The sequence below is a fragment of the Aeromonas aquatica genome, from assembly GCF_000764655.1.
Lineage (GTDB): Bacteria > Pseudomonadota > Gammaproteobacteria > Enterobacterales > Aeromonadaceae > Aeromonas > Aeromonas aquatica.
Map to the genome: position 1 here is coordinate 1 of NZ_JRGL01000122.1, position 45,467 is coordinate 45,467.

General features: G+C 61.6%; 42 protein-coding genes and 7 tRNA genes. 22 read left to right on the forward strand and 27 right to left on the reverse strand.

Features of this window, described 5'->3' with window-relative positions; all coding sequences use genetic code 11:
• Nucleotides 1–271: 271 nt before the first annotated feature.
• Nucleotides 272–356 (reverse strand) — tRNA-Leu (locus tag LG30_RS0115960).
• 143 nt (nucleotides 357–499) lie between these two features.
• Here LG30_RS0115960 and LG30_RS0115965 point away from each other — a divergent pair.
• A complete protein-coding gene (locus LG30_RS0115965; RefSeq protein WP_033131694.1) occupies nucleotides 500–1,021 on the forward strand; it encodes an RDD family protein in 522 nt (173 codons plus the stop codon).
• A 167-nt stretch (nucleotides 1,022–1,188) separates the two neighbouring features.
• On the opposite strand, the gene lptG is transcribed toward LG30_RS0115965, so the two are convergent.
• Nucleotides 1,189–2,259: an LPS export ABC transporter permease LptG gene (gene lptG / locus LG30_RS0115970; protein WP_033131695.1), complete on the reverse strand. Its 1,071-nt coding sequence runs from the start codon at nucleotides 2,257–2,259 to the stop codon at nucleotides 1,189–1,191.
• Between the two features lie 25 nt (nucleotides 2,260–2,284).
• The gene (gene lptF, locus LG30_RS0115975; RefSeq protein WP_033131696.1) at nucleotides 2,285–3,400 is read right to left on the reverse strand and encodes an LPS export ABC transporter permease LptF; all 1,116 of its coding nucleotides are present in this window, start codon (nucleotides 3,398–3,400) and stop codon (nucleotides 2,285–2,287) included.
• A gap of 172 nt (nucleotides 3,401–3,572) precedes the next feature.
• Here lptF and pepA point away from each other — a divergent pair, with 172 nt between their 5' ends.
• From pepA to pbpG, 6 genes are all read left to right on the forward strand, one after another.
• Complete coding sequence (pepA, locus tag LG30_RS0115980; protein ID WP_033131697.1) at nucleotides 3,573–5,084, forward strand: leucyl aminopeptidase; 1,512 nt, start codon at nucleotides 3,573–3,575, stop codon at nucleotides 5,082–5,084.
• Between the two features lie 155 nt (nucleotides 5,085–5,239).
• On the forward strand, nucleotides 5,240–5,695 hold the full coding sequence (locus tag LG30_RS0115985; protein ID WP_033131698.1) for a DNA polymerase III subunit chi: 456 nt from the start codon (nucleotides 5,240–5,242) through the stop codon (nucleotides 5,693–5,695).
• 60 nt (nucleotides 5,696–5,755) lie between these two features.
• Entirely contained in the window at nucleotides 5,756–8,608 is a 2,853-nt protein-coding gene (locus tag LG30_RS0115990) for a valine--tRNA ligase (protein WP_033131699.1), read from the forward strand.
• Nucleotides 8,609–8,858: 250 nt separating this feature from the next.
• A complete protein-coding gene (locus LG30_RS0115995) occupies nucleotides 8,859–10,154 on the forward strand; it encodes a hemolysin family protein (RefSeq protein WP_033131700.1) in 1,296 nt (431 codons plus the stop codon).
• An 18-nt stretch (nucleotides 10,155–10,172) separates the two neighbouring features.
• Nucleotides 10,173–10,838 carry a DedA family protein gene (locus LG30_RS0116000; protein ID WP_033131701.1) on the forward strand — a complete coding sequence of 222 codons (666 nt, stop codon included), beginning with the start codon at nucleotides 10,173–10,175 and terminating at the stop codon, nucleotides 10,836–10,838.
• A 136-nt stretch (nucleotides 10,839–10,974) separates the two neighbouring features.
• On the forward strand, nucleotides 10,975–11,802 hold the full coding sequence (pbpG, locus tag LG30_RS0116005; RefSeq protein ID WP_033131702.1) for a D-alanyl-D-alanine endopeptidase: 828 nt from the start codon (nucleotides 10,975–10,977) through the stop codon (nucleotides 11,800–11,802).
• Between the two features lie 492 nt (nucleotides 11,803–12,294).
• Here the strand turns inward: pbpG and LG30_RS0116010 are convergent.
• From LG30_RS0116010 to pncC, 12 genes are all read right to left on the reverse strand, one after another.
• Nucleotides 12,295–12,371, reverse strand: a tRNA-Arg gene (locus tag LG30_RS0116010).
• A 29-nt stretch (nucleotides 12,372–12,400) separates the two neighbouring features.
• Nucleotides 12,401–12,477 (reverse strand) — tRNA-Arg (locus tag LG30_RS0116015).
• A 28-nt stretch (nucleotides 12,478–12,505) separates the two neighbouring features.
• Nucleotides 12,506–12,582, reverse strand: a tRNA-Arg gene (locus LG30_RS0116020).
• A 26-nt stretch (nucleotides 12,583–12,608) separates the two neighbouring features.
• Nucleotides 12,609–12,685: transfer RNA gene (locus LG30_RS0116025), tRNA-Arg, on the reverse strand.
• Nucleotides 12,686–12,785: 100 nt separating this feature from the next.
• Nucleotides 12,786–12,862 (reverse strand) — tRNA-Arg (locus tag LG30_RS0116030).
• 3 nt (nucleotides 12,863–12,865) lie between these two features.
• Nucleotides 12,866–12,958: transfer RNA gene (locus tag LG30_RS0116035), tRNA-Ser, on the reverse strand.
• A 213-nt stretch (nucleotides 12,959–13,171) separates the two neighbouring features.
• A complete protein-coding gene (gene csrA / locus LG30_RS0116040) occupies nucleotides 13,172–13,360 on the reverse strand; it encodes a carbon storage regulator CsrA (protein WP_033131703.1) in 189 nt (62 codons plus the stop codon).
• Nucleotides 13,361–13,453: 93 nt separating this feature from the next.
• A complete protein-coding gene (locus LG30_RS0116045; RefSeq protein WP_033131704.1) occupies nucleotides 13,454–14,701 on the reverse strand; it encodes an aspartate kinase in 1,248 nt (415 codons plus the stop codon).
• 16 nt (nucleotides 14,702–14,717) lie between these two features.
• Complete coding sequence (alaS, locus tag LG30_RS0116050; protein WP_033131705.1) at nucleotides 14,718–17,342, reverse strand: alanine--tRNA ligase; 2,625 nt, start codon at nucleotides 17,340–17,342, stop codon at nucleotides 14,718–14,720.
• A gap of 279 nt (nucleotides 17,343–17,621) precedes the next feature.
• Nucleotides 17,622–18,143 carry a regulatory protein RecX gene (locus tag LG30_RS0116055; RefSeq protein WP_033131706.1) on the reverse strand — a complete coding sequence of 174 codons (522 nt, stop codon included), beginning with the start codon at nucleotides 18,141–18,143 and terminating at the stop codon, nucleotides 17,622–17,624.
• Nucleotides 18,144–18,178: 35 nt separating this feature from the next.
• On the reverse strand, nucleotides 18,179–19,240 hold the full coding sequence (recA, locus tag LG30_RS0116060) for a recombinase RecA (protein ID WP_033131707.1): 1,062 nt from the start codon (nucleotides 19,238–19,240) through the stop codon (nucleotides 18,179–18,181).
• A gap of 80 nt (nucleotides 19,241–19,320) precedes the next feature.
• Nucleotides 19,321–19,812, reverse strand: coding sequence for a nicotinamide-nucleotide amidase (gene pncC / locus LG30_RS0116065; protein WP_033131708.1), 492 nt, complete (start codon nucleotides 19,810–19,812; stop codon nucleotides 19,321–19,323).
• Between the two features lie 255 nt (nucleotides 19,813–20,067).
• On the opposite strand from pncC, the gene LG30_RS0116070 reads away from it, so the two are divergent.
• Both LG30_RS0116070 and mutS read left to right on the forward strand, forming a co-directional pair.
• Nucleotides 20,068–20,475 (forward strand): Spy/CpxP family protein refolding chaperone, encoded by a 408-nt coding sequence (locus LG30_RS0116070; RefSeq protein WP_033131709.1) that lies wholly within the window; start codon nucleotides 20,068–20,070, stop codon nucleotides 20,473–20,475.
• Nucleotides 20,476–20,750: 275 nt separating this feature from the next.
• Nucleotides 20,751–23,324 carry a DNA mismatch repair protein MutS gene (mutS, locus tag LG30_RS0116075; protein WP_033131710.1) on the forward strand — a complete coding sequence of 858 codons (2,574 nt, stop codon included), beginning with the start codon at nucleotides 20,751–20,753 and terminating at the stop codon, nucleotides 23,322–23,324.
• Nucleotides 23,325–23,394: 70 nt separating this feature from the next.
• On the opposite strand, the gene LG30_RS0116080 is transcribed toward mutS, so the two are convergent.
• Together LG30_RS0116080 and LG30_RS0116085 are read right to left on the reverse strand one after the other, a co-directional pair.
• A complete protein-coding gene (locus LG30_RS0116080) occupies nucleotides 23,395–24,993 on the reverse strand; it encodes a BCCT family transporter (RefSeq protein WP_033131711.1) in 1,599 nt (532 codons plus the stop codon).
• 9 nt (nucleotides 24,994–25,002) lie between these two features.
• Entirely contained in the window at nucleotides 25,003–25,530 is a 528-nt protein-coding gene (locus LG30_RS0116085; protein ID WP_033131712.1) for a hypothetical protein, read from the reverse strand.
• Between the two features lie 162 nt (nucleotides 25,531–25,692).
• On the opposite strand from LG30_RS0116085, the gene LG30_RS0116090 reads away from it, so the two are divergent.
• On the forward strand, nucleotides 25,693–26,172 hold the full coding sequence (locus tag LG30_RS0116090; RefSeq protein WP_033131713.1) for a MarR family winged helix-turn-helix transcriptional regulator: 480 nt from the start codon (nucleotides 25,693–25,695) through the stop codon (nucleotides 26,170–26,172).
• Nucleotides 26,173–26,235: 63 nt separating this feature from the next.
• Here the strand turns inward: LG30_RS0116090 and LG30_RS0116095 are convergent, their stop codons facing one another.
• Complete coding sequence (locus LG30_RS0116095; protein WP_033131714.1) at nucleotides 26,236–26,817, reverse strand: YjaG family protein; 582 nt, start codon at nucleotides 26,815–26,817, stop codon at nucleotides 26,236–26,238.
• A 160-nt stretch (nucleotides 26,818–26,977) separates the two neighbouring features.
• Between LG30_RS0116095 and LG30_RS0116100 the strand changes: the two genes are divergently transcribed.
• The gene (locus LG30_RS0116100) at nucleotides 26,978–27,922 is read left to right on the forward strand and encodes a D-2-hydroxyacid dehydrogenase (RefSeq protein WP_033131715.1); all 945 of its coding nucleotides are present in this window, start codon (nucleotides 26,978–26,980) and stop codon (nucleotides 27,920–27,922) included.
• Nucleotides 27,923–27,987: 65 nt separating this feature from the next.
• Here LG30_RS0116100 and mepM read toward each other — a convergent pair whose 3' ends face one another.
• Nucleotides 27,988–29,325: a murein DD-endopeptidase MepM gene (mepM, locus tag LG30_RS0116105; RefSeq protein ID WP_033131716.1), complete on the reverse strand. Its 1,338-nt coding sequence runs from the start codon at nucleotides 29,323–29,325 to the stop codon at nucleotides 27,988–27,990.
• A 270-nt stretch (nucleotides 29,326–29,595) separates the two neighbouring features.
• On the opposite strand from mepM, the gene LG30_RS0116110 reads away from it, so the two are divergent.
• Together LG30_RS0116110 and LG30_RS0116115 are read left to right on the forward strand one after the other, a co-directional pair.
• On the forward strand, nucleotides 29,596–30,894 hold the full coding sequence (locus tag LG30_RS0116110; protein ID WP_033131717.1) for a LapD/MoxY N-terminal periplasmic domain-containing protein: 1,299 nt from the start codon (nucleotides 29,596–29,598) through the stop codon (nucleotides 30,892–30,894).
• Nucleotides 30,891–31,826 carry a TAXI family TRAP transporter solute-binding subunit gene (locus LG30_RS0116115; protein WP_033131718.1) on the forward strand — a complete coding sequence of 312 codons (936 nt, stop codon included), beginning with the start codon at nucleotides 30,891–30,893 and terminating at the stop codon, nucleotides 31,824–31,826. The genes LG30_RS0116110 and LG30_RS0116115 overlap by 4 nt, the downstream gene beginning before the upstream one ends.
• On the opposite strand, the gene LG30_RS0116120 is transcribed toward LG30_RS0116115, so the two are convergent.
• Nucleotides 31,821–32,492, reverse strand: a complete 672-nt coding sequence (locus LG30_RS0116120) for a transglutaminase-like cysteine peptidase (protein ID WP_033131719.1) — start codon at nucleotides 32,490–32,492, stop codon at nucleotides 31,821–31,823. The genes LG30_RS0116115 and LG30_RS0116120 overlap by 6 nt on opposite strands.
• 74 nt (nucleotides 32,493–32,566) lie before the next feature.
• Nucleotides 32,567–33,472: a zinc ABC transporter substrate-binding protein ZnuA gene (gene znuA, locus LG30_RS0116125; RefSeq protein ID WP_033131720.1), complete on the reverse strand. Its 906-nt coding sequence runs from the start codon at nucleotides 33,470–33,472 to the stop codon at nucleotides 32,567–32,569.
• Nucleotides 33,473–33,566: 94 nt separating this feature from the next.
• Between znuA and znuC the strand changes: the two genes are divergently transcribed.
• On the forward strand, nucleotides 33,567–34,331 hold the full coding sequence (gene znuC / locus LG30_RS0116130) for a zinc ABC transporter ATP-binding protein ZnuC (RefSeq protein WP_033131721.1): 765 nt from the start codon (nucleotides 33,567–33,569) through the stop codon (nucleotides 34,329–34,331).
• A gap of 9 nt (nucleotides 34,332–34,340) precedes the next feature.
• The gene (gene znuB, locus LG30_RS0116135; RefSeq protein WP_033131722.1) at nucleotides 34,341–35,120 is read left to right on the forward strand and encodes a zinc ABC transporter permease subunit ZnuB; all 780 of its coding nucleotides are present in this window, start codon (nucleotides 34,341–34,343) and stop codon (nucleotides 35,118–35,120) included.
• A 447-nt stretch (nucleotides 35,121–35,567) separates the two neighbouring features.
• Here znuB and LG30_RS0116140 read toward each other — a convergent pair whose 3' ends face one another.
• Entirely contained in the window at nucleotides 35,568–36,461 is an 894-nt protein-coding gene (locus LG30_RS0116140; RefSeq protein ID WP_033131723.1) for a LysR substrate-binding domain-containing protein, read from the reverse strand.
• A 91-nt stretch (nucleotides 36,462–36,552) separates the two neighbouring features.
• On the opposite strand from LG30_RS0116140, the gene LG30_RS0116145 reads away from it, so the two are divergent.
• Nucleotides 36,553–37,410: a DMT family transporter gene (locus LG30_RS0116145; RefSeq protein WP_033131724.1), complete on the forward strand. Its 858-nt coding sequence runs from the start codon at nucleotides 36,553–36,555 to the stop codon at nucleotides 37,408–37,410.
• 17 nt (nucleotides 37,411–37,427) lie between these two features.
• On the opposite strand, the gene LG30_RS0116150 is transcribed toward LG30_RS0116145, so the two are convergent.
• Complete coding sequence (locus LG30_RS0116150; RefSeq protein ID WP_033131733.1) at nucleotides 37,428–38,009, reverse strand: uracil-DNA glycosylase family protein; 582 nt, start codon at nucleotides 38,007–38,009, stop codon at nucleotides 37,428–37,430.
• 102 nt (nucleotides 38,010–38,111) lie between these two features.
• Here LG30_RS0116150 and rarD point away from each other — a divergent pair, with 102 nt between their 5' ends.
• Nucleotides 38,112–39,005, forward strand: a complete 894-nt coding sequence (rarD, locus tag LG30_RS0116155; RefSeq protein ID WP_033131725.1) for an EamA family transporter RarD — start codon at nucleotides 38,112–38,114, stop codon at nucleotides 39,003–39,005.
• Nucleotides 38,990–39,352 (forward strand): GIY-YIG nuclease family protein, encoded by a 363-nt coding sequence (locus LG30_RS0116160; RefSeq protein ID WP_052101141.1) that lies wholly within the window; start codon nucleotides 38,990–38,992, stop codon nucleotides 39,350–39,352. The genes rarD and LG30_RS0116160 overlap by 16 nt, the downstream gene beginning before the upstream one ends.
• Before the next feature lie 43 nt (nucleotides 39,353–39,395).
• Here LG30_RS0116160 and pspG read toward each other — a convergent pair whose 3' ends face one another.
• The 4 genes from pspG to LG30_RS0116180 form a co-directional block, all read right to left on the reverse strand.
• The gene (gene pspG, locus LG30_RS0116165) at nucleotides 39,396–39,614 is read right to left on the reverse strand and encodes an envelope stress response protein PspG (protein ID WP_033131734.1); all 219 of its coding nucleotides are present in this window, start codon (nucleotides 39,612–39,614) and stop codon (nucleotides 39,396–39,398) included.
• 45 nt (nucleotides 39,615–39,659) lie between these two features.
• A complete protein-coding gene (locus LG30_RS0116170) occupies nucleotides 39,660–39,866 on the reverse strand; it encodes a PspC domain-containing protein (RefSeq protein WP_033131727.1) in 207 nt (68 codons plus the stop codon).
• A gap of 2 nt (nucleotides 39,867–39,868) precedes the next feature.
• On the reverse strand, nucleotides 39,869–40,531 hold the full coding sequence (gene pspA, locus LG30_RS0116175) for a phage shock protein PspA (RefSeq protein WP_033131728.1): 663 nt from the start codon (nucleotides 40,529–40,531) through the stop codon (nucleotides 39,869–39,871).
• Nucleotides 40,532–40,740: 209 nt separating this feature from the next.
• Nucleotides 40,741–41,469 (reverse strand): 1-acylglycerol-3-phosphate O-acyltransferase, encoded by a 729-nt coding sequence (locus tag LG30_RS0116180; RefSeq protein ID WP_033131729.1) that lies wholly within the window; start codon nucleotides 41,467–41,469, stop codon nucleotides 40,741–40,743.
• A gap of 177 nt (nucleotides 41,470–41,646) precedes the next feature.
• On the opposite strand from LG30_RS0116180, the gene LG30_RS0116185 reads away from it, so the two are divergent.
• From LG30_RS0116185 to LG30_RS0116200, 4 genes are read left to right on the forward strand one after another with little or no spacing between them, the layout of a single operon-like run.
• Complete coding sequence (locus LG30_RS0116185; protein ID WP_033131735.1) at nucleotides 41,647–42,024, forward strand: hypothetical protein; 378 nt, start codon at nucleotides 41,647–41,649, stop codon at nucleotides 42,022–42,024.
• A 51-nt stretch (nucleotides 42,025–42,075) separates the two neighbouring features.
• Nucleotides 42,076–44,130, forward strand: coding sequence for a protein-disulfide reductase DsbD family protein (locus LG30_RS0116190; RefSeq protein ID WP_033131730.1), 2,055 nt, complete (start codon nucleotides 42,076–42,078; stop codon nucleotides 44,128–44,130).
• On the forward strand, nucleotides 44,127–44,864 hold the full coding sequence (locus LG30_RS0116195; protein ID WP_033131731.1) for a DsbA family protein: 738 nt from the start codon (nucleotides 44,127–44,129) through the stop codon (nucleotides 44,862–44,864). The genes LG30_RS0116190 and LG30_RS0116195 overlap by 4 nt, the downstream gene beginning before the upstream one ends.
• A gap of 3 nt (nucleotides 44,865–44,867) precedes the next feature.
• Nucleotides 44,868–45,392 carry a protein disulfide oxidoreductase gene (locus tag LG30_RS0116200; protein ID WP_033131732.1) on the forward strand — a complete coding sequence of 175 codons (525 nt, stop codon included), beginning with the start codon at nucleotides 44,868–44,870 and terminating at the stop codon, nucleotides 45,390–45,392.
• Nucleotides 45,393–45,467 lie beyond the last annotated feature (75 nt).

Sequence of the window (45,467 nt, forward strand, 5' to 3'; positions counted from 1 at the left end):
ATGATTAGACCACTACAATGAGGGCTGATCTGATAACTGAAATTTTGAAAGGGCGCTACGGCCTTGGTGCGCTGGCTGGCCTGCTCCACGGAAAATAGGTTGTCTGTGAAGTGTGTCCGGTCACGCTTGGTACTGCTCTAGCAGCAGTGGACACGACAATAACCCGATCACCTAAACCTAGGTGGACACGATGTGGACACGTCGCCATGTTGGGGGGCCAGAAAAACGTAAGGCCACCCGCTTGGGTGGCCTTACGTCATTGAATTCTAAATGGTGCCCGGGGTCGGACTCGAACCGACACGTCTTTCAACGGCGGATTTTGAATCCGCTGCGTCTACCGATTTCGCCACCCGGGCAACTGCGAGGGATTATACGAATGGCGTTTGGGCATGCAAGGTGTTTTTCTTGCGCCGGCTCCCGTTTGCTCATTTATTCAACGCCTTGCCGATATTAAGCCAGTTACATAGAATGCCCGCATCATATTAATGGAATAAGTACCATGGCCAAGCGCAAGACTGTCTCCTCCCCCCAGACCCCTCCCCCGCAGCACCAGTATCCGTCAGCCGGCTTGCTGCGCCGCCTGGGCGCCCTGCTCTATGACTACCTGGTGGTCACCTCTTTGCTGATCATCGCGGGCTTCATCGGCATGGGTGTGGCTTACCTGCTACTGGCGACCGGCGTGGCGACCGTGCCCGAGGGCAAGGATGCCTCCTGGCTGCTGACCAGCCCGCTCTACAGCGCCTGGCTCGCCGTCATCATCTGCGGTTTCTACACCTGGTTCTGGACCCGCGCCGGCCAGACTATCGGCATGCGCGCCTGGCGTCTGCGCATTCAGAATGCGGACGGCAGCAACATTCGCATCACCCAGGCCCTGATCCGGCTCGCCACCGCCGCCTTCGGCCTCGGCAACCTGCTGTGCGTGTTCAACCGCGAGCGGCCCCGCGCCTTTCAGGACATCTGGGCCGAATGCGAGGTCGTGGTGCTCGGCAAGCAGGAAAATCTGGAGCAGTTGAGCAAATAATCCAAGCCGCCGGAAAAACAGAAGGGCACCTCAGGGTGCCCTTTGTGTTTCGGTATCCGGCTACTGTTTTCGGCTCAGAATATAGAAGGAGATGCCGCCAAACAGCAGGCTGGGCGCGATGGCCGCCAGCATAAGATGGCGCCACCGCATTCCCGGGCATCAAATCACTACTGCTTGCGGCTCAGGATATAGAAGGAAATACCGCCAAACAGCAGGCTTGGCGCGATGGCCGCCAGAATCGGTGGCACCGCATACACCAGGCTGACCGGGCCGAACACCCGATCGCTCACATAGACCGCAAAGCCGGTCATGATCCCCATCAGCATGCGGGCCCCCATGCTCACCGAGCGCAGCGGACCGAAGATGAAGGAGGAGGCCAGCAGTATCATGGCCACCACAGAGAGCGGCGACAGCAGCTTGCGCCACATCTCCAGCTTGTAGCGACCGGCATCCTGCTTGTTGGCATCCAGATAGCCGATGTAGTCCCGCAGGCCCGAGATGGGCAGGTTCTCGGGATCGATGCTGACCACCCCAAGCTGCTTGGGCGTCAGCTCAGATTGCCACTCCAGCTGGGCATGCTGTTCATCCAGGATCTGCTTGGGATCGTCGAAACGGGTGATGTGCACCTGTTTGAGCAACCAGTGATGCTGCTCGAACACCCCCTCCTGCGCCTGGACCACATCGATCAAGGCTCGGGACGGTGTGAACCGGTAGAGGGTGATCCCGGTGAGGGCGCCGTCGTTGCGCACCCCGTTGATGTTGACGAAGTTATTGCCATCCCGGGCCCAGACACCGTAGGCCGAGACGGTCAGCCGTCCTTCCGACATGGCGCCCGCCTTGATGTCATCGGCCATGCGCTTGGCAATGGGCGCCACGTACTCCCCCATCAGTCCCACCAGCAACATCAGCGGGATCGCCGTCTTCAGCGCCGCCATGACGATGCTGATCTTGGAGCGGCCCGCCGCCTGCATCACCACCAGCTCGGAGCTGGTCGCCAACTGGCCGAGACCGATGAGTCCACCGAGCAACGCGGCGAGCGGGAAGAACAGCACCGCCTCTTTGGGCATGGAGAGCAGCACGAAATAGAGGGCGTTGAGCATGTCGTAATTGCCTTCCCCCACCGCCTTGAGCTGCTCCACATACTTGATGAGCGCCGCCAGCCCGACCAGGGTCAGTTCACACAGCAGGATCGACATGAAGATGACCCGGCCTATATATCTATCGAGAATGCCAAACATCAGCGGAGGCTCCTATGTTGCAACATCATGATGCTGATTTTCTCTGGAAGAAGTAGCCCTTCACCCCGTTCCACCAGCTGGTTCCCTGCAGGTTGAGCGGCAGGCCGATCAGCAGCAGATAGGTGAACGGCACCAGGAACATGCCGGGCCAGTGGGGCAGGCGCCCGCTGTCGATGGCCGAACGGGAGGCACTGAGCAACAGGAAATAGGAGAGGTAGAGCAAGATCGCTGGCAGCAGCTTGGCGTAACGCCCCTGGCGCGGGTTGACACGGGCCAGCGGCACCACCAGGAAGGTGAGCACCAGAATGGAGAGCGGGAGCGACAGACGCCACTGCAACTCGGCCATCAGCTGGTTGTCCTGAGTACCCAGCAGCGCCACCGTCGGCTTGGCAGCCGCCTTGCGATTGGATCGCTCCATCTCCTGCTGGCGGATCACCAGGCTGTACTCGCTAAACTCCGAGACCTGGAACTGCTTGCCGGTGAACTGCCCCTCGTAGCGGGAGCCATCCTTCAGGGTCAGCCACTGCAGGCCATTGCTGTCGGCGGTTACCCGCCCCTCGTTGGCAACCACCACCGAGGGGGGCGAAGTGCCTTCGGCCCGCTGCAGCACGAAGATCTTCTGCAGCTCCGAGCCCTTGTCGTTCAGATCCTGGATGTAGGCGACCAGCCGGCCCTTGTCGAGCTCCATGAAGCGGCCCGCCTGCAGGAAGGAAATGCCCGGATCGGCCTTGAATTCATCGATGACCTGATACTCGCGCTCCTTGGCCTGGGGGGCGACCCAGCCGGTGTTGAAGGCCGCCACGGCCGCGGTCAACAAGGCCAGCAGCATGGCGCTGCGCATCACGAAGCGGTGACTGAAACCCACCGCGTGCATCACCGTCATCTCGCTTTCGGCGTACAAACGACCATGAGCAAACAGAATGGCTAAAAACAGACTGATAGGCAGCATCAACAGCGCCATATTGGGCAGGTTGAGCAACAGCAGGGTGGAAACCAGGCGCGTCGGCACCTCGCCATCGGCCGCATCACCGATGATCTGGATAAATTGCTGGCTGACGAAGATGAGCAGCAGCACGAATAGCACTGCCAGCTGGGTTTTCAGGGTCTCCCTGAACAAATATCGGAAAACGATCACAGTCATTCCCAAGTAAACTTGTGTTTTTAGTCGAATGCCTGAAAAATAGGGCCCTATATTGGATTTTTACCAGTTTGAACTGCGGAGCCTGTGGCTGTTCGCTCCGCCTCTGATACCCCAACAAGCACCGCATTATTCAATAAAAGGTGCCTTTTGTCTTTAGGATGTAGGAGATTCCATGGAGTTCAGTGTAAAGAGTGGCAGTCCTGAGAAGCAACGCAGCGCCTGCGTCGTCGTCGGCGTATTTGAGCCCCGTCGCCTCTCTCCGGTTGCCGAACAGCTGGACAAGATCAGCGACGGCTACCTCAGCTCGCTGCTGCGCCGCGGCGATCTGGAAGGCAAACCAGGCCAGATGCTGTTGCTGCATCAAGTACCGGGCGTGCTCAGCGAGCGCGTGCTGCTGGTCGGTTGCGGCAAGGAGCGGGAACTCGACGAACGCCAGTACAAGCAGATCATCAACAAGACCATCACCACCCTCAACGAGACCGGGTCCATGGAAGCCGTCTGCTTCCTGACCGAGCTGCACGTCAAGGGACGGGATACCTACTGGAAGGTGCGCCAGGCGGTGGAAACCACCAAGGCGGGCCTCTACAGCTTCGATCAGTTCAAGACCAACAAGGCCGAACCGCGCCGTCCGCTGCGCAAGCTGGTGTTCAACGTGCCGACCCGTCGGGAACTGGCCATTGGCGAACGCGCCATCACCCACGGTCTGGCCGTGGCGAAAGGGGTGCGTATCTGCCGCGACGTGGCAAACATGCCGCCCAACGTCTGCAATCCGGCCTATCTCGCCTCCCAGGCCCGTCGTCTGGCGGATGCCTATGACAACATCACCACCAAGGTGATCGGCGAGCAGGAGATGGCCGAGCTCGGCATGAATTCCTACCTGGCGGTGGCCCGCGGCTCCGACAACGAAGCCATGATGGCCATCATCGAGTACAAGGGCAACGGCGATGCCAAGCCCATAGTGCTGGTCGGCAAGGGGCTGACCTTCGACTCCGGCGGCATCTCCATCAAGCCGGCCGAAGGCATGGACGAGATGAAGTACGACATGGGCGGCGCGGCCTCCGTGCTCGGCACCATGCACGCCCTGGCCCAGTTGCAGCTGCCCATCAACGTCATCGGCGTGCTGGCCGGTTGCGAGAACATGCCGGGTGGCAACGCCTACCGCCCCGGTGACATCCTCACCACCATGTCCGGTCAGACCGTCGAGGTGCTCAACACCGACGCGGAAGGCCGCCTGGTATTGTGCGATGCCCTCACCTACGTGGATCGCTACGATCCCGAGACCGTCATCGACGTGGCGACTCTGACCGGGGCCTGCATCATCGCCCTGGGGCACCATACCTCGGGCCTGCTGGCGAACCACAACCCGCTGGCCCACGAGCTGCTGAATGCCTCAGAGCAGGCCGGCGATCGCGCCTGGCGCCTGCCGCTGTTCGACGAGTACCAGGAACAGCTGGAGAGCCCGTTCGCCGACATGGCCAACATCGGCGGTCGTCCGGCCGGAACCATCACCGCCGCCGCCTTCCTGTCGCGCTTCACCAAGAAGTACAACTGGGCCCACCTGGACATCGCCGGGACCGCCTGGAAGAGCGGCAAGGATAAGGGCTCCACCGGTCGCCCTGTGCCCCTGCTGACCCAGTTCCTGCTCAACCGGGCCGGCGTGGCGGACGTCGAAGACAAGGAATAAGCCTCCTCTTCGGATGCCCCGTCAGGAGAGTGGTATCACAAGGAAGAGGCCCGCCTCTTCCTTGTTTCATTGAGAGAATCCGGGAAGACCGTGCCAGGCACGGCTCCCCGCAGACGGCCAATCGCTGTCCGTCACAGCCAAACGGGACCAACCTGATGAGCCAAGTGACCTTTTACCTGATGAGCGAGCAGGACGATCCGCAGGCCTCTGCGGTCGAGCGGCTCGCCTGCCAGTTGGCAGCCGACAGCTGGAGCGCGGGCCATATTTACCTGTACTGCGCCGACGAGGCCCAGGCGCTGCGCCTCGACGAACTGCTGTGGCAACTGCCAACCGATCGTTTCGTGCCGCACCAGTTGCAGGGCGAGACCGGCCAGGCGCCGGTGGAGATTGGCCATCAGCCACCGAAGCGGCGCTATGCCCGCCTCATCAATCTGACCGAGCAGACACCTTTGTTTGCAGGACACTTCGCTCAAGTGGTAGATTTTGTCCCCACTGACGAAACGCAAAAGCAGCAAGCCCGCGAGCGCTACAAGCACTATCGCCAGGCAGGCCACACCCTCGACATGAGGGATCAGCCCGTCCTTGCCGCACCGGATCCGGCGCAGCCCTGACTGCGTCCAGCACGATCCAGACCCATTCACACCAGAATCCATCCAGAATACGGCGAGACCATGGAAAAGACCTTTAATCACAACGCCATCGAACAGGCGCTCTATCAGCACTGGGAATCCCAGGGTTACTTCAAGCCCCACGGCGATACCAGCAAAGACTCCTTCTGCATCATGATCCCGCCGCCGAACGTCACCGGCAGCCTGCACATGGGTCACGCCTTCCAGCAGACCCTGATGGACACCCTGATCCGCTACAACCGCATGCAGGGCAAGAACACCCTGTGGCAGGCAGGCTGTGACCACGCCGGCATCGCCACCCAGATGGTGGTGGAGCGCAAGATCGCCGCCGAAGAGGGCAAGACCCGTCACGACTACGGCCGTGATGCCTTCATCGACAAGATCTGGCAGTGGAAGGAAGAGTCCGGCGGCACCATCACCCGCCAGATGCGCCGCCTCGGCGACTCCGTGGACTGGGAGCGCGAGCGCTTCACCATGGATGAGGGTCTGTCTGAAGCCGTGCAGGAAGTGTTCGTGCGCCTGTACGAAGATGGCCTGATGTACCGTGGCAAGCGGCTGGTGAACTGGGATCCCAAGCTCAACACCGCCATCTCCGATCTGGAAGTGGAAAACCGCGAGATCAAGGGCCACATGTGGCACCTTCGCTACCCGCTGGCCAACGGCGCCAAGACCGCCGAAGGCCAGGATCACCTGATCGTCGCCACCACCCGTCCCGAGACCATGCTGGGTGACACCGCCGTCGCCGTGAACCCGGAAGATCCACGCTACAAAGCGCTGATCGGCCAGCACATCCTGCTGCCACTGGTGAACCGTCTGATCCCCATCGTCGCCGATGAACACGCCGACATGGAGAAGGGCACCGGCTGCGTGAAGATCACCCCGGCCCACGACTTCAACGATAACGAAGTGGGCAAGCGCCACAACCTGCCGATGATCAACATCTTCACCCTGGACGCCCACGTGCGTGCCGAGGCCGAAGTGGTCGACACCAACGGCAACCCGAGCACCGCCTACGATGCGGCCCTGCCGAGCGAGTTCGCCGGGCTGGAGCGCTTCGCCGCCCGCAAGGCCATCCTGGCCAAGCTGGACGAGCTGGGCCTCCTGGCCGAGACCAAGGATCACGTGCTGCAACAGCCCTACGGCGATCGTGGCGGCGTGCCCATCGAGCCCATGCTGACCGACCAGTGGTATGTGCGCGTGGCCCCCATGGCCAAGACCGCCATCGAGGCGGTGGAAGATGGCCGCATCCAGTTCGTGCCCAAGCAGTACGAGAACATGTACTTCTCCTGGATGCGCGACATTCAGGACTGGTGCGTCTCCCGTCAGCTGTGGTGGGGTCACCGCATCCCGGCCTGGTATGACGAAGCCGGCAAGGTCTACGTCGGTCGCGACGAGGCCGAGGTGCGCGCCAAGCACAACATTCCGTCCGTGACCGTACTGCGTCAGGACGAAGACGTGCTGGACACCTGGTTCAGCTCCGCCCTCTGGACCTTCTCCACCCTGGGCTGGCCGAACAACACCGAGGCGCTCAAGACCTTCCACCCGACCGACGTGCTGATGAGCGGCTTCGACATCATCTTCTTCTGGATTGCCCGGATGATCATGATGACCATGCACTTCATCAAGGACGAGGACGGCCAGCCGCAGGTACCGTTCAAGACCGTCTACATCACCGGCCTCATCCGGGATGAAGAGGGCCAGAAGATGTCCAAGTCCAAGGGCAACGTGCTGGACCCGCTCGACATGATCGACGGCATCTCCCTGCCGGATCTGCTGGAGAAGCGCACCGGCAACATGATGCAGCCGCAGATGGCCGAGAAGATCGGCAAGCGCACCGCCAAGCAGTTCCCGGAAGGGATCGAGGCCCACGGCACCGACGCCCTGCGCTTCACCCTGGCGGCGCTGGCTTCGACCGGTCGTGACATCAACTGGGACATGAAGCGCCTGGATGGCTACAACAACTTCTGCAACAAGCTGTGGAACGCCTCCCGCTACGTGCTGATGAACACCGAAGAGCAGGATTGCGGCCTCAATGGCGGCGAGATGCAGTTCAGCCTGGCGGATCGCTGGATCCAGTCCCAGCTGCAGGTCGCCATCCGTGACTTCCGCACCGCCCTCGACACCTACCGCTTCGACATGGCGGCCGGCATCCTGTATGAATTTATCTGGAACCAGTTCTGCGACTGGTATCTGGAGCTGACCAAGCCAGTACTGGGTAAAGGCTCCGAGGCCGAGCAGCGCGCCACTCGTCACACCCTAGTGACTGTTCTCGAGACCCTGCTGCGCCTGGCGCATCCCATCATCCCCTTCATCACCGAGACCATCTGGAAGTCGGTGGCGCCGCTGACCGGTATCCATGCCGATACCATCATGCTGCAGCCCTTCCCCGAGTTCGACGGCGCCAAGCTGGACGAGACCGCCATGGCGGATCAGGAGTGGGTGAAGGAGTTCATCGTCGGCATCCGCAACATCCGCGCCGAGATGAACGTCTCCCCGAGTGTCGGCCTGAACGTGCTGCTCAAATGCGACGCCAAGGACGCCCAGCGCGCCGGTGACAACGAGGCCTTCCTCAAGTCCCTCGCTCGCCTGGAATCCATTCGCGTGCTGGCGGACGGTGAAACCGCCCCCCTGTCGGTGAAGAAGCTGATCGGTGCCACCGAGCTGATGATCCCCATGGCGGGACTCATCGACAAGGAGGCCGAGCTGGCCCGTCTGGCCAAGGAGGTGGCGAAGCTGGCCGGTGAGTGCGCCCGCATCGAAGGCAAGCTCGGCAACGAGGCCTTCGTGGCCAAGGCGCCGGACGCCGTCATCGCCAAGGAGCGCGAGAAACTGGAGGAGTACCGCCTCCAGCTGGCCAAGCTGGAAGCCCAGCAGGTCGAGATCGCCGCCCTGTAAGCGACCCCGCTTCGCGACAAGCCCCCGTTTATCGGGGGCTTTTTATTTTCTGGCATCAGAGGATCGGCATCAGGGGGTGTGGCACCCGTTGCCGGGATCGGGACCCGCCAGCGGCCGATGCCGTTTTTTCGCGCTTTTCTCCCCATCTAATTGAAAAATTCACGAACCAAATCACCCGCTTTCACAAGCGCATCGCGTGCAAATTCATTACACTGCCAGCGATCTTTTCTATTCGGAGTGCTGCCCCAGTATGGAAGTATTGATCCTGCTTGGATTGATTTTGCTCAATGGCATGTTCGCCATGTCGGAAATTGCCATCGTCACCGCGCGCAAGGCTCGCCTCGCCAAACTGGCCAGCGAGGGCAATCGCTCCGCCGCCATCGCGCTCAAACTCGGTGAAAACCCGACCCATTTCCTCTCCGCCGTGCAGATCGGCATCACCAGTATCGGCCTGCTCAACGGTATCTACGGCGAGTCCCTGCTGGCTCAACCCTTCGCCCTCTGGTTGCAGGAGTGGGGCCTGTCCGCCAACAGCAGCAGCCTGCTCGCCACCGTCATCGTCGTGGTGCTGGTGACCTATCTCTCCATCGTCGTGGGGGAGCTGGTGCCCAAACGCCTCGGCCAGCTCAATGCCGAGCGCATCGCCTGCCTGGTGGCTCGCCCCATGCTCTGGCTGGCCACCCTGACCCGTCCCTTCGTCTGGTTGCTGTCGACCTCGACCAATGCCAGCCTGCGCCTGCTGCGGGTCGATCAGAGCAGCAGCAACAACGTCACCCAGGAGGAGATCCACGCCATTCTGGTGGAGGGCTCCGAAGCCGGGATCATCGAAGACCACGAACACACCATGTTACGGAATGTGTTCCGTCTCGACGAGCGCAGCCTCTCCTCCCTCATGGTGCCCCGCAGCGACATCCGTTATCTGGATCTCTCCCTGCCGCTGGAGGTCAACCTGCAGCGACTGGTGGAATATCGCCACAGCTTCTTCCCGGTCTGTGACGGCAGCCTGTCGGATCTGGTGGGCATCCTCAACGTCAGCAAGGTGCTGCACGCCTACATCAAGGGTGACCCCATCGATCTGGCGGCCCTGACCCAGGATGGCAGCCTGCTGCCGGAGACCCTCAACGGCCTCGAGCTGCTCAACCATTTCCGCACCCACTCCGAACACATGGTGCTGGTGGTGGACGAGTACGGCGAGCTGCAAGGGCTGGTCACCCAGCAGGATTTGCTGGAGACCCTGGCCGGCGACTTCCAGCAGGAAGGAGGAGAAGAAGACAACTGGGCCTTCCAGCGCGCCGATGGCAGCTGGCTGCTCGATGGCCTCATCCCCCTGCCCGAATTGAAGGACTGTCTGGAGCTGGTACGGCTGCCGGAAGAAGAAAAACATCACTATCACACCCTCGGAGGGCTTATCATGCTGCTCCTTGGCCGCCTTCCCCAGACGGGAGACATCGTCACCCTGGAACAGTGGCAACTGGAAATAGTGGATATGGACGGCCTGCGCATCGACAAGGTGCTTGCCATGCCTTTGACCGACCAACCCAGCTAACCTGCGGAGTTTGCACGTATGGAGCAGTTTTACCACCTGGCTCACGCCTTCATGAATCAGGATCTGGCGGCACTGTCCGATCCCAAGATGGTCTTCATGGTCTATATCGTCCTGCTGACCTTCCTGGTGCTGGAGAATGGCTTCATCCCGACCGCCTTCCTGCCCGGCGACACCCTGCTGATCCTGACCGGCGTGCTCATCTATCAGGGCGTGCTGCCGCTGGCGATAGTCCCGCTGCTGATCGTGGCCACCTTCGTCGGCACCTGGTTTGGCTATATGCAGGGGCGCTTTCTCGGCCACACCCAGATGTACCACAGGCTGATGTCCCACCTGGATGACAAGCACAAGGAGAAGGTCTACTACCTGCTCAACAAGTACGGCATCGTCACCCTGATCACCGCTCGTTACATCGCCTTCGTGCGCACCGCCTATCCCTACATCGTCGGCGCCAGCGAGATCCCCCAGGGGCGCTTCCTGGTGGTCAACCTGATCAGCTCCATCATGTGGATCTGTCCGCTGGTGGGTCTGGGTTACTACCTGAGCCACACCAAGCTGGCCGCGCAGTACGAGTCCCAGTTCCTCAGCGTCATCCTCTGCCTGCCGCTGGTGTTGCTGGTCGGCGGACTGATCGCACTGGTCTGGCGCTGGTTGAGCAAACGCAAGGCCACCGTCTCCAAGGATTGAGACGAGCAACGAGGGTCGCCGGCAGGCGGCCCTTTTTTATGGAAATAATGTCGAAATCCCCGCTGGTGCTCTTGTAAAGCGAGGGCAAAAATGAGTGAATCTAGCGCCTTTTTTCGCTGTAGATGGAGTCGGTTGTATGGGGTGTCGGATTCGCGCAATCGCGCTGCTGTGTGGGTTGATGGGACTGCTTGGATTGCCTGTGGCCCTGGCGGCACCCAACCCAGCCAATCTGAAGTTGCAGTCGGGCAGCGCCCTGGTGATGGACGTCAACACGGGCAAGACGCTCTATCAGAAGAACCCCGCTCAGGTGCGCCCCATCGCCTCCCTCACCAAGCTGATGACCGCCCTGGTGGTACTGGATGCCAAGCAGAGCCTGAGCCAGACCCTGACCGTCGACCAGAACGACAGGGACAACATCAAACACACCTACTCCCGGGTGCGCTTTGGCACCAAGGTGACCCGCCGCGATGCCCTGCATCTGGCGCTGATGTCCTCCGAGAACCGCATGGCCTCCGCCCTGTCCCGCCACTACCCCGGTGGCCGCTCGGCCTTCATTCGCGCCATGAACAACAAGGCCAAGCAGCTCGGCATGCGCAATACCCGCTACTATGACTCCACCGGCCTGTCGACCCGCAACGTCTCCACCGCCCAGGATCTGGCCAGGCTCATCTCGGCAGCCTATCGCCAGCCGCTGATCCGCCAGTTCACCCAGAACGACAGCATGGAGATGCGCTTCTCCAACCCCTCCTATAGCCTGATGTTCAACAACACCAACCCCCTGGTGAAGAACCCGGACTGGGACGTGCGCCTCTCCAAGACCGGCTACACCGACGAGGCGGGCCGCTGCCTGCTGATGCGCGCCAAGCCGGATCGCCAGGAGCTCGCCATAGTGCTGCTCAACTCGGTGGGTAAACGTACCCCCATCGGCGATGCCAACCGCATTCGCAAGTGGCTGAAAAGCTGAGCGGATAGCTGAAACGAAGAAGGATGCCTCGGCATCCTTTTTTATTGTCCGGCGTTCGCCATCCCCACCACTCACAGGCTCGCCATGCCTGCCTGAGCAGATGCCTAAGAAATGGCTGGCGGCCTGGATAAAGGAATGGCATGCGCTCACAGGCTAGCTGTGGCTGTCTGAGCCGCTCCCCAAGGGATGGCGGGCGGACCTTGATGGTATGGGAATAACACGCGCCCACAGACCCGCGGTGGCTGTCTGAGCAGATTTCCAGGGGAGGGCGGGCGGGCCGTGATGGTACTGAAGTAGAAAGCGCTCAGAACGGCCAGGGCGGGTGCTTGGCGCGGCACAGGGGAATCCGCCGGGGCTTGTCGAGCGGGCGACGAAGCACCCAGAAGACAGAGAAAAATAGGCTTGAATGTGTAAATAGCAGCATATTTTCATGCTGAAAGAGGAAATCAGCACATAAAAAAACAGCCTCGACTTGAGTCGAGGCTGTCTGTATGGTGCGCCCGGGAGGATTCGAACCTCCGACCACCTGGTTCGTAGCCAGGTACTCTATCCAGCTGAGCTACGGGCGCTCATCAACTTTTAGCATTGCCTTCAAAAATGGTGCGCCCGAGAGGATTCGAACCTCTGACCACCTGGTTCGTAGCCAGGTACTCTATCCAGCTGAGCTACGGGCGCTCATCAACTTTTAGCATTGCTTTCAACATGGTGCGCCCGGGAGGATTCGAACCTCCGACCACCTGGTTCGTAGCCAGGTACTCTATCCAGCTGAGCTACGGGCGCTCATAAATCATTGATTTCATTTTAAATGGTGCGCCCGGGAGGATTCGAACCTCCGACCACCTGGTTCGTAGCCAGGTACTCTATCCAGCTGAGCTACGGGCGCCCTGATTTAAAACGATAAAAAAAGCCTACTTATCAGTAAGCCTTTTTCAAAGTGTCGACTTGCTGATGGTCAACACATGACTCTTGCTTGAGTCGTAATATGGTGCGCCCGGGAGGATTCGAACCTCCGACCACCTGGTTCGTAGCCAGGTACTCTATCCAGCTGAGCTACGGGCGCAAATGGCGGAGAAGGGGGGATTCGAACCCCCGATGCGGGTATAAGCCGCATACTCCCTTAGCAGGGGAGCGCCTTCAGCCTCTCGGCCACCTCTCCGTTTGCGGGGCTGATAATACTTCACAGGGATTTTTAGTCAAACACTTTTTTGGAGAAAACAGAGCGTTCGCTCAGCATTTGGCCAAAGAGTGGAATATTCAAGCAATATCGACACTTACCCCGTCATTTCGCACCCTGCGAAGCCATTTGCAGGGCCCTGAAAAACAAAAGGCGACACCGCAAGTGTCGCCTGATAGCTGCTATTGATGCGGCTTAGAAGGTCGGTTGACCCGGTACTTTCTCGGCCTGTATCCGCATGTAGATCTCTTCGCGGTGCACGGAGACCTCTTTCGGTGCGTTGACACCGATACGAACCTGGTTGCCTTTCACGCCCAGCACGGTGACAGTCACTTCGTCACCAATCATCAGGGTTTCCCCTACACGACGAGTCAAAATAAGCATTCGCTTGCTCCTGTATCCTGTTTTGTAATTATATCGATATGCGCCATTATCTTACAAAGATACCGATATGGTAAATGGTTGAAACTAAATCAATCAGGGATTGTTCCCCAAGGGCTGCTCATGAGGCTCATTATCCAGCCCGAACGCGGAGTGCAACGAACGCACTGCCAGCTCCAGGTACTTCTCGTCAATCACTACAGATATCTTGATTTCAGAGGTGGAGATCAGCTGCATGTTGATCCCCTCCTCGCCCAATACCTTGAACATGGTGCGCGCGACGCCCGGGTGATTCCACATACCGACCCCGACGATGGAGACCTTGGCGATCTCCCCGTTGCCCTGCACGCAGGCGGCCCCCAGTTCGGTGGCGGTCTCCTCCAGCAGGGCGCGAGCCCGGCGGTAGTCATCGCGATTCACCGTGAAGGTAAAATCGGCGGTGCCATCCCCCAGGGTGTTCTGCACTATCATGTCGACATCGATGTTGGCATCGCTGATCGGATTCAGGATCTGCGCCGCCACCGTCGGCCTGTCCGGCACACCCAGAATGGTCAGGCTGGCCTCGTTGCGATTGAACGCAATGCCGGATACCAGGGGTGCTTCCATCCTCTCACCTCCGTATGTGATCAAGGTTCCCTCTCCGTCGATAAAGCTCGACAGCACCCGTAGCGGCACGCGGTACTTGCCCGCGAATTCCACCGAACGGATCTGCAGCACCTTGGCCCCCAGGCTCGCCATCTCCAGCATCTCCTCGAAGGTGATGGTGGAAAGGCGGCGGGCCTTGGGTTCGATGCGCGGATCCGTGGTATAGACCCCATCCACATCGGTAAAGATCTGGCATTCATCAGCCTTGAGGGTCGCCGCCACCGCCACCGCCGTGGTGTCCGAGCCACCGCGACCCAGGGTCGTGATGGCGTTGTGTTCATCACGACCCTGGAAGCCGGCGATCACCACCACCTTGCCCGCGCTCAGTGCAGACTGTACCTGCTCGGTATCTATGTGGCTGATCCTGGCCTTGCCATAGGCGGAATCGGTATGGATACGTACCTGATCACCGGTCATTGAGACCGCAGCACAACCCCGTTTGTTCAACGCAATCGCCAGCAGCGCTATGGTGACCTGCTCGCCGGTGGAGACCAGCACATCCATCTCGCGCCGATTGGCGTCAGGATCCAGCTGCTGGGCCATGCCCAGCAGCCGGTTGGTCTCGCCCGACATGGCGGACACCACCACCACCACATCGTGTCCTTGAGCGCGGGTCTGCTGAACCCGCTCGGCCACCGCCGCGATCCGCTCCAGCGTACCGACCGAGGTGCCGCCGTACTTCTGTACATAAAGTGCCACAGATCACCTCGCCCTCTTACAGGCGCTCTTCCAGCCAGGAGTGAACGGATTGCAGCGCCGCCGGCACGGCTTCAGGCTGAGTACCACCCGCCTGCGCCATGTCGGGACGACCACCGCCCTTGCCGCCCACCTGCTGGGCCACCAGGTTGACCAGCTCGCCGGCCTTCACCTTGGCGGTCAGATCGTTGGTCACACCGGCGATCAGGTTGACCTTGTCATCGCTGCTGGTCGCCAGCAGCACGACACCGGACTTCATCCGGTTCTTCAGCTCGTCCAGCATGCCGCGCAGGGACTTGGGATCGGCCCCGTCCAGTGCGGCGATCAGCACCTTCTGACCCTTGATCTCGACCACCTGGCTCAGCAGGTCGCTGCCGGCCTGAGCGGCCAGCTTGGCCTTGAGCTGCTCCAGCTCGCGTTCCATCATCCTGGACTTGTCCAGCAACTGGCGCACCTTGCTGCCGATGGAGAACTGATCCCCTTTCACCAGGGCAGCGGCTTCTTCAAACTGCTCTGCCAGCTGGTGCATGAAATCGATGGCGCCCTTGCCGGTCACCGCTTCGATGCGGCGCACCCCGGCGGCGACACCGCTCTCGGCGATGATCTTGAAGAAGCCGATGTCACCGGTACGCTTGGCGTGAGTACCGCCACACAGCTCGGTGGAGTAGTCACCCATGCGCACGACCCGCACATCGTCTTCATATTTCTCACCAAACAGCGCCATGGCGCCGGCGGACTTGGCCGCTTCCAGATCCATCACCTGAGTGACGACATCGTGGTTGGCACGGATCTGGGCGTTGACCAGCTCCTCAACCCGGCGAATGGTCGCCATGGTCAGGCCTTCGAAATGGGAGAAGTCGAAGCGCATGCGATCGGCCCCGACCAACGAGCCCTTCTGAGTCACGTGATCGCCCAGCGCCTGGCGCAGGGCTGCGTGCAGCAGGTGGGTGACCGAGTGGTTCAGGGCCACGGCCTGGCGGCGCTCCCCATCGACCACGGCTTCCACCACGGCCCCCTTCTCCAGGGTACCCAGCTCCAGATAGCCCTTGTGAATGATGGCCTTGCCCGCCTTCTGGGTGTCGGTCACGGCGAAGATGCCGTCATCCACCTTGAGGATGCCACTGTCGCCCACCTGACCACCGGATTCGGCGTAGAAGGGGGTCTCGGCCAGCACGATCACCGCTTCTTCACCGGCGATCAGGCCGCTCACTTCGATAGCATCCTTGTAGATGCCGACCACCTGAGTCGTTTGGCTCAGCTGCTTGTAACCGGTAAATGGGGTCTCGAAATCGAGTTTCAACACCTCGTTGTAGTTCACGCCGAAGCTGGAGGCCTCTTTGGCACGGGCGCGCTGCTTCTCCATCTCGACACGGAAACCTTCTTCGTCGATGCCGATCTCGCGCTCGCGCACCACGTCGGCGGTCAAGTCCGCCGGGAAGCCGTAGGTGTCATACAGCTTGAACACCACCTCACCCGGGATCACCTTGGCATCCCCCAGGTTGGCCAGCACGTCTTCCAGCAGCAGCAGGCCTCTGTCCAGAGTGCGGACGAACTGTTCCTCTTCGATGCGCAGCACGCGCTCGACCAGCGGCAGCTGGGCGATGAGCTCAGCGCCTACGTCCTTCATCTGTACCGCGAGTTCGGCGGCCAGCTTGTAGAAGAACACCTCGGTGGCACCCAGCTTGCGACCGTGACGCACGGCGCGGCGGATGATGCGACGCAGCACATAGCCACGGCCTTCGTTGGACGGCATCACGCCATCTGCCACCAGGAAGGCGCAGGAGCGGATGTGGTCGGCGATGACGCGCAGGGACTGGTTGCTCAGATCCTCGGTGCCGACGATCTCGGCCGCCTTCTTGATCAACGCCTGGAAGATGTCGATCTCGTAGTTGGAGTGCACGCCCTGCATGATGGCGGAGATGCGCTCCAAGCCCATACCGGTGTCCACGGAGGGACGGGGCAGCGGTTCCATGGTGCCGTCAGCCTGACGGTTGAACTGCATGAAGACCACGTTCCAGATCTCGATGAAGCGGTCACCGTCTTCTTCCGGTGAGCCGGGAGGGCCACCCCAGAGGTGGTCGCCGTGGTCATAGAAAATCTCGGTGCAGGGGCCGCAGGGGCCGGTATCGCCCATCTGCCAGAAGTTATCGGAAGCGAAGGCGGCGCCCTTGTTGTCGCCAATGCGCACGATGCGCTCGACCGGCACGCCGATTTCATTGGCCCAGATGTTGAAAGCTTCGTCGTCCGTTTCATAGACGGTCACCAGCAGGCGCTCTTTGGGCAGCTTGAGGGTACCGGTCAGGAATTCCCAGGCAAAACGGATGGCGTCCTGCTTGAAGTAGTCACCGAAGCTGAAGTTACCCAGCATTTCGAAGAAGGTGTGGTGACGAGCGGTATAGCCGACGTTTTCCAGGTCATTGTGCTTGCCGCCAGCCCGCACACAGCGCTGGGAAGTGGTGGCTCTGTTGTAGGCACGCTTGTCTGCGCCAAGGAACACATCCTTGAACTGGTTCATCCCTGCGTTGGTGAACAACAGGGTCGGATCGTTGTGCGGCACCAGCGAGCTGGAGGAGACAACCTGGTGCCCCTGAGAGCGGAAATACTCGAGGAACGCGGAACGTAACTCTGACGTGGACATATACATGGAAAATCCTGCTTGATTCGGATACGGACTTTTAATCGCAATAATGTAAGTTTTCTGCGGGGTAAAGTAAAACGTACCGGCTCGTGCCGGGTGAAAAAGCACGCATCGTCCGCAACGCGGGAGGAAGGCATGGCCATGCCGCCAGAGGCGGCGGCCATAGGAAGTGGGTACTTGCAACTGAAGGTCTGACCAGAACGGGGGTTCTGGGGCAGGACCTCGGTATGAGATGGCTGGCGGGAGACGGCCATCCGCCAGTCAGATCACACGATGACGGGACTGCTAGTCGCCCCGTTCCTGCATGGCGGAAAGGGCATGACGGGCCTGCTCCTGATTGAAGCCTCGCCCGAGCAGGTACTTTAGCCACTTCATCCGCACCTTGAAGTCACCCAGATCGCTCGCCCTGGCCCGACGTTGCAGCAGTTCGGCTGCCAGTTCGAACCAGTCCAGTTCAGGCTGCTCGAATGCGGTCTCTATCTGGGTATCGCTGAGCCCCTTGCGGCGCAGCTCGAAGCGGATCTTGATGGGGCCCTGCCCCTTGGTGGCACCGGCCCGCACCGCCATGGCGCCATAGCGCTCGTCATCGACCCAGTGATAACCGCGGCAATAATCGAGCACCGAGCCGATCACCTCGTCGTTGAAACCCTGTTTGCGCAAGCGGTTCGCCAGCTCGGATTCGGCGCTCTCCCGGCGTGCCAGGCTGCGCATGGCAAAGGCGCGGGCCGCGGCAAACATCTCCTCGAATGAGGGTTCTTCTGGGGGGACTGGGGTATCGGCGGGTTCTGACATGGATTCATCGACCATAAATGACAAGGCCGGGGGTTAGCCCGGCCTTTCTGTTACTCGAGTTCTTCGCCCTCGGGCTCGAACTCGTCGGCCTCGATAGCGGCAGGTTTGTCACCCACCGGCGCGGCGCCGGAGAGCAGCAGTTCGCGCAGCCTGGCTTCCACTTCGGCCGCCATGGCCTTGTTCTCGGCGAACAGCTTCATCACGTTGGCCTTGCCCTGACCAATCTTCTCGCCGTTGTAGCTGTACCAGGCACCCGCCTTGTCGATCAGCTTGTGCTTGACGCCCAGGTCCACCAGCTCGCCCTCCTTGGAGATGCCGGCACCGTAGAAGATCTGGAACTCGGCCTGCTTGAAGGGCGGGGCCACCTTGTTCTTGACGACCTTGACGCGGGTCTCGTTACCGACCACTTCATCGCCATCCTTGATGGCGCCGATGCGACGGATGTCCAGGCGCACGGAGGCGTAGAACTTGAGCGCGTTACCACCAGTGGTGGTTTCCGGGCTGCCGAACATGACGCCGATCTTCATCCGGATCTGGTTGATGAAGATACAGAGGCAGTTTGCGTTCTTGATGTTGGCAGTCAGCTTGCGCAGCGCCTGGGACATCAAACGAGCCTGCAGGCCGACGTGGGAATCCCCCATCTCGCCTTCAATTTCCGCTTTCGGTGTCAGGGCGGCCACGGAGTCGACGATGATGACGTCGACGGCGTTGGAGCGCACCAGCATGTCGCAAATTTCCAGCGCCTGCTCACCGGTATCCGGCTGGGAGATCAGCAGCTCATCGACGTTGACCCCCAGCTTGGCGGCATAGATAGGATCGAGTGCATGTTCCGCATCGACGAAGGCACAGGTCTTGCCTTTCTTCTGGGCTTCTGCGATCACCTGCAGGGTCAGGGTCGTCTTGCCCGAGGATTCCGGACCGTAGATCTCGACGATACGACCGCACGGCAGACCGCCGATACCCAGCGCCACGTCCAGGGAGAGAGAACCGGTGGAGATGGCTTCGATGTCCATGGTCTTGCTGTCGCCAAGACGCATAATGGAACCCTTGCCGAACTGCTTTTCAATCTGGCCCAGCGCAGCCGCCAGTGCCTTCTGTTTGTTCTGATCCATGCCAATCTCCGCTGGGAATCGTGATGAAGAAGTGAAGTTGGGCTAAGTATACTGTTTATGCATACAGTATCAAGCCCAATTTATCTGAGCAGAGCCAACAAGCCGGACAACGCCTGCCTGACGGCCTGCCGCCGCACCTGCTGCCGGTCGCCATCGAAGCGGGCCAGCAGGGAGTGATGACGACCGCTCTTGTCTACCCAGGCAAACCAGACGGTGCCGACCGGCTTGTCATCGCTGCCCCCACCCGGCCCGGCGATGCCGCTGATGGCGACGCTGATGGCCGCATCCGAGCGGGCCAGGGCGCCCCTGGCCATCTCCAGCACCACGACCTCGCTGACGGCACCGTGGCGCAGCAGGTTGTCGATGCTGACCCCCAGCATCTGCTGCTTGGCCTCATTGGTGTAGGTGACGAAACCTCTGTCGAACCAGCCGGAGCTGCCCGCCACCTCGGTGATGGCCGTGGCGACGCCGCCGCCGGTGCAGGATTCCGCCGTGGCGGCCATCCAGCCCCTCCCCGCCAGCGCCTCCCCCAGCTCCTGGGATAAGCGGATAATTTCAGCTTCAAGCCCCATGGTCGTACCCTCTTTGGCCCTTTTCAGGCGAAATATGGGGCCCATTATGCAGTTGTCCCCAAGCCCGGGCAACCGGCCGGGAACCCGCTACGTCCCGTCTTGGCCCAGGACAGCAACTGTCGCAGGCTTTGCGGGCAAGCTCCGCCATATCAGCTAGTTACCCCCGCTTAAGCTCCAGTACATGGGGGCTCCCTATAATCAGCAAGCACCGCCGCGTATGCGGTTTTATCCTATGACAAGCAGGAGTAAAGACAGATGAAGCATCAGTTCAAAGTCGCCGTTGCCGCCCTGGCGATGTGCTTTGCAAGCAATACCTTTGCCACCGAGAGTGCCACTGACCTGCAGAGCGAGACCACCTTGGCCCAGGAGCTGAACCTGTCCAGCGCCCAGACGGAGCAAATCAAAGGATTGCGTGAGCAGACCGTGAATAGCCTGAGCTCACTCAAGCTCGACGCCATCGGCCAGGACGTGATCGTCAACATGATCAAGTCGGGCAAGTGGGATGAGGCCGCCGCCAAGAAACAGCTGCAGACCATCAGCGACATCCAGGCCCAGGCCCGTTACTATCGCGCCTTCTATCTGTTCGAAGTCAGCAAGGTGCTGACCGCCGAGCAGAAAGCCAAGCTGCACGAGATGATGAGTGGCGACGAAGCCATGTACTAAGCTCAGCCCCTGAGTCGGCTCCCCGCCATTGACGGCGGGGGACCATCAACATCTTCCCCTACTGCCTTTATTCTCACCCCGCCAAACTTTCTCTTAGCTTCACACCCGATACTGACACCTGACAGCCCTCTCCCCCTTTTACCGCCACCCCATTCGCAATACCCCAAAGACAGAGATTCCCCCTCACCATCCGGCCTCGAGCATGTAGAATAGCGGCCAGATTCAGACCCATTACGGCAGACGCTTGCCCGCAAGAGCACCCTCTGGAACAGCACATGACAGCACAATACCAAGCCCCCAACGCCGCCCTCGGCGCTCACACCCCCATGATGCAGCAGTATCTTGGTCTCAAGGCCGAGAATCCGGAGATCCTGCTGTTCTACCGGATGGGCGACTTCTACGAACTCTTCTATGACGATGCCCGCAAGGCCTCCCAGCTACTCGACATCTCCCTGACCAAGCGCGGTCAATCCGCCGGCAGCCCCATTCCCATGGCGGGGGTGCCCTATCACGCCATCGAGGGCTATCTCGCCAAACTGGTGCAGCTCGGCGAATCCGCCGCCATCTGCGAACAGGTGGGGGATCCCGCCACCAGCAAGGGGCCGGTGGAGCGCAAGGTCATCCGCATCATCACCCCAGGCACCGTCTCCGACGAGGCGCTGCTCTCCGAGCGCCAGGACAACCTGATCGCCGCCGTCTATCACGATGGCCGCCGCTTCGGCTACAGCACCATGGACGTCAGCTCCGGCCGCTTCTTCATCAACCAGTTCGACAAGGAAGAGACGCTGCTGGCCGAGCTGCAACGCACCAACCCGGCCGAGCTGCTCTACCCGGAATCCTTCGAGTTCCTGCATCACGTCGAGGGTCGTCGCGGTCTGCGCCGTCGCCCCGAGTGGGAATTTGAGCTGGGCACCGCCCGCAAGCTGTTGTGCCAGCAGTTCGGCACCCAGGATCTGGTGGGCTTTGGCGTCGAGCAGAGCGAGACAGCCCTGTGCGCTGCCGGCTGCCTGATGCAGTACGTGAAAGACACCCAGCGTACCGCCCTGCCCCACATTCGCGGCGTGCGCCTTGAGCAGCCGGATCACGCCGTCATCATGGATGCCGCCACCCGCCGCAACCTGGAGCTGACCCAGAATCTGGCGGGAGGCTATGAAAACACCCTGGCCGAGGTACTGGACAGGACCGCCACCCCCATGGGCAGCCGCTTGCTCAAGCGCTGGATCCACCAGCCGATCCGGGATCGGGTGATCCTCAAGGGACGGCAGAGTACCATCAAGGAGCTCATCGAGCAGAACCTGTACGACGATCTCGGCGCCCTGCTGCGCCAGGTCGGCGACGTGGAGCGGGTGCTGGCGCGCCTAGCCCTGCGCAGTGCCCGCCCGCGCGACCTGACCCGCCTGCGGCAGGCGTTCGCGCAACTGCCCGAGCTGCAAAGATTGTTGGCCGACAGCGAACACGAGGCGGTGCAGCAGCTCGGCGAGCGGGCCAGCACCTTCCCCGAGCTGCTGGACTTGCTGGAGCGCGCCATGATGGAGGTGCCGCCCGTGCTGATCCGCGATGGGGGCGTCATCCGTGACGGCTTCAATCAGGAGCTGGACGAGCTGCGGGATCTGGCGAACGGCGCCACCGCCAGCCTGGCCCGCATCGAGGAACGGGAAAAGACCCTGACCGGTATCAACACCCTCAAGGTGGGCTACAACAGGGTGCACGGCTTCTACATCGAGGTGAGCCGCGCCAACAGCCATCTGGTGCCGGCCCACTACATCCGCCGTCAGACCCTCAAGAACAACGAACGCTACATCATCGATGAGCTGAAGAAGTACGAAGACAAGGTACTCACCGCCCAGGCCCAGGCGCTGGCACTGGAGAAGCGCCTCTACGAGGAGCTGCTCGACGCCCTGCTACCCCACCTCGGGGATCTGCAGGAATCCGCCGCGGCCCTCGCCGAGCTGGACGTGCTGGCCAACCTCGCCGAGCGGGCCGAGACCCTGGATTACCGCTGCCCGCAGCTCATCGACGAGGAGCAGATCCTGATCGAAGGGGGCCGCCACCCGGTGGTGGAGCAGGTGATGAGCGATCCCTTCATCGCCAACCCGATCCGGCTGGCCCGGGAGCGGCGCATGCTGATCATCACCGGTCCCAACATGGGCGGTAAGTCCACCTACATGCGCCAGACCGCACTCATCGTGCTGCTGGCCCACATCGGCGCCTTCGTCCCCGCCGACAGCGCCCGCATCGGCCCCATCGATCGCATCTTCACCCGCATCGGGGCGTCCGATGATCTGGCCTCGGGCCGCTCCACCTTTATGGTGGAGATGACCGAGACCGCCAACATCCTCAACAACGCCACCGCTCGCAGCCTGGTGCTGATGGACGAGATCGGCCGCGGCACCAGCACCTATGACGGCCTGTCTCTGGCCTGGGCCTGCGCCGAGCAACTGGCGAGCAAGATAGGTGCCTACACCCTGTTCGCCACCCACTACTTCGAGCTGACCCGGCTGCCGGAGCTGATGGAGGGGCTGGCCAACGTTCACCTCGATGCTGTGGAGCATGGGGACACCATCGCCTTCATGCACGCGGTGCAGGAGGGGGCGGCGAGCCGCTCCTACGGCCTACAGGTCGCGGCGCTGGCGGGAGTGCCGAAAGCGGTGATAAGCCAGGCCCGCCACAAGCTGGCGGAGCTGGAGAGTGCCGCGCCGGCCCCCACCAGCGGGAAGACACGCAAGGCCCCGCCAGTGCCGATAGCCCAGCCCCACCCCGTGGTGGAGGAGCTGGCCGCGGTGCGCCCGGACGAGCTGAGCCCGCGCCAGGCGCTGGATCTGCTCTACCGTCTCAAGCAGCTGCTGTAACCGGCTCAGCCAGCACAGGATGCAAAAAGGGGAACCTCACGGTTCCCCTTTTTCATTTCACTCTGTCGGACTAGGCCGGACCAATCCTGTCCATCAGGCTCATGTGGGAGGAGCCGTCGTGGCGCTTGAGCTTCTGCCGGTATTCAAACTGGTGCTGGCTCTCCTGCTTGAGCCCCAGCATCAGCGAATAACACATGGCCAGCATGATCAGCGAGAAGGGCAGAGCGGCTATGATGCTGGCCGCCTGCAGGGCCGCCAACCCGCCGGACACCAGCAGGATGGCCGCCACCAGCCCCTGCCCCAGTCCCCAGATGGCGCGGTGCAGCACGGGGGGATCCTGATCGCCGATGGAGAGCAGTGTCGTAATCACGAGCGTGCCCGAGTCACTGGAGGTGATGAAGTAGGTGCAGATCAGCAGGGTCAGCACCCCCTTGGCGATCCAGCCGAAAGTGTCCCAATGCAGCAGTTCCACCGTCTGATAGAGCGCCAGGGTCACATCTTTATTGACCGCGGCCACCACGCCGCCGCCGCCGAACAGCTCCAGGTTCATGGCGGTACCGCCGAACACGGTCAGCCAGAACATGCCGAGCAGGGAGGGCACCAGCAGCACGCCGAGCACGAACTCGCGGATGGTGCGGCCCTTGGAGATGCGGGCGATGAACATGCCGACAAAAGGTGCCCAGGCGATCCACCAGCCCCAGTAGAAGGCGGTCCAGCTCGATTGCCAGGCCGAGGTGCCGTTGGCTTCGGTGTTGGTCCAGAAGCTGAGCTTGACGATGTTCTGCAGGTAGTCACCGATGTTCTGCACATAGGCGTTGAGGATGTAGGTGGTCGGGCCCAGCACCAGGAAGAGGCCAAGCACGAACACGCTGAGCCAGATGTTGAGTTCGGAGAGCAGCTTGACCCCGCGTCCCACGCCGGACACCGCCGACAGGGTCGCGATCAGGCTGATGCCGCCGATGAGCCAGAGCTGATTGGACTGCGACACCGCCATGCCGAACATCTGGTTGAGGCCGGTGTTCATCTGGGAGACGCCGAGGCCGAGGGAGGTCGCCACCCCGAATACTGTGCCAAACACCGCCAGCACGTCGGCGGCATGCCCCCAGAAGCCGTAGATGCGATCGCCGAGAATGGGATAGAGCACGGAGCGAATGGCCAGCGGCAGCTTGCGGCGATAACTGAAGAAGGCCAGCGACAGGCCGACGATCACATAGATGGCCCAGGGGTGCAGGCCCCAGTGGAAGAAAGTGAGGCGCATGGCGATCTGGGCCGCCTCCGGGGTCATGCCTTCGGTGATGAAGGGATTACCCTGCAGGTGGTTCATGGGCTCGGCGATGCTCCAGAACACCAGACCTATGCCCATGCCAGCGCTGAACAGCATGGAGAACCAGGCGAAGTAGCCAAACTCCGGTACCTGGTCGTCGTCGCCCAGCCGGATGCTGCCAAAGCGGCTGAACATCAGGTAGACGGCGAAGAACAGGAACAGGGCGACCACCAGAATGTAGTACCACTTGAAGCCTGCAATGATGTTGTCCTTGGCGCCGACGAACCAGGCCGCGGCTGTCTCCGGCACGAAGACCCCGAACAGCAGGAACAGGGTGATGACGGTCAGGGCCGTCATGGCCATGGTGGGATTGAGGCCTTTCAGTGGCCCTTTGGTTGCTCGCATCTGGCCTCCTTAGTCGTTGTTGAAAAAGTCTTCACCCACGTGATCTCCCGCCCCGCCGATGGCGCGATAGACCAGGCGGCCTGCCACCTGCTCACGGTGATCCACCAGGCTGACCGAAGGTTGGCCGTTCACCGCGTGGCGCTTGCCGAGGAAGATGGCCATGGGCATGCCCAGATTGGAGATGCCGCTGGTGATCCAGAGCCGGTTGAAGTCGTAGGAGCCGCCGATGAACTCGAGCTGGGCCAGGCCGGTATCGAGGCCGGTCAGGTAGAAGTTCATGGCGCTCTCGTCGGGGAAGAGGTGAACCAACACATAGGCATAGCGCAATTCATTCACCAACTCCTTTAGGCTGAAAGCACCTGTCTCGCTGCAGGAGAGCGGCAACTCGCCATCGTAGTGGTGCACCTTGAGGTTGTTGGGGTCCTCGTCATAGACGGGTTGATAGCGCACGAAGGCCGAGGTATCAGGCAGCTCATAGCGCACCCTGACGACCTTTAGTCCGGCCACCAGCGACTTGATATCCAGTGCATCATTCATGTATTACTCCTCGAATATCGGGTTAAAATTCGGAAATTGTCCGACAACCTAACACATTATTCATTAGAGCAGAAATGATTACACCAAAAACTATATTGACCTTGTGACGAATTAGGCGGACAATTTTGCGCCTCTCAACTGCCCTGCCACGACCCAGATCCCATGGAAAAACATGATGAAGTGCTGGTTGCCCTGCGCCAGATCATCCGTGCCATCGACATGCACTCCAAACGCTTGATCAAGGAAGCCGGACTGACCTCGCCGCAGCTCCTGCTGCTCAAGGGGATCAACGAGCTGGGGCAGATCTCCATGCGCCAGCTGGCGGATCACACCAACATGAGTCAGGCCACCGCGACCACCATCATGGACCGCCTGGAGAGCCGTCAGCTGGTGCAGCGCATTCGCAGCAGCACCGACAAGCGCAAGGTACATGCGACCCTGACTGACGCAGGCCGTGCCCTGCTGGCCCAGGCGCCCACCCCGCTGCAAGAGAGCTTTATCCAGCGCTTCCAGGCGCTGGAAACCTGGGAGCAGGGCCTGTTGCTCTCCTCCCTGCAACGCATCTCGGCCATGATGAATGCCGATGGCATCGATGCCGCCCCCGTGCTGAGCGTCAGGCCACTCACCGAAGAACGGGCCTGAGGCAGCAACGGACATAAAAAAGCTCCCTATCGGGAGCTTTTTTCTTTGGAATCCTCAGCGGAATCACTCTTCCAGGCTGATGCCGATGTTGGAGACACCGTCTTGCGCCGCAAACTGGCGAATGGCCAGGATGCGCTCGCTGTCGCGCTCATGGGCCACCCGCTTGAGCAGCTCGACCTGAAACTCCAGTTCGGCCTCGATGTACTCGTGCTCGTACAGCTCTTCGTCGGTCAGCTCGCGGCCTTCCAGCATGTCGATGAAACCGGCCACGGTTCCCACCGAAGCATGGCTGGCATCTTCGGCTTCTTCCCCCACCCGGCAGATCACCGAGTTGTAGGCACAGCCCAGTGCCACACAGGCATCCAGCGCCGGATAGGCACCGTAAGATTCAAACTTGCCTGGCTCGGGAATGTAGACCTCAAATGCCTCCAGAATGGCGCCCAGATTGACCCGGGATCCCTTCACTGTGAGGTAGTTCCACATCTGATCCAGCGCATGGCGAAATGCCTTCGCATCACCAAAACCGGCCGCCTGGGTAAACAGCACATAGTTGGGGTACATGCGCTCTGCCAGCGCCAGGGTGTAGACGGTCTGTTGCCAAGGCTGTAGCTCGGCCAGTCGCTTATAAAACTTGTCACCAAACACTGGAGTCGGATCCTTTGCAAAATGTGGGACGGATTGTAGCCCACGAGGGCCTTGGCGAAAACGAAAAAGCACCCGGCTCGGCTATCTTGCCCGATCAACTGGGGTAAGATGGAAACAGTACCTCCTCCGCCGTGCCATAAACATGATAAGGAACAAGAGTATGAGCCAACGTACCCTGCTTCTGCTCAGCCAGGACAACGCCCACTATGAACGCCTGCTCAAGGCGGCCCACCTCCCCCATCTGCGCATTCTGCGGGCCGACAACCAGAGCGAGGCCGAGAAACTGATCGGGGAGGCCCATATCCTGATGGCTGAGCCGGCCCGCGCCAAGCCGCTGTTGCCCAAGGCCGGCAAGCTCGGCTGGCTGCAATCCACCTATGCCGGGGTCGATGTGTTGCTGGATGCCAGCAGCCGCCACGACTACCTGCTGACCAATGTGCGCGGCATCTTCGGCCCGCTGATGAGTGAGTACGTGTTCGGTCACCTGTTCAGCCTGTCGCGCCAGTTGCCACTCTATCGTGAACAGCAGCAACAGAAGTTGTGGCAGAGCCATCCCTATCAAGGCCTGAAAGGCAAGACCCTGCTACTGCTCGGCACCGGCAGCATAGGCCAGCACATCGCCCAGACCGGCAAGCATTTCGGCATGAAGGTGCTTGGCATCAGCCACAGTGGCAATGAGAGGGCGGGCTTCGATCAGGTGTATCAGCTGCCTGCGCTGAACAAGATGCTGGCCCAGGCCGATGTCATCGTCAGCGTGTTGCCGGCAACCCGCGAGACCCGCCATCTGTTCACCGCCGAACGCTTCAGACATTGCAAGCCGAGCGCCATCTTCTTCAACGTCGGTCGGGGCAATGCCGTGCACGAGGGGGACCTGCTGGAGGCGCTGCGTACCGAGCAAATCGCGATGGCCGTGCTGGATGTGTTCGAGCAGGAACCCCTGCCCGCCACCAGCCCGCTCTGGCACCAGCCCAATCTCATCATCACCCCCCACAACAGCGCCTATAGCTTCCCGGAAGATGTGGCCCAGATCTTCATCCGCAACTACATCCGCTTCATCGAGGGCCAGCAGCTCGATGGCCGGATCGACTTCGACAAGGGCTACTGAGCCCTGGCTGCAATGAAAAGGCCCCGCCAATCTGGCGGGGCCTTTTCATATCCGGGACGGGAAAATTAACCCGCCTCCATCTCCTTGCGATAGCTCTTCACCTTGGCGAGGAACTGACGCTTGTCCTTGCCGGAGAGAGGTTCGGCCATCGGCAGCTTGACCTTCATGGGATCCACCGGACGGTTGTTGACCCGCACCTCGTAGTGCAGGTGGGCACCGGTGGAGCGACCCGTGTTGCCGGAGAGCGCAATCTTGTCCCCCATCTTCACCTTCTGGCCCGGCTTCACCAGCAACTTGCTCAGGTGCAGATAGCGGGTCATCAGGGTACGGCCATGCTTGATCACCACATAGGTACCGGCCAGCGGGTGGCGGGTCGCCTTGAGCACGACCCCATCACCGGTGGCCATGACCGCCGTCCCCACCGGCAGGGCGAAGTCGGTCCCCTCATGGGGGCGAACCTGACCCGTGATGGGATGGCGCCGGGCAGGGTTGAAGTTGGAACTGACCCGGTAACGACTGTGGGTCGGATAACGGCGGAAGCCACGCTCCAGGCTGTTCGCCTGGCCATCATAATAGTTGCCATCTTCCGACAGCCAGGCAGACACCGTCTTGCCCTGGCTGAACACCTCCACCCCCAGCAGCTGGGTGTTGCCAGTGCTCTTGCCCTCGACCGTCTCCTGCTTCACCAGCACCTTGAACTTGTCACCCTTTTGCAGATCCTTGGCGAAATTCATTCGCCACTGGAACAGGTTGGCAATTTTCTGGATGTGGTTCGCCGGGATCCCCGCATTGCGGGCGCTGACATAGAAGCTGCCGTTGATGACACCGTCATAACTCTTCTGCTGCCACTGCACCTCTTCATTGAGCATGTTGGCGCTGTAAGTGTCGTCGGTGCGCTCCAGCACCAGGGTCTGCTTGATGTTCAGGCGGATCTTGAGCTGCTGCAGTATGTTGTCCTGATCGATCAGCAACTCTATGGTCTGGCCGGGCTTGAGCCGCGCCAGATTGTTCTTGGCATCCGCATCCAGCACCTTGTAGAGGGTGGTGGTGGAGAGCCCCAGGTTGTTGAAGATGGTGGTCAGGTTCTCACCGTTGCGCACCCGGTAATCCTGCCACTGGGGGGTTGCATCGGCCGGGATGTCATCCTCCGGGGCCGCAGCCTCCACCAGTTCGTGATCCGGAATGTCGTTGAAGTCGGTGTTGTCTTCGTTGGTTGCGGTGCCAGTGGTGGCGATCGGCAACTCCAGACGCAATGGCCGCTCCAGGATGTCACCTGGGGCTGGCAATACGGCTACCGCTGACAGCGTCATGGCCGTGAGCAATAGCATGGCGTAAAAATGTTTGCGGGGAACCGGGGGTTCCCAGTTGGCAGCCTGCGCTACCAAGGGACGGAGACGTTTCATCCGCTATCCTGTCGTTAGATCTAAGGGTGGTAGTTGTGGGTCTGTTTTTATGAGTTTTTATTATGAAAACCGAATATCTGGTTTTTAGACCTAAATACTTACAAAAAGTTCATAGCTATATGCACGAACCTCACATTTTATGCATAACCTCCCTGCATGGGCAGAAATGATCGTCGCTTTCAGCCATTTTTTTCTATTTTTAAGAACCGGGTCCGGTTGTTTTCGCAGCCGAATCATCAAATGTTGCAATAACATTGCCATGGAGTAGGTATGTCATTGGCCAGATTGTTAAATGTAATCATTCTGATCCTGTTCGCCATCGGTGCCATCCTGCTGTTCATGCTTGAGATCACCACGGTACGGCAATCCATCCTCGATCAGATGTCGGCCAACCTGGAGACCGCCATCACGGCGCTGGGGCTGGTGCTGCAGGGGACCCTGCTCAACGACGACAAGGTGCTGGCGGAAACCATCGTCAACGCCATGTTCGACGGCGGCTTCGTCAGCTCGGTCACCCTGCTGGACCCGGATGGTCAAATACTGTTTCAGAAGGCATTTCACACGGCTCAGCAGAACATCCCCAGCTGGCTGCCGACCGTCGTTCACATGCCGCCGGTCAAGGTGGAGCAGGAGCTCACCGACGGCTGGCGCATCCTCGGCACCCTCACCCTCGAGGGGCACAAGGGCTATGCCTACCAGCACCTGTGGAATGCCATCAGCCGGACCGGGCTGGCCCTGCTCGGTGGTCTGGTGGTACTGACCCTCATCATCCAGTGGGTGTGCAATCGCCTGCTTCGCCCCCTCGAGGAGATCAGCCTGCAGTTGATGCAGATCCGAAAACGCCAGTTCAGCGGCAACCTGCCGACTCCCTGGTTGCGGGAACTGCAGGAGGTTGTCACCTCCATCAACCAGCTGATCTCGGAGCGCAAGCGAGACCTGCTGCAACAGCGGCTCAAGATCACCCAGCTCGGCAAGCACGATGACATTCAGGCCCAGCAACCGCTGATGGGACTGGCCGAGACCGCAAACGGCATGCATCTGCAGCACTTTGTCTCCACTCAGGGAGACATCAGGCTATACAGCCGGCTTATTCCCCGCACCCCGCCGACCACGGACAGTTCGCCCGACGAGATCCGGGCCCTGCTCAACGACTGGTTGGCCCAGAAGGCTGAGGGGATCCAGCTCCCCCTCAGCCTGCTCACTCATCCCGACTGGGCGCAGTTCGCCTCATCCCTGGCGAGCGGCAAGGGCAAGACTCTGGACTGGCGCTGGGATCTGGCCAGCTTCCCCCCGCTGGCCGAGGAGCGGCTGACGGCGCTGCAGGCCCAAGGGGTCGAGATGGCATTCAGCAACGTGCCGATGAACAACGACAACCTGGCCAGGCTCGACCCCGTCAGGCCGGTATTCATCAGCTGTCAGCTGACCCAGACCCCCCTCTACTGGAATCTGCTCTCCCAGTGCCTGCATGCCTCCGGCTATACCCTGCTGGCAGAAGCGAGCGAAGTGAGCGACATAGACACCCTGCGCGGCTGGGGTATAGATGGTTATGCTAGCCGGGAGGCATCATGAGAGCTTTTCTGCTGTTACTTGCCCTGTTGTGGCAACCCGGCTCGCACGCCGCCACCATAGCCACGGGTGGCGAGCAGGGTATTTATTACCAGATCATCAAGGAGTTCTGCCGACTGGCCGGCAAGAGTGACCCGGATCTGCAATGCAAACTGCAGGCCAGCTCAGGCTCCATCGAGAATCTGCGTCTGCTGCAAACGGGAGAGATCCCCTACGCCCTCGTCCAATCTGACTGGCTCTATCAGGCCAGTCATGGCATCGGACCTTTTGCCAAGCAACCCCAACCCGAGCTGCGGGCACTCTTCGCGACTCATGCCGAGCCTTTCACCATAGTAGTGCGGGCCGACGGCGACCTCACCACACTGGATCAGCTCAAGCTGGCCCCCATCGATATGGGGCTGAAGAGTTCGGGTACCCGCCAGACTGCCCTGGCACTGTTTTCTGCCATGGGTGTAAAGGAGCAGGATCTGGATCTGAAGAGCGTGGCCAACCTGGCCGAGGCGCTGTGCAGCAAGCAGATCGATGCCTATGGACTGGTGATGGGGCATCCGAACCGGATCGTATTGGAGACTGCCAAGCGCTGCGCCATCAGCTTTTTACCCATCGATGGGCCGGTTCGGGAGCAACTGTTGAAGGGGGTGACGTTCTATCAACGCAGTCAAGTGCCAGCCCGCATCTACCCGGGCAATCTGAAAGCCACCCCCACCTTCGCCATCGCCGCCACCCTGGTCACCAATGGCACCACGCCAGATGCTGATGTCTATCGTCTGACCAAGGCGATGCTGAGCCAGCAAACCAGCTTCAACGAGCAGACCTACGGCTACGCCAACCTGTTCCACAAGGCGCGCAACAAGATAGGTCCGGTGCTGAGTGTCGAGCAGCATCCGGGGGCGACAAAGTATTTCGAGGAATTGAAAACGGCGGGCAAGCTATAGCTGACGGCGGGGGGTACGCAGATGCTCGCTGGAGAAGCGGCTCTGCATCGAGGTCCATTGCGTCAGGCGATCGGCGCTGCCAGCCAGTGTTCCCTCGCGCCGTGACTTCATGACCCAGATACTCTTGGCATCGAAGCTATAAACGGGTTGCAGATCGTTGCGCTTGCTGCCGGGCAGAATACGGCCGTTGATGTTGTCGAGTACCATGGGATCGGACTTGGTGGTCGAGAAGTAGAGCGTCACCATGTGAAACTGGTTGTACCGAATGGCCTTCACGTAGGCCAACCGCAGCTTCTTCTCATCGACCCCAAGCTCCATCAGGGTGTAGTACTTGGAGATACTGTAATCCTCGCAGTCCCCTCCCCGGGCGCCGATAAACTCCAGCGGATTGGCCCAGTAATCTTCCTCTCCCCACAGCTTGGGATCGTCGCTGTAGGTCAGATTGTTGAAGTAGTTGTTCACCAGCTCCAGCTTCTGCTGATCCGTGGTGCCCGCTCTGGGTGTGAGCAGCCGGGAAAACGCCTCGGCCCGCTGCAATGCCCGGCCACCGTAAACCTCCTGCAACTTGGCCTTCAGCTCAGGGCTGGCAATGTAACTGGAGAGCTGGGAAGCCTGCAACGGGGTACAGCTCAATGCCGCGATGCAGGCAGGGACAATCCATTTCATACCGAACACTCCATTTCATACGCTGGAGGTCAGTATAGTCAGCCCTGACGGTCAGATGACCACGGTCGCCACCTTTAGCGGCACTCGGCAAAGGCATCGGCCAGTTGCTGCATGAATTGCGGATAACCATCGGGACCGAGCGGCACCTGTTCGCCTACCTCATCCAGCAGCAACACCTTGGCCCCCGTATTGCGAGCGACCGACTCGATCACCGCCGGCGAGAACTGTGGCTCGGCATAGATGCAGCTCGCCTGCTTCTCCTCCAGCGCCTTGCGGATCTCCACCAGCGTCTTGGCCCCCGGGCGGCGCTCCGGGCTCACGGTGAAGTGCCCCTTGGATCTCATGCCGTAATGACGCTCCCAGTAACCATAGGCTTCGTGGAAGACGAAATACCCCCTCTGGTTCACCGCCGTCATCTGCCCGGAAATGAGCTTGTCCTTGGCCTCCACCTTGGCCTTGAAGGCCAACAAGTTGGCGCGATAACGTTCGGCATTGGCCGGATCCTGGGCACTCAGAGTCTCGCTCAGCGCACCGGCGATGACCAGTGCCTGGGTCGGCCCCAGCCAGATGTGAGGGTCGACCCCTTCGTGATGATGCCCCTCGTGCCCGTCATGGTCATGATCTTCGTCGGCATGCTCCTCATGCCCGGTCTGCTTGCTGTAGTCGAACAGCGGCATGCCCTGAACCTTGGTCAGGGTCAGCACATGGGGATGCTTGGCCAGCGGCTTGGCCATGAAGCCTTCCAGCTCCGGGCCGACCCAGACCACCAAATCGGCGTCGTTGATGCTGCGGATGTCGGAAGGACGCAGGGCGAAGTCATGGGGAGAGGCACCGGTCGGCAGCAACACCTTGGGTTCACTCACGCCGTCGGTGATGGCGGCCGCGATAAAGCCGAGGGGTTTGATGGTGGTCAGCACCTCGAGGGCACGAACAGGCAGACTCACCACCAGCAAGGCAGTGATCAGGGTAAGAATTCGCATAGGGGTCTCGTCAGGAAGTGAGTGTGTGATAATATAACAAACCAATGCTGTTGTTATATTATAACTCTCACAGGCTGTAAACCCCGGAGCTGTCATGACCCAACTGGTGGAGCTGAAAGATGTCTGTCTCTCGTTCGACGGACGATCCGTGCTCGACAAGGTCTCCTTTACCCTGAACAAAGGCAAAATCACCACCCTGGTCGGCCCAAACGGGGCAGGCAAGAGCACCCTGAGCAAGCTGGTGCTGGGCCTGCTCAGCCCGGACTCCGGCCAGATCCTGCGCCGTCGCGATCTGCGGGTCGGCTATGTGCCCCAGCGCCTCTATCTGGATCCCACCCTGCCGCTGACGGTGCGCCGCTTCCTGCAGCTTGGCAAGAACGGCCGTCTCTCCATCGACGAGGCGCTGAACCGGGTCGGGGCCCAGGAGCTGCTGGACAACCGGATGCAGAAACTCTCAGGTGGCGAGATGCAGCGGGTGCTGCTGGCCCGCGCCCTGCTGGTCAAACCCGAGCTGCTGGTGCTGGACGAGCCGGTACAGGGGGTCGATATCAGCGGCCAGATCGAGCTCTACGCCCTCATCGGCCAACTCGCCGCTGAGCTCAACTGCGCCGTGCTGATGGTCTCACACGACCTGCACCTGGTGATGGCCAGCACCCACGAGGTGATCTGCCTCAATCGCCATGTCTGCTGTCACGGCGAGCCGGAGAGCGTGGCCCGTCACCCGGAATTCGCCCGCCTGTTCGGGCGGCCGGAACAGGAGGTGCTGGCGGTCTACACCCACCATCACCACTGCGACGGCGAACACCATCATCATGAACCCCAGGCGCCCGTCATCCGCCTGCCCTCTCGCAAGCAATAGGACATTCCAGTGGACAGCTTTTTGTTATATGCCCTCGCGGCCGGCCTCGGCATCGCCCTGCTGGCCGGCCCCCTCGGCAGCTTCGTGGTGTGGCGCAAGATGGCCTATTTTGGCGACACCCTCTCCCATGCCTGCCTGTTTGGCATAGCGCTGGGGATACTGCTGCAGGTCGACCTCACCCTGGCGGTCGTCGTCTGCTGCCTCGCCATGGCCATGCTGCTAGTCATCATGAGCCGCAATCAGCAGGTCGCCACCGACACCCTGCTCGGCATTCTGGCTCACAGCGCCCTGTCGCTCGGTCTGGTCACCCTGAGTTTCATGGACAACGTGCGGGTGGACCTGATGGCCTACCTGTTCGGCGATCTGCTCTCGGTGCAACCCATGGATCTGCTCTGGATCTACGGCGGCGGCGCCCTGGTGTTGCTCACCCTGTGGCGGCTCTGGGATCCCCTGCTCTCCATGACCATCTCCGAGGAGCTGGCGCGGGTGGAAGGGGTGCGGGTCGACGTGTTGCGCTGCGTGCTGATGCTGCTGATCGGGCTGGTGATCGCGGTGGCGATGAAGTTTGTCGGCGCCCTCATCATCACCTCCTTGCTGATCATTCCCGCCGCCACCGCCCGGCGCTTCAGCCAGACGCCGGAGCAGATGGCGGGCCTGGCGGCCCTGATAGGTTGCCTGGCGGTGCTGGGGGGGCTCAGTCTCTCCTGGTATCAGGACACCCCTGCCGGCCCCTCGGTCGTAGTCTGTGCCACCAGCCTGTTTGTGCTCAGTCAGTTCAAGAAAGCCTGAATCTCGGGTGGCCTGATCGTTGCTGTCAGGCCACTCCCAATCTCGGCCCCTCGGTCGTGGTCTGTACCACCAGCCTGTTTGTGCTCAGTCAGTTCAAGAAAGCCTGAATCTCGGGTGGCCTGATCGTTGCTATCAGGCCACTCCCAATCTCGGCCCCCCGGTCGTGGTCTGTGCCACCAGCCTGTTTGTGCCCAGTCAGTTCAAGAAAGCCTGAATCTCGGGTGGCCTGATCGTTGCTATCAGGCCACTCCCAATCTCGGCCCCCCGGTCGTGGTCTGCGCCACCAGCCGGTTTGTGCTGAATCAGTTCAAGCGAGCATAGAAGGCACGAGACCGGACAGCGACAATGACCATCGCCATTCCGTCCCATGGCAAAAACCTTCAATAAAACCTTCCTTAGCAGCCAATTACAGTAGTTTAATCTCAACAAAGCAGGACAAACCACCGTTCAAGGTTGACTCATGCTCTGCCGCGTCTCCATCATCAGCCATTGCCGCAACCGGCTGATGGCGGGCTCGTGAGCCCGCGCGCGCTTACAGGTGAAATAGAAGGCATCCCCTGTCACCAGCTGGTGCACCGGCAGCGCCACCAACTGGGGATCGTCCGGCCGCAGCATGTAATCGTTCACGAACGCCACCCCCTGATCCCAGGCCGCCGCCTCCATCGCCAGCAGCACGTGGCTGAAGTGGTGCATGCGCGCCTCATCCGGGATGACCAGATCACCCGCCTTGGCCCAGCGCTGCCAATCCTCCCCTCGCGCCTTGTAGATGGACTGCACCGACAACAGCGGCAACTGCCAGATGGCCTGGGGCCACTCCCCTTCGACCTGTTGCAGCAGGCGCCGACTGCAGACCGGGAACAGCCGCTCCCGATAGATGAGATCGTGGCTGTAACCGCGCCCGTGAGGGGAGACGGTGATGAAGCAGTCCGCCACCCGATCGGACAGTTCAGGATCTTCCGCCACCATCTCCAGGCTGAGATCCAGCTCGGGGTAGAGCTGGCGCAGGCCCGCCAGGCGCGGGATCAGCCACTTGACCGCAAAGGAGCTGTAGACCGCGAGCCGCAGCCGCATCTCGCCGCTGCCGCGCAACTGCTCGCTGCTCTGGGCAATCTGGCCGAGCCCCGCCGAGATACCCTCGAAGTAGAGCTCCCCCTGCTGGGTCAGTGACAACAGCCGACCCTGGCGCAGCAGCAACCGCTCCCCGAGAAAATCCTCAAGCAGCCGGATCTGGTGGCTGACCGCGCTCTGGCTGACGTTCAGTTCCAGCGCCGCACGGGAGAAGCTGAGCAGACGGGCGACCGCCTCGAAGTATTGAACGGCGCGCAGGGGGGGCAGTTTCATTATCCAAAATTCTCATGGATGGTGATTTTTTATCATTTTACTGGATAACAAGAGGAGGGCTACCCTTCCCTCATCTGAAGCGGGAGGTGGTATGAATGCAGTCGGGATCGGCATCCTTTATCTGGTGCTTGGCAACATGGTGGCGGTCTTTTCCGATGCGCTGGTCAAGGTGCTGGATCCGAGCCAGCCGGTGTTCCAGTTCGTGTTCTTCCGCCAGCTCTCCGCCGCCCTCTTGCTGACCCCCTGGCTGCTCTGGTCCTGGCCTCGCCATCCGCCGGTAGCGCTCAAGTGGCACCTGCTACGTGCCCACATCTGGGCCATCGGTGTCTGCCTGATGGTGGTCGCCCTCACCCGCCTGCCGCTCGCCACCGCCAACGCCCTGTTTTATGCGGCGCCGTTGCTGATGGTGCCGCTCGCGGTCTGGCTGGCGGGAGAGGCGCTGTCGCGTCAGAAGGTGTTGACGGCGCTGCTCGGCTTCATCGGGGTGCTGATCGTGTTGCGACCGACCGAGGTAAACTGGGCGGCCCTGGCCGCGCTCGGGGTCGCGCTCTCCATGGCGGTCAACAACCTGCTGATCAAGCGGATCCCGCTCAAGCAGCCCATCGCCCAGACCCTGTTCTTCACCAACGTGCTGAGCATGCCCATCATACTGGCGCTGGCCTGGTGGGAAGGGGGGGATTGGCAGTGGCAGATGTGGTGGCCCGCGTTCGGCTCCTCGGCGCTGATCATGGTCTACGCCGGACTCTGCGTGGTGGCCTATCGCAAGGCGGAGGCGAGCAAGATCGCCTCGGCGGAGTACACCGGCCTGTTGATGGCAGTCGCCATCGGGGTCTGGTTGTTCGACGAGCAACCGGGACTGCCGCTGCTGCTGGGGTGCCTGTGCATAGTGCTGCCCCTCGTCGTCATGGCCCGTGGCAAACCAAAAACGGTCGCCGAGCCCGCGACCTGAGTCCAGTAATGAGAGGGTCACCCCAGCAGTGGGGTGACCCTCTGTCTAAGGTGCGGGATGACATCCTGCTCGAACCAGGGATTCTTCTTGAGCCAGAAGGTGTTGCGCGGCGAGGGATGGGGCAGCGGCAACCAGTCGGGGCCATAGTCGGCCCAGTTTCTGACCGTCTCGGTGAGCGTGCCTTTAGCTGCCCGGCCCAGATAATGGTGCTGGGCATATTGGCCGATCAGCAGGGTCAGCTCGATATGGGGCAGCAGCATCAGCACCTTGTCGTGCCAGGTCGGCGCGCACTCGGGGCGCGGCGGCAGATCCCCCGACTTGCCCCGGCCCGGATAGCAAAGCCCCATCGGCATGATGGCGATGCGGGACTCGTCGTAGAAGGTCTCCTTGTCCACCCCGAGCCAGTGACGCAACCGCTCGCCGGAAGGGTCGTCCCAGGGGATGCCGCTGGCATGGACGCGGGTACCGGGCGCCTGACCGATGATCAGCAGGCGAGCACGCTCGCTGCCGCGGATCACCGGCCTGGGCCCCAGCGGCAGGTGGGCCTCGCATAACCGGCAGGCCCGGATCTGTTCAAACAAGCTATCGAGTCGGTTCATGGTGGCCATGGTAGCAGACTTTCCCGCCAGATCCCGCTTGTGGAACCGGCGGCAGATACTTATGATGCCGCCACATTTGTTTAATTTAATAAACGGAATGGGATGAAGAACTGGCTGGGCACCGGCAGTGCGGCCCTCTCCTTCGTGCTCTGGGGTCTGCTACCCCTCTACTACCAGTTCATGCCCGCGGTGAACATGTGGGAGCTGCTCTCCCACCGGGTGCTCTGGTCGGTCGTCCTGCTCGGCGGGATCTTCCTGCTACTCGGTGTATCCGTGCCTTGGGCGCGTCTGCGCGCCGAGCCGCACCAGCTCGGCCTCATCCTGCTGGCGGGCCCCGTCATGTCCATCAGCTGGTGCATGTTCACCTGGTGCCTGACCACGGGCCAGGTGCTGGCCACCAGCCTCGCCTTCTTCATGACGCCGCTGTTCAACATCGTGTTCGCCGTACTCTTCCTCAAGGAGAAGCTGAGCCCGCAGAAACACCTGGCGGTCGCCCTGGCGCTGGCAGGGCTGGCCTACATGCTGCTCTCCTATGGCGAGCTGCCCTGGTTCTCCCTCATCATGGGGGCCAACTTCGCCTTCTACGGTCTGATCAAGAAGAAGGTGCGCTATGACGCCGGGGTCAGCCTCTACCTCGAGTCTCTGGTTCAGCTCCCAGTTGCATTGCTCGTCCTCGGCTATCTCAGCGTCCAGGGCACCAGCCTGTTTATGGCCGGAGACTGGAGCGATCGCCTGCTGCTGATGGGCAGCGCCCCCGCCACCCTGCTGCCGGTGGGTCTGTTCTGCTACGCCGTGGCACGCACCCGCATGAGCACCGTGGGGCTGCTGCAATATATCGAGCCCAGCCTCGCCTTCCTGCTCGCCATCTTCTGGTTCGGCGAGACCCCGGATCCGGTCAAATCGGTGGGCTTCGCCTTCGTCTGGGCCGGCCTGCTGGTAAGCCTGCTGCCCCTGCATCGGCTCAGGCGCCGCCGGCTCGAATGGCGCAAGACATGAGCATGGCCACCGTGGCCGATACGCCGCCTTCCCGCTGGTTTATCTATCTGGTGCGCACCGGGGCGAACTCGCTCTACGCGGGTATCAGCACGGATCCGGAGCGTCGTCTGCGTCAGCACCAGAGCGGCAAGGGGGCCCGTGCCCTGCGGGGCAAGGGGCCGCTGACCCTGGTGTGGCGGCAGCAGGTCGAAGACAAGAGCCATGCCCTTCGCCTCGAATATCGGCTCAAGCAGCAGAGCAAGGCCTTCAAGGAGCGACTGGTGCAAGACCCTTCCCTGTGGGATGAGTGGAGTCGACCTTGGCTGGCAGGCATCGAAGCCGAGGCCACCACCGACCCGACGCCATAAAAAAAGCCACCGCGAACGGTGGCCGGGGAAAAGCCAGGGAGGCTTAACGGTAGGTATTTGACTGCTTGCGCCTGTTGCTGATGAACCAGCACACCAGCAGCAGCCCCAACAACCAGGGCGCCAGCTTGATGATGAGGGCAACCATGCCGGCCAGGGCGCCAAACAGCACGAAGACCCCGCTCACCAGCAACATGGCCAGCACGGTAAAACCGGTCAGCGCCATGGTCACCAGTACCAGCATCAAGACGATAAATTCCAGCATGGTTTGCTCCTCACGCATCTCACTTGCCGGCGGAAAGACACGGGGTCAATCCAGCCAGCGCTTCAATTCACGACGGGGTGGCATGGCGAGCACCGCCAACAGATAGATGGCCAGGGCCAGGGGCGGCATCAGGATCAGGGCGAGCAAGGCCACCACCCGCACCGTCACCCTGGAGATACCCAACCCCTTGGCAAGGCCGGCGCAGACCCCGGTCAGCTTGCGATGGGCCAGGTCTTTCGGCCAGGGGGTCATGATTACACCTCGACCTTCTGACCCTTCAGTCGGGCCAGTTCGCGCTCGATTTCGTCATTGAGCTCCAGCTCGCGGAACTGCGCCTCCAGGGAGGGATTCTGCCCCAGAGTCGCCGCCTCCAGCTGGGCTTCCAGCTGATCCACCCGGCCCTGAAAGCCGTCGAAACGGGCCATCAGCTCGTGCATGCGCTGGTTGTCGACCTGGGCACGGGCCCGGATCCGGCTGTGGGCCGTCTGCTCGCGCAGGGTCAGCAGCGTCTGCTTCTCCCGCGCTTCGGTCAGCTTGGCGGCCAGCCGTTCGCTGTCGGCGGTCAGCTGGGCCAGCACCTCGGCCACCCGGGCCTTGTCCTGCTCCAGCTGCTCGCATTTCTTGACCTCGGCCAGCTTCTCGGTGAGGGCGGCACGTGCCAAGTCTTCACGGCCCTTCTGGATGGCGAGCTCGGCCTTGGCCGCCCACTCCAGGATCTGGTGGCGCAGCGCCTGTTGATGGCGCTCCAGTTGCTTCTGCTCGGCGATGACGCGGGCGGCCTGGGTTCTCATCTCGACCTGCACCTGCTCCATCTCCTCGATCATCAGCCGCAGCATCTTCTCCGACTCCTCACTCTTGTCGAGCAGGCTGTGCAGGTTGGCGTTGATCACGTCGGTCAGGCGGCTAAATAGGCTCATGGTCTGGCTCCTCGTTGATGGGATGTCACTCTCTTCCCATACCATTACAAGAGCCGTGCCAAGATAATTTATCGTTGTGTTACAACTAGATGGGGATGTATTGCAGAAATTCAACAAGCATGAAGTGGTGAAAAAAACCAACAAGATGGTGATTCTCACCAATAAAAAAGGGAGCCGACGGCTCCCTCAATCATTCAGCGGATCCTGGCTCAGGCGGCCGGCCCATGACCCAGCTGGCTGTCCAGCTCGGCCAGCTTGGCCTCCATCTGGGTGCGGCAGTTGTCGGAGAGTTCGCGGATGCCGGCGGCACCGTGCTCCTTGCTGCACATAGGCGGCAGCATCTCCAGCAGCACCTCGCCGTTGTCCCAGCGGTTCAGGTCGACCTGACCGAAGTAGCTGGAGCAGACGATGGGCACCACGGGCACCTCGGCCTGCACTGCGGTATGGAAGGCGCCAGCCTTGAACGGCAGCAGGCCACGGCCCTGGGAACGGGTCCCTTCCGGGAACATCCAGATGGAGGTGCCGTGGTGTTTGATGCGATCCACCACCTGGCCTATGGTGCCGATGGCGCGGGAACGGTTGGATCTGTCGATCAGCACGTTGCCGGAAAGCCAGAAGATCAGGCCGAAGAACGGCAGCCACAGCAGGCTCTTCTTGCCCACCGCCACCACGCCGGGGCGCACGGCGCCAGTCACGGTGAAGATGTCGAAGTTGCTCTGGTGATTGCAGACATAGACAGCCGGGCCGACCGACTTGACCTCGTCCGGGATGATCACCCTGACCTTGAGCCCGATCAGCGGGCAGACGGCATGGTACATGCGGGCAAACACATAGACGTTGTTGGGGTGGCGCGGGCGCACCAGACAGAGCAACAGACCAAACACGAACCAGAAGACGAGCAGCAGGGTTAGCAGCAGCACACGGGCAAGTTTGAGCATCGAACACCTCGGAATTTGACTCGGCGCAGTATACTGGTCCCCCTTTTAGCGAACAAGCGTTCGCCAAACAGAACCGACCATCCCCGGCACCACTTGGGGCACACTCAGCCTTCCCCCCGACTTGCCCCACCCGCCAATGGCCGTTAGGATGTGGCCATCTTGATGAACGGGGCGAGCATGATCCACCAACAACGCATGGCGAAACGACTCCTGCTGCTGGTCTGCCTGTTGCTGCTCAATTGTGCGGCCCAGCCGCTGGCCCGGCTGGCCATGCTCGATCAGGCCCTCAGCTGCCAGGCGCTCCCCCAGCCAGGGGCTGCCGACGATCAGGATAGCGCCAAGTCCAGCAGCCCGCAGCCGAGCAGTTGCCAGCTCAACGGCAAGTGGCTGAGCGCCGCCAGCCTGCTCTGCGTCGAGCAACTGTTCTTCGCGGTCGCACTGGTCATTGCCCTGTTGGCGCCACTCTGGCGCTATACGCCCCCCTTGCCTCCCCCGAGAGTCATCTCGCCGCCCGAGCGGCGTCTTCATCTCACCCTCTGCGTCTGGCGGGAATGAGTTCAGCGGTTTCTGTCATTTACCGTCATTCATTTTTTGCGAGACAACAAGATGTCAAATCTCTTCAAGGCAACCCTGCTACTGGGCTGCTTGCTGTGGCAATCCATCGGCTTGGCCAGCGACACGGGCTGGCTCACCAGCCCCCAGAACGATCACGCCAAGGTGCGGCTGCAGGCCGATCGCAGCGACCCCGATCAGACCCGGATCCTGCTCGACATAGCCCTGGAATCGGGCTGGAAAACCTACTGGCACAGCCCGGGTGAGGGGGGCATAGCACCCCAGATCCTGTGGGATAAACCCGTCGCAGATTTCCAGTGGCACTGGCCCGTGCCCCGCCACTTCGAGGTGGCCGGGCTCAGCACCCAGGGCTACCAACAGAGCGTCAGCTTTCCCCTCAGTCTGCGCCATCCGGCCGATGAGCCACTCAAGGGCACACTGCGCCTCTCCACCTGCAGCAACGTCTGCATCCTGACCGATTATCCCTTCCGGCTCGACGCGGACGGCGCCGTGCCTGCCGGCTTCGACTTCGCCTGGGCCAAGGCCATGAGCGCCCTGCCCCAGTCCCTGCCGGCCGACATCGACATCCAGCTCGGCTATGGGCACAACCAGCTGCAGCTCTTGGCGGAACGGGCCGACGGCTGGCAGGCCCCGGCCCTCTTCATCGATGGGCTGGAAGGGGCCGAGTTTGGCAAACCCGAGGTCGAGGTACAGGGCAATCGCCTGATCGCCCGGGTCCCCGTCAGCGACGGCTGGCAGGGGGATGCGCCGGATCTGCGCGGCAAGACCCTGGGCCTGCTGCTCACCAGCGGGGAACAGGCCTGGCAGACCGAGGCTAGCATAACGGCGGCCCTGGCCCTGCCCGAGCAGCACGAGTCGCTGCTCTGGCTGCTGGGGGCCGCGCTGCTCGGCGGTCTCATCCTCAATCTGATGCCCTGCGTGCTGCCGGTGCTGGCGCTCAAGCTCGGCTCGGTGCTGCAACAGCAAGACAGGCGACAGGCCGAGGTGCGCAAGCAGTTCCTCGCCGCCAGCGCCGGCATCCTCGCCTCCTTCTGGGTGCTGGCCGCCATGAGCAGCCTGCTGCGCGCCACCCAGGGCGCGGTCGGCTGGGGTATCCAGTTTCAGAGCGCCGGCTTCATCGGCTTCATGGTGCTGGTGACCCTGCTGTTTTGCGCCAACCTGCTGGGCTTATTCGAGATCCGCCTGCCGAGCAGTCTCAGCACCCGGCTCGCCACCAGCGGTGGCAATGGCCTGGGGGGCCACTTCCTGCAGGGCAGCTTTGCCACCCTGCTGGCGACCCCCTGCTCCGCCCCCTTCCTCGGCACCGCGGTTGCCTTCGCTCTGGTGGCGCCGCTCGGGGAGCTGTGGCTCATCTTCACCGCGCTTGGGCTTGGCATGAGCCTGCCCTGGCTGCTGGTGGCGGCCCTGCCGCGTCTGGCGCTCTTGCTGCCGAAACCGGGCCGCTGGATGGGGCGGCTGCGCATCCTGCTCGGCCTGATGATGCTGGGCTCCAGCCTCTGGCTGGTCAGTCTGCTCGGCAACCATCTGGGCACCCTCGCCACCCGCTGGCTGATGGCGGGCCTGCTGCTGGCGCTGCTGGTCGGCATCATCTGGCGTTATGGCATCCGCGGCTTCACGCTGGCGCTCTCCCTCTCGGCCCTGATCGGCGGCGCCCTGCTGTTGGGGGGGGCCTTCACCGTCCAGGGCTCGGCCAGCGTCGATCGGGTGACCTGGCAGCCCCTGTCCGAACAGGCTATCACTCAGGCATTGGCGCAGAACAAGCGGGTCTTCGTGGATGTCACCGCCGACTGGTGCGTGACCTGCAAGGCCAACAAATACAACGTCTTGCTGCGTGATGAGGTGCAAGAGGCCCTCTCGGCCCCAGACCTGGTGGCCCTGCGCGGCGACTGGAGCAGGCCGAGCGACGCCATCGCCGCCTTCCTGCGCAAGCGGGGGGCCGCCGCCGTGCCCTTCAACCAGATCTACGGTCCCGGTTTACCGCAGGGAGAGACCCTCTCCCCCCTGCTGGACAAGGCCGACCTGCTCATCGTCTTGAAAAAAGCCGGCCTCGCGCCGGACCACAACAGCTTCCAAGGAGAACAACCATGAACCTGCGTACCCTGACCCTGATCGCCTCTTTCTCCACCGCGCTGCTGGCCCCGGCCCTGCACGCCGCCCCCTTCACCCCGGAGCAGGAGGCGCGCATCAAGGAGCTCATTCGCGAGACGCTGGTACAGAATCCGAAGATCCTCGACGAGGCGGCCGAATCCTGGGAGAAGCAGAACAGCGCCGCCCAGGAGGCCCAGCTCGGCAACTTCATCAAGGGCAATCAGGACGTGCTGTTCAACAGCGCCACCAGCCCGCGCCTCGGTGCCAAGAACCCCAAGCTGACCCTGGTGCTGTTCACCGACTACAACTGCCCCTACTGCAAGCAGTTCGATCCCCAGATAGCCAAGCTGCTCAAGGCCTATCCGAACGATCTGGGGCTGGTGATCAAGTTGCTGCCGTTCAAGGGCCAGACCTCCGCCAAGGCGGCCCAGTACAGCCTGACCCTGTGGCAACAGGATCCGGCCCGCTTCCTCCCCCTGCACGACAAGCTGATGAGCAAGCAGGGCATGCTGACCGAGACGGACATCAACAAGGCGCTGGCGGCCACCGACAACCTGACCCTCAAGCCCGATGCCAAGGCCACCGAGGAGCTGCGCAACAGCCTTCGCATCGGCACACTCCTGGGCGTGCAGGGCACACCGGCGACCCTGATCGGCAACCAGCTGGTGCCGGGCGCCCTCCCGTACGAAGAACTGGAACAGCTGGTGAAGACCGAGCTGGCCAAGCGGAGCTAAGCCATGGCGGAAGATGCGGTAGCAAAGGCGCCCCGCTGGCGACGCTGGGGCAAGGAGGCGCTCTGGCTGCTGTTGATGGCGCTGGTCGTCTCCACCCTGCTGGATCTGTGGCGCGGCCCGCCCCTGCCGGACGGGGCCATGGAGGCCCCCTTCACCCTGCAAGATGGCACCCATACCAGCCTCGCCGCCCTGAGTCAGGGCAAGCCGCTGCTGGTCTACTACTGGGCCAGCTGGTGCGGGGTCTGCCGCTTCACCACCCCGATGGTGGAGCAACTGTGGCAGGAGGGTGAGAACGTGCTGACGGTGGCCCTGCGCTCCGGCAGCGACGCCCAACTGCAGCAGGGCATGAGCAAGAAGGGCTTGAGCTTTCCCACCCACAACGATGAGCAGGGCAACCTCGCCGCCCAATGGCTGGTGGGAGTGACCCCGACCTTCCTCATCATCGAGGATGGCAAGCTGGTGAGCAGCACCACCGGCTGGAGCAGCCGCTGGGGTCTGAAGCTGCGGCTGTTGTGGGCCCGTTGGTAACGACGGCGAAAACCCGAAATGACCAGAGCCCGGTAGCGACACCGGGCTCTTTTTTATGGCTATGTCCCAATTACG

What these genes read in the sequence shown, in the direction of transcription:
- LG30_RS0115965 (WP_033131694.1), top strand. Translation starts at nt 500, where the DNA reads ATGGCCAAGCGCAAGACTGTCTCCTCCCCCCAGACCCCTCCCCCGCAG.
- lptG (WP_033131695.1), bottom strand. Translation starts at nt 2,259, where the DNA reads ATGTTTGGCATTCTCGATAGATATATAGGCCGGGTCATCTTCATGTCG.
- lptF (WP_033131696.1), bottom strand. Translation starts at nt 3,400, where the DNA reads ATGACTGTGATCGTTTTCCGATATTTGTTCAGGGAGACCCTGAAAACC.
- pepA (WP_033131697.1), top strand. Translation starts at nt 3,573, where the DNA reads ATGGAGTTCAGTGTAAAGAGTGGCAGTCCTGAGAAGCAACGCAGCGCC.
- LG30_RS0115985 (WP_033131698.1), top strand. Translation starts at nt 5,240, where the DNA reads ATGAGCCAAGTGACCTTTTACCTGATGAGCGAGCAGGACGATCCGCAG.
- LG30_RS0115990 (WP_033131699.1), top strand. Translation starts at nt 5,756, where the DNA reads ATGGAAAAGACCTTTAATCACAACGCCATCGAACAGGCGCTCTATCAG.
- LG30_RS0115995 (WP_033131700.1), top strand. Translation starts at nt 8,859, where the DNA reads ATGGAAGTATTGATCCTGCTTGGATTGATTTTGCTCAATGGCATGTTC.
- LG30_RS0116000 (WP_033131701.1), top strand. Translation starts at nt 10,173, where the DNA reads ATGGAGCAGTTTTACCACCTGGCTCACGCCTTCATGAATCAGGATCTG.
- pbpG (WP_033131702.1), top strand. Translation starts at nt 10,975, where the DNA reads ATGGGGTGTCGGATTCGCGCAATCGCGCTGCTGTGTGGGTTGATGGGA.
- csrA (WP_033131703.1), bottom strand. Translation starts at nt 13,360, where the DNA reads ATGCTTATTTTGACTCGTCGTGTAGGGGAAACCCTGATGATTGGTGAC.
- alaS (WP_033131705.1), bottom strand. Translation starts at nt 17,342, where the DNA reads ATGTATATGTCCACGTCAGAGTTACGTTCCGCGTTCCTCGAGTATTTC.
- LG30_RS0116055 (WP_033131706.1), bottom strand. Translation starts at nt 18,143, where the DNA reads ATGGTCGATGAATCCATGTCAGAACCCGCCGATACCCCAGTCCCCCCA.
- recA (WP_033131707.1), bottom strand. Translation starts at nt 19,240, where the DNA reads ATGGATCAGAACAAACAGAAGGCACTGGCGGCTGCGCTGGGCCAGATT.
- pncC (WP_033131708.1), bottom strand. Translation starts at nt 19,812, where the DNA reads ATGGGGCTTGAAGCTGAAATTATCCGCTTATCCCAGGAGCTGGGGGAG.
- LG30_RS0116070 (WP_033131709.1), top strand. Translation starts at nt 20,068, where the DNA reads ATGAAGCATCAGTTCAAAGTCGCCGTTGCCGCCCTGGCGATGTGCTTT.
- mutS (WP_033131710.1), top strand. Translation starts at nt 20,751, where the DNA reads ATGACAGCACAATACCAAGCCCCCAACGCCGCCCTCGGCGCTCACACC.
- LG30_RS0116080 (WP_033131711.1), bottom strand. Translation starts at nt 24,993, where the DNA reads ATGCGAGCAACCAAAGGGCCACTGAAAGGCCTCAATCCCACCATGGCC.
- LG30_RS0116085 (WP_033131712.1), bottom strand. Translation starts at nt 25,530, where the DNA reads ATGAATGATGCACTGGATATCAAGTCGCTGGTGGCCGGACTAAAGGTC.
- LG30_RS0116090 (WP_033131713.1), top strand. Translation starts at nt 25,693, where the DNA reads ATGGAAAAACATGATGAAGTGCTGGTTGCCCTGCGCCAGATCATCCGT.
- LG30_RS0116100 (WP_033131715.1), top strand. Translation starts at nt 26,978, where the DNA reads ATGAGCCAACGTACCCTGCTTCTGCTCAGCCAGGACAACGCCCACTAT.
- mepM (WP_033131716.1), bottom strand. Translation starts at nt 29,325, where the DNA reads ATGAAACGTCTCCGTCCCTTGGTAGCGCAGGCTGCCAACTGGGAACCC.
- LG30_RS0116110 (WP_033131717.1), top strand. Translation starts at nt 29,596, where the DNA reads ATGTCATTGGCCAGATTGTTAAATGTAATCATTCTGATCCTGTTCGCC.
- LG30_RS0116115 (WP_033131718.1), top strand. Translation starts at nt 30,891, where the DNA reads ATGAGAGCTTTTCTGCTGTTACTTGCCCTGTTGTGGCAACCCGGCTCG.
- LG30_RS0116120 (WP_033131719.1), bottom strand. Translation starts at nt 32,492, where the DNA reads ATGAAATGGATTGTCCCTGCCTGCATCGCGGCATTGAGCTGTACCCCG.
- znuA (WP_033131720.1), bottom strand. Translation starts at nt 33,472, where the DNA reads ATGCGAATTCTTACCCTGATCACTGCCTTGCTGGTGGTGAGTCTGCCT.
- znuC (WP_033131721.1), top strand. Translation starts at nt 33,567, where the DNA reads ATGACCCAACTGGTGGAGCTGAAAGATGTCTGTCTCTCGTTCGACGGA.
- LG30_RS0116140 (WP_033131723.1), bottom strand. Translation starts at nt 36,461, where the DNA reads ATGAAACTGCCCCCCCTGCGCGCCGTTCAATACTTCGAGGCGGTCGCC.
- LG30_RS0116145 (WP_033131724.1), top strand. Translation starts at nt 36,553, where the DNA reads ATGAATGCAGTCGGGATCGGCATCCTTTATCTGGTGCTTGGCAACATG.
- LG30_RS0116150 (WP_033131733.1), bottom strand. Translation starts at nt 38,009, where the DNA reads ATGAACCGACTCGATAGCTTGTTTGAACAGATCCGGGCCTGCCGGTTA.
- rarD (WP_033131725.1), top strand. Translation starts at nt 38,112, where the DNA reads ATGAAGAACTGGCTGGGCACCGGCAGTGCGGCCCTCTCCTTCGTGCTC.
- LG30_RS0116160 (WP_052101141.1), top strand. Translation starts at nt 38,990, where the DNA reads ATGGCGCAAGACATGAGCATGGCCACCGTGGCCGATACGCCGCCTTCC.
- pspG (WP_033131734.1), bottom strand. Translation starts at nt 39,614, where the DNA reads ATGCTGGAATTTATCGTCTTGATGCTGGTACTGGTGACCATGGCGCTG.
- LG30_RS0116170 (WP_033131727.1), bottom strand. Translation starts at nt 39,866, where the DNA reads ATGACCCCCTGGCCGAAAGACCTGGCCCATCGCAAGCTGACCGGGGTC.
- pspA (WP_033131728.1), bottom strand. Translation starts at nt 40,531, where the DNA reads ATGAGCCTATTTAGCCGCCTGACCGACGTGATCAACGCCAACCTGCAC.
- LG30_RS0116180 (WP_033131729.1), bottom strand. Translation starts at nt 41,469, where the DNA reads ATGCTCAAACTTGCCCGTGTGCTGCTGCTAACCCTGCTGCTCGTCTTC.
- LG30_RS0116185 (WP_033131735.1), top strand. Translation starts at nt 41,647, where the DNA reads ATGATCCACCAACAACGCATGGCGAAACGACTCCTGCTGCTGGTCTGC.
- LG30_RS0116190 (WP_033131730.1), top strand. Translation starts at nt 42,076, where the DNA reads ATGTCAAATCTCTTCAAGGCAACCCTGCTACTGGGCTGCTTGCTGTGG.
- LG30_RS0116195 (WP_033131731.1), top strand. Translation starts at nt 44,127, where the DNA reads ATGAACCTGCGTACCCTGACCCTGATCGCCTCTTTCTCCACCGCGCTG.
- LG30_RS0116200 (WP_033131732.1), top strand. Translation starts at nt 44,868, where the DNA reads ATGGCGGAAGATGCGGTAGCAAAGGCGCCCCGCTGGCGACGCTGGGGC.